This is a genomic window from Streptomyces sp. NPDC001750, assembly GCF_042892615.1.
In the GTDB taxonomy this organism is placed as follows: domain Bacteria; phylum Actinomycetota; class Actinomycetes; order Streptomycetales; family Streptomycetaceae; genus Streptomyces.
On record NZ_JBIAUE010000013.1, the window covers coordinates 171,967 to 223,501 of the forward strand.

General features: G+C 68.0%; 47 protein-coding genes, 2 tRNA genes and 1 pseudogene. 18 read left to right on the forward strand and 32 right to left on the reverse strand.

Going from position 1 to position 51,535, the window contains the following annotated elements:
- Positions 1-58: 58 nt before the first annotated feature.
- Complete coding sequence (gene pknB, locus ACFYY6_RS21300; RefSeq protein ID WP_351517558.1) at positions 59-2,044, forward strand: Stk1 family PASTA domain-containing Ser/Thr kinase; 1,986 nt, start codon at positions 59-61, stop codon at positions 2,042-2,044.
- Positions 2,045-2,191: 147 nt separating this feature from the next.
- Here pknB and ACFYY6_RS21305 read toward each other — a convergent pair whose 3' ends face one another.
- From ACFYY6_RS21305 to ACFYY6_RS21330, 6 genes are read right to left on the reverse strand one after another with little or no spacing between them, the layout of a single operon-like run.
- Entirely contained in the window at positions 2,192-2,920 is a 729-nt protein-coding gene (locus ACFYY6_RS21305; RefSeq protein ID WP_351517559.1) for a class E sortase, read from the reverse strand.
- A gap of 27 nt (positions 2,921-2,947) precedes the next feature.
- A complete protein-coding gene (locus ACFYY6_RS21310; protein WP_389194623.1) occupies positions 2,948-4,615 on the reverse strand; it encodes a class E sortase in 1,668 nt (555 codons plus the stop codon).
- Positions 4,612-5,250, reverse strand: a complete 639-nt coding sequence (locus ACFYY6_RS21315; protein ID WP_351517562.1) for an aminodeoxychorismate/anthranilate synthase component II — start codon at positions 5,248-5,250, stop codon at positions 4,612-4,614. Before ACFYY6_RS21315 ends, ACFYY6_RS21310 begins: the two co-directional genes overlap by 4 nt.
- Positions 5,247-5,429, reverse strand: a complete 183-nt coding sequence (locus tag ACFYY6_RS21320) for a hypothetical protein (protein ID WP_073790732.1) — start codon at positions 5,427-5,429, stop codon at positions 5,247-5,249. Before ACFYY6_RS21320 ends, ACFYY6_RS21315 begins: the two co-directional genes overlap by 4 nt.
- 57 nt (positions 5,430-5,486) lie before the next feature.
- On the reverse strand, positions 5,487-6,215 hold the full coding sequence (locus tag ACFYY6_RS21325) for a class E sortase (RefSeq protein ID WP_351517564.1): 729 nt from the start codon (positions 6,213-6,215) through the stop codon (positions 5,487-5,489).
- Positions 6,216-6,241: 26 nt separating this feature from the next.
- Positions 6,242-7,006 (reverse strand): DUF881 domain-containing protein, encoded by a 765-nt coding sequence (locus ACFYY6_RS21330; RefSeq protein WP_351631175.1) that lies wholly within the window; start codon positions 7,004-7,006, stop codon positions 6,242-6,244.
- Between the two features lie 140 nt (positions 7,007-7,146).
- On the opposite strand from ACFYY6_RS21330, the gene crgA reads away from it, so the two are divergent.
- Positions 7,147-7,401: a cell division protein CrgA gene (gene crgA / locus ACFYY6_RS21335; protein ID WP_073790737.1), complete on the forward strand. Its 255-nt coding sequence runs from the start codon at positions 7,147-7,149 to the stop codon at positions 7,399-7,401.
- Positions 7,402-7,799: 398 nt separating this feature from the next.
- On the opposite strand, the gene ACFYY6_RS21340 is transcribed toward crgA, so the two are convergent.
- Together ACFYY6_RS21340 and ACFYY6_RS21345 are read right to left on the reverse strand one after the other, a co-directional pair.
- Positions 7,800-8,702 carry a rhomboid family intramembrane serine protease gene (locus tag ACFYY6_RS21340; protein ID WP_389194654.1) on the reverse strand — a complete coding sequence of 301 codons (903 nt, stop codon included), beginning with the start codon at positions 8,700-8,702 and terminating at the stop codon, positions 7,800-7,802.
- A 163-nt stretch (positions 8,703-8,865) separates the two neighbouring features.
- On the reverse strand, positions 8,866-9,393 hold the full coding sequence (locus tag ACFYY6_RS21345; RefSeq protein WP_351517567.1) for a peptidylprolyl isomerase: 528 nt from the start codon (positions 9,391-9,393) through the stop codon (positions 8,866-8,868).
- A gap of 417 nt (positions 9,394-9,810) precedes the next feature.
- On the opposite strand from ACFYY6_RS21345, the gene ACFYY6_RS21350 reads away from it, so the two are divergent.
- Positions 9,811-10,554, forward strand: coding sequence for a DUF5324 family protein (locus ACFYY6_RS21350; protein WP_351517568.1), 744 nt, complete (start codon positions 9,811-9,813; stop codon positions 10,552-10,554).
- Positions 10,555-11,035: 481 nt separating this feature from the next.
- On the opposite strand, the gene ACFYY6_RS21355 is transcribed toward ACFYY6_RS21350, so the two are convergent.
- Positions 11,036-11,905, reverse strand: a complete 870-nt coding sequence (locus ACFYY6_RS21355; RefSeq protein WP_388651505.1) for a sugar phosphate nucleotidyltransferase — start codon at positions 11,903-11,905, stop codon at positions 11,036-11,038.
- Between the two features lie 44 nt (positions 11,906-11,949).
- Between ACFYY6_RS21355 and ACFYY6_RS21360 the strand changes: the two genes are divergently transcribed.
- Complete coding sequence (locus ACFYY6_RS21360) at positions 11,950-12,378, forward strand: NUDIX domain-containing protein (protein WP_388651504.1); 429 nt, start codon at positions 11,950-11,952, stop codon at positions 12,376-12,378.
- On the opposite strand, the gene ACFYY6_RS21365 is transcribed toward ACFYY6_RS21360, so the two are convergent.
- The 5 genes from ACFYY6_RS21365 to ACFYY6_RS21385 form a co-directional block, all read right to left on the reverse strand.
- Positions 12,373-13,662 carry an SUMF1/EgtB/PvdO family nonheme iron enzyme gene (locus ACFYY6_RS21365; protein WP_389194628.1) on the reverse strand — a complete coding sequence of 430 codons (1,290 nt, stop codon included), beginning with the start codon at positions 13,660-13,662 and terminating at the stop codon, positions 12,373-12,375. The genes ACFYY6_RS21360 and ACFYY6_RS21365 overlap by 6 nt on opposite strands.
- 61 nt (positions 13,663-13,723) lie before the next feature.
- On the reverse strand, positions 13,724-14,350 hold the full coding sequence (locus ACFYY6_RS21370) for a hypothetical protein (protein WP_388651501.1): 627 nt from the start codon (positions 14,348-14,350) through the stop codon (positions 13,724-13,726).
- Between the two features lie 74 nt (positions 14,351-14,424).
- A complete protein-coding gene (locus ACFYY6_RS21375) occupies positions 14,425-14,856 on the reverse strand; it encodes a hypothetical protein (RefSeq protein WP_388651499.1) in 432 nt (143 codons plus the stop codon).
- Complete coding sequence (locus ACFYY6_RS21380) at positions 14,856-17,210, reverse strand: glycoside hydrolase domain-containing protein (RefSeq protein WP_389194632.1); 2,355 nt, start codon at positions 17,208-17,210, stop codon at positions 14,856-14,858. The genes ACFYY6_RS21375 and ACFYY6_RS21380 overlap by 1 nt, the downstream gene beginning before the upstream one ends.
- Positions 17,211-17,428: 218 nt before the next feature.
- Positions 17,429-17,959, reverse strand: coding sequence for a hypothetical protein (locus ACFYY6_RS21385; RefSeq protein ID WP_389194635.1), 531 nt, complete (start codon positions 17,957-17,959; stop codon positions 17,429-17,431).
- Positions 17,960-18,753: 794 nt separating this feature from the next.
- Here ACFYY6_RS21385 and ACFYY6_RS21390 point away from each other — a divergent pair.
- On the forward strand, positions 18,754-19,125 hold the full coding sequence (locus ACFYY6_RS21390; RefSeq protein WP_388651493.1) for a hypothetical protein: 372 nt from the start codon (positions 18,754-18,756) through the stop codon (positions 19,123-19,125).
- Between the two features lie 188 nt (positions 19,126-19,313).
- Here ACFYY6_RS21390 and ACFYY6_RS21395 read toward each other — a convergent pair whose 3' ends face one another.
- Positions 19,314-20,648, reverse strand: a complete 1,335-nt coding sequence (locus tag ACFYY6_RS21395) for a tyrosine-type recombinase/integrase (protein ID WP_389194638.1) — start codon at positions 20,646-20,648, stop codon at positions 19,314-19,316.
- Between the two features lie 104 nt (positions 20,649-20,752).
- Positions 20,753-20,825 (reverse strand) — tRNA-Ala (locus ACFYY6_RS21400).
- Between the two features lie 171 nt (positions 20,826-20,996).
- Here ACFYY6_RS21400 and ACFYY6_RS21405 point away from each other — a divergent pair.
- Both ACFYY6_RS21405 and ACFYY6_RS21410 read left to right on the forward strand, forming a co-directional pair.
- Positions 20,997-21,545, forward strand: coding sequence for a DNA-binding protein (locus ACFYY6_RS21405; protein WP_351517569.1), 549 nt, complete (start codon positions 20,997-20,999; stop codon positions 21,543-21,545).
- Between the two features lie 154 nt (positions 21,546-21,699).
- The gene (locus ACFYY6_RS21410) at positions 21,700-23,133 is read left to right on the forward strand and encodes a serine/threonine-protein kinase (protein ID WP_388651491.1); all 1,434 of its coding nucleotides are present in this window, start codon (positions 21,700-21,702) and stop codon (positions 23,131-23,133) included.
- A 207-nt stretch (positions 23,134-23,340) separates the two neighbouring features.
- On the opposite strand, the gene ACFYY6_RS21415 is transcribed toward ACFYY6_RS21410, so the two are convergent.
- Together ACFYY6_RS21415 and ACFYY6_RS21420 are read right to left on the reverse strand one after the other, a co-directional pair.
- Entirely contained in the window at positions 23,341-24,732 is a 1,392-nt protein-coding gene (locus tag ACFYY6_RS21415; RefSeq protein ID WP_351517572.1) for a hypothetical protein, read from the reverse strand.
- A 399-nt stretch (positions 24,733-25,131) separates the two neighbouring features.
- Positions 25,132-25,266, reverse strand: a complete 135-nt coding sequence (locus ACFYY6_RS21420) for a DLW-39 family protein (RefSeq protein WP_003958712.1) — start codon at positions 25,264-25,266, stop codon at positions 25,132-25,134.
- 382 nt (positions 25,267-25,648) lie between these two features.
- On the opposite strand from ACFYY6_RS21420, the gene ACFYY6_RS21425 reads away from it, so the two are divergent.
- Positions 25,649-26,020 carry a DUF6344 domain-containing protein gene (locus ACFYY6_RS21425; protein ID WP_351517573.1) on the forward strand — a complete coding sequence of 124 codons (372 nt, stop codon included), beginning with the start codon at positions 25,649-25,651 and terminating at the stop codon, positions 26,018-26,020.
- Positions 26,021-26,372: 352 nt separating this feature from the next.
- Here ACFYY6_RS21425 and ACFYY6_RS21430 read toward each other — a convergent pair.
- The 9 genes from ACFYY6_RS21430 to dnaA form a co-directional block, all read right to left on the reverse strand.
- Positions 26,373-26,446, reverse strand: a tRNA-Ile gene (locus ACFYY6_RS21430).
- A 70-nt stretch (positions 26,447-26,516) separates the two neighbouring features.
- Positions 26,517-27,116 (reverse strand): DUF3566 domain-containing protein, encoded by a 600-nt coding sequence (locus tag ACFYY6_RS21435; RefSeq protein ID WP_351517574.1) that lies wholly within the window; start codon positions 27,114-27,116, stop codon positions 26,517-26,519.
- Positions 27,117-27,209: 93 nt separating this feature from the next.
- Entirely contained in the window at positions 27,210-29,870 is a 2,661-nt protein-coding gene (gyrA, locus tag ACFYY6_RS21440) for a DNA gyrase subunit A (RefSeq protein WP_389194642.1), read from the reverse strand.
- Between the two features lie 46 nt (positions 29,871-29,916).
- Positions 29,917-32,058, reverse strand: a complete 2,142-nt coding sequence (gene gyrB, locus ACFYY6_RS21445) for a DNA topoisomerase (ATP-hydrolyzing) subunit B (protein WP_351517578.1) — start codon at positions 32,056-32,058, stop codon at positions 29,917-29,919.
- Between the two features lie 522 nt (positions 32,059-32,580).
- A complete protein-coding gene (locus ACFYY6_RS21450) occupies positions 32,581-33,129 on the reverse strand; it encodes a DciA family protein (protein ID WP_351631240.1) in 549 nt (182 codons plus the stop codon).
- Between the two features lie 32 nt (positions 33,130-33,161).
- Entirely contained in the window at positions 33,162-34,292 is a 1,131-nt protein-coding gene (gene recF, locus ACFYY6_RS21455) for a DNA replication/repair protein RecF (RefSeq protein WP_351517579.1), read from the reverse strand.
- 90 nt (positions 34,293-34,382) lie between these two features.
- Entirely contained in the window at positions 34,383-35,261 is an 879-nt protein-coding gene (gnd, locus tag ACFYY6_RS21460; RefSeq protein WP_351517580.1) for a phosphogluconate dehydrogenase (NAD(+)-dependent, decarboxylating), read from the reverse strand.
- A 155-nt stretch (positions 35,262-35,416) separates the two neighbouring features.
- Complete coding sequence (gene dnaN / locus ACFYY6_RS21465) at positions 35,417-36,547, reverse strand: DNA polymerase III subunit beta (protein WP_073790880.1); 1,131 nt, start codon at positions 36,545-36,547, stop codon at positions 35,417-35,419.
- A gap of 1,170 nt (positions 36,548-37,717) precedes the next feature.
- Positions 37,718-39,508, reverse strand: a complete 1,791-nt coding sequence (gene dnaA / locus ACFYY6_RS21470) for a chromosomal replication initiator protein DnaA (RefSeq protein ID WP_351631155.1) — start codon at positions 39,506-39,508, stop codon at positions 37,718-37,720.
- 381 nt (positions 39,509-39,889) lie between these two features.
- On the opposite strand from dnaA, the gene rpmH reads away from it, so the two are divergent.
- The 9 genes from rpmH to ACFYY6_RS21515 all read left to right on the forward strand — a co-directional run bounded on the left by rpmH (position 39,890) and on the right by ACFYY6_RS21515 (position 46,774).
- Complete coding sequence (rpmH, locus tag ACFYY6_RS21475; protein ID WP_073790753.1) at positions 39,890-40,027, forward strand: 50S ribosomal protein L34; 138 nt, start codon at positions 39,890-39,892, stop codon at positions 40,025-40,027.
- Positions 40,028-40,045: 18 nt separating this feature from the next.
- The gene (gene rnpA, locus ACFYY6_RS21480) at positions 40,046-40,417 is read left to right on the forward strand and encodes a ribonuclease P protein component (RefSeq protein ID WP_073790755.1); all 372 of its coding nucleotides are present in this window, start codon (positions 40,046-40,048) and stop codon (positions 40,415-40,417) included.
- Entirely contained in the window at positions 40,414-40,773 is a 360-nt protein-coding gene (gene yidD / locus ACFYY6_RS21485) for a membrane protein insertion efficiency factor YidD (protein WP_073790757.1), read from the forward strand. The genes rnpA and yidD overlap by 4 nt, the downstream gene beginning before the upstream one ends.
- 3 nt (positions 40,774-40,776) lie before the next feature.
- A complete protein-coding gene (gene yidC, locus ACFYY6_RS21490) occupies positions 40,777-42,048 on the forward strand; it encodes a membrane protein insertase YidC (RefSeq protein ID WP_351517583.1) in 1,272 nt (423 codons plus the stop codon).
- A 14-nt stretch (positions 42,049-42,062) separates the two neighbouring features.
- Positions 42,063-42,572: a R3H domain-containing nucleic acid-binding protein gene (locus ACFYY6_RS21495; protein ID WP_351517585.1), complete on the forward strand. Its 510-nt coding sequence runs from the start codon at positions 42,063-42,065 to the stop codon at positions 42,570-42,572.
- 109 nt (positions 42,573-42,681) lie between these two features.
- Positions 42,682-43,398 carry a 16S rRNA (guanine(527)-N(7))-methyltransferase RsmG gene (rsmG, locus tag ACFYY6_RS21500; RefSeq protein ID WP_351517586.1) on the forward strand — a complete coding sequence of 239 codons (717 nt, stop codon included), beginning with the start codon at positions 42,682-42,684 and terminating at the stop codon, positions 43,396-43,398.
- A gap of 289 nt (positions 43,399-43,687) precedes the next feature.
- On the forward strand, positions 43,688-44,764 hold the full coding sequence (locus ACFYY6_RS21505; protein WP_351517601.1) for a ParA family protein: 1,077 nt from the start codon (positions 43,688-43,690) through the stop codon (positions 44,762-44,764).
- Complete coding sequence (locus ACFYY6_RS21510; protein ID WP_351517587.1) at positions 44,761-45,846, forward strand: ParB/RepB/Spo0J family partition protein; 1,086 nt, start codon at positions 44,761-44,763, stop codon at positions 45,844-45,846. The genes ACFYY6_RS21505 and ACFYY6_RS21510 overlap by 4 nt, the downstream gene beginning before the upstream one ends.
- A 310-nt stretch (positions 45,847-46,156) precedes the next feature.
- Positions 46,157-46,774 (forward strand): GNAT family N-acetyltransferase, encoded by a 618-nt coding sequence (locus tag ACFYY6_RS21515; RefSeq protein WP_351631146.1) that lies wholly within the window; start codon positions 46,157-46,159, stop codon positions 46,772-46,774.
- 92 nt (positions 46,775-46,866) lie between these two features.
- Here the strand turns inward: ACFYY6_RS21515 and trxA are convergent, their stop codons facing one another.
- From trxA to sigM, 4 genes are all read right to left on the reverse strand, one after another.
- Positions 46,867-47,199 carry a thioredoxin gene (gene trxA / locus ACFYY6_RS21520; RefSeq protein WP_351517589.1) on the reverse strand — a complete coding sequence of 111 codons (333 nt, stop codon included), beginning with the start codon at positions 47,197-47,199 and terminating at the stop codon, positions 46,867-46,869.
- 45 nt (positions 47,200-47,244) lie between these two features.
- Positions 47,245-48,207 (reverse strand): thioredoxin-disulfide reductase, encoded by a 963-nt coding sequence (gene trxB, locus ACFYY6_RS21525; protein WP_351517591.1) that lies wholly within the window; start codon positions 48,205-48,207, stop codon positions 47,245-47,247.
- A 133-nt stretch (positions 48,208-48,340) separates the two neighbouring features.
- A complete protein-coding gene (locus ACFYY6_RS21530) occupies positions 48,341-49,288 on the reverse strand; it encodes a zf-HC2 domain-containing protein (protein WP_388651483.1) in 948 nt (315 codons plus the stop codon).
- The gene (sigM, locus tag ACFYY6_RS21535) at positions 49,285-49,992 is read right to left on the reverse strand and encodes an RNA polymerase sigma factor SigM (protein WP_351631138.1); all 708 of its coding nucleotides are present in this window, start codon (positions 49,990-49,992) and stop codon (positions 49,285-49,287) included. Before sigM ends, ACFYY6_RS21530 begins: the two co-directional genes overlap by 4 nt.
- Before the next feature lie 158 nt (positions 49,993-50,150).
- Here sigM and ACFYY6_RS21540 point away from each other — a divergent pair.
- A pseudogene (locus ACFYY6_RS21540) lies at positions 50,151-50,965 on the forward strand (ISAzo13 family transposase); the annotation flags it as partial.
- A 58-nt stretch (positions 50,966-51,023) separates the two neighbouring features.
- Here the strand turns inward: ACFYY6_RS21540 and ACFYY6_RS21545 are convergent.
- Positions 51,024-51,535, reverse strand: a 512-nt coding sequence (locus ACFYY6_RS21545) for an IS5 family transposase (RefSeq protein WP_389194647.1), incomplete at its 5' end; no start/stop codon positions are given.

Sequence of the window (51,535 nt, forward strand, 5' to 3'; positions counted from 1 at the left end):
CACACCGCCGGACCGCGCACCGGTGCGGTCGGGACTGACGGAGAGGGCTGGAACAGTTATGGAAGAGCCGCGTCGCCTCGGCGGCCGGTACGAGCTGGGCTCGGTGCTCGGCCGTGGTGGCATGGCCGAGGTCTACCTCGCACACGACACCCGGCTCGGCCGCACCGTAGCTGTGAAGACGCTCCGGGCCGACCTGGCCCGCGACCCGTCCTTCCAGGCCCGGTTCCGCCGTGAGGCCCAGTCCGCCGCCTCGCTCAACCACCCGGCGATCGTCGCGGTCTACGACACCGGCGAGGACTACGTCGACGGGGTCTCCATCCCGTACATCGTGATGGAGTACGTCGACGGATCGACGCTCAGGGAGCTCCTGCACTCCGGCCGCAAGTTGCTGCCCGAGCGCACCCTGGAGATGACCGTCGGCATCCTCCAGGCGCTGGAGTACTCGCACCGCGCGGGCATCGTCCACCGTGACATCAAGCCGGCGAACGTCATGCTGACGCGCACCGGTCAGGTCAAGGTCATGGACTTCGGCATCGCCCGCGCCATGGGCGACTCCGGCATGACGATGACCCAGACCGCGGCCGTCATCGGCACCGCCCAGTACCTCTCGCCGGAGCAGGCCAAGGGCGAGCAGGTCGACGCGCGTTCCGACCTGTACTCGACCGGCTGCCTGCTCTACGAGCTGCTGACCGTCCGACCGCCGTTCGTCGGGGACTCCCCCGTCGCGGTCGCCTACCAGCACGTGCGGGAAGAGCCTCAGCCGCCCAGCAACTTCGACCCCGAGATCACGCCCGCCATGGACGCGATCGTGCTGAAGGCCCTGGTCAAAGACCCCGACTACCGCTACCAGTCGGCCGACGAGATGCGCGCCGACATCGAGGCGTGCCTCGACGGCCAGCCGGTCGCAGCCGCGGCGGCGATGGGCGCGCCCGGCTACGGCGGCTACGACGGCGGTTACGGCGACCAGCCCACCACAGCACTGCACTCCGCCGACCAGAACGGCGCGGGCGCCACCTCCATGCTGCCCCCGGTCAACCCGGACGACGGCGGGTACGGCTACGACGACCGCCCGGACCGCCGCCGCCAGAAGAAGAGCAACACCTCGACGATCCTGCTGGTCGTCGCCGGTGTCCTGGTCCTGATCGGCGCGATCCTGATCGGCAAGTCGCTCTTCGGCGGCAACGAGGACAGCGGCCCGATCAGTGCGCCGAACCTGGTCGGTCTGACCGTGGACGAGGCCCAGACACGCGCGGAGAGATCCGACATCGTCCTCAAGGTCGGTTCGCACGAGCCCTGCGAGGACCAGCCCAAGGACAAGATCTGCAGCCAGACCCCGACCGCCGGCGACAAGATGGCCGAGAAGGACACCATCACGGTCGTCGTCTCCGCCGGTCCGCCGAAGGTCGAGGTCCCGGACGTCACGGAGAAGTCCGAGGCCAACGCCCGTAAGAACCTTGAGGAGAAGGGCTTCACGGTCAACGTCACCGCGGTCGAGTCCGAGAGCCAGGCGGGCACGGTCATCAAGCAGGACCCCGTGGGCGGAACGAAGGCCGAGAAGAACTCCGAGGTCACGATCACGGTCGCCAAGCAGGCGACTCAGCAGCTTCCGCCGGTGACCGACCGGAGCTACGACGACGCGGTGGCACAGCTCACCGCGCTGGGCTTCAAGAACGTCTCCAGGACCGACGTCGATTCGGACAAGCCCGCGGGCACGGTCATCAGCCAGAACCCGCCGGGAAACTCGGCGCAGCCGCTGGACGCCCAGATCGTCCTGACAGTCTCGAAGGGCCCGAAGCAGCCGGAGCAGACCACGGTTCCCGACATCCAGGGCAAGACCCTCGGAGAGGTGAAGAACCTGCTCGCCGGGGCGGGACTCCGGCTCGGTCAGGTACAGGGCCCGAACGACGACAACGCCCGGGTCGTCACCTCCCAGCCCGGCCAGGGACAGCAGGTCGACAAGAACAGCGAGGTCGGCGTGATGACCATTCCCGGCGGAGGGGACGGCAACTCCTTCGGCGGCCCGCACGGTCAGCGGAGACACTGACCGTCCGCCCCGGCCTCAAAAGGGCCCCGGTCACCCGGCATCGGGTGACCGGGGCCCTTTGCCATCGCCGTCACGACCGCATTCGCGCCATCACGACCGTGCTCACGCCGTTCATGAGGGCGGCCAATGGGGCGGCACCGACGGGCGTCAGCGCAGCTCCGCCGGCTTCGTGCGGTCCTTGTCGACCTTCTCCGTGCGCACCAGCTCGCCCCACACGATGTAGCGGTAGTTGGACGTGTAGACCGGTGTGCAGGTCGTCAGCGTGATGTAGCGGCCGGGCTTCTTCGCGCCCGATCCCTTCGGCACCGGCAGCAGCACGTCGACGTCGTACTTCGACGTCTCGGGAAGCTCCTTGAACACCTTGTAGACGTACCAGGTGTCCCTGGTCTCGAAGACGACCGCGTCGCCCGTCCGCACCTTGTCGATGTTGTGGAACTTGGCACCGTGCCCGTCGCGGTGCGCCGCCAGGGTGAAGTTGCCCTTCTTGTCCCAGGGCAGGGCCGACTTCACCGGGTCCGTGTAGTAGCCCGCGATGCCGTCGTTGAGGTTCTCGGTGTCGGTGCCCTTCTTGACGAGCACCTCGCCGTTCCTCATCGACGGAACGTGCAGGAAGCCGATGCCGTCCTTGGTGTCCAGCGCGCCCGGCCCGTCCGCCCAGCGGTCGCGGACGGTGTCCCCCTGCTTCGTCGCCTCACGGTCGGCGAGCACATTGGTCCACCAGAGGGAGTACGCCACGAAGAGGCCCAGGACCAGGCCCGCCGTGATCAGGAGTTCACCGAAGAGGCTGATCGCGGTCGCGACGGGATGGCGGCCCGCACGCCGCGGCGGTGGCGCGGACTCGCCGGTCAGCTCTTCGTGCTCGGTCCTCGTTGTCACCGCACCCGTCCCTGTGGTGATGATGTGTCAGTCGAGAAGCGCGTCGGGCTTCCCCTTGCTGCGCGGTCGTTCGTCGACCATCTTGCCCCAGACGATCAAACGGTACGTACTCGTGAATTCCGGCGTACACGTCGTCAGCGTGATGTATTGGCCGGGTTTGGTGAATCCCGACTCCGGTGGCACCGGACCGATGACCGAGATGTTGGACGGCGAGGTCTGCGGCAGCATTTTCGTCATCTCGTACGTGTAGTACGTGCCCTGCGTCTCGACCACGATCGGATCACCGGGGCCCAGCTGGTTGATGTAGCGGAAGGGCTCGCCGTGCGTGTTGCGGTGGCCTGCGATCGCGAAGTTGCCCTGCTTGTCCGACGGCATCGCGGTGCGCAGCGCGCCCTCGGCGTAGTGGCCGACCATGCCCCGGTCGAGGACCTTCTCCTTGCTGATGCCCTCGGCGATCGGAGCGACCACGTCCAGCTTGGGGATGTGGAGGATGGCGAAGCCCTGTCCCGCCTCGAAGGCGCCGGGAGTACGGTCGCCCTTCGCCCAGTTGTCCTGGATCTTGTGCGTCTCCTTGCCGGCGTACTGGTCGGCGCGCACGTTCGTCCACCACAGCTGGTACGTGACGAACAGCAGCATCAGAACACCGAGCGTGATGAACAGTTCACCGACGACCCGGCTGGCGACGACGGCCGGGCTCTCCTTGGCCGCACGCGCCGCACGCCGCGCCTCGACCCGCGACATCGGCCTGTCGGTCGTCGGCCTGTCGGGCCTCGGCGGGGCGGGATTCGGGGGCCCCTGCCGCGGTTCGGCACGTCGGCGGCCTCGTCCCTTCGCGGCCCGTCGGCGCTCGGCACGGCCCCCGGTACGCGGTTCCTCCGGCTCCAGGTCCGACACCGACGCCAACACCGATGTGGTCTCCGACAACGGCTCCGGATCCAGCCCCGGAACGGGAACAGGAACAGGGTCGGGAACGGGGACGGAAAGTGAAGGCATCTGCCGGGTCGACGCCAGTGGATCACCGGCGCCCCCCGGCTCCGCTGCCCGCGCCCCGGCCGCCTCGTCGTCCGCGACGGCAGAGGCCACGGACGAGGGGGAGGAGGGCTGCGGGGGGACCGGCCGCGCCTCGGGCGCCGGTGCGGGGTTCCGTGACCCGTACCAGTCCCGTTCGAAGCCCTCGGGGTCGTACCACTCCGGCGGGGTCTCCTGAGAAACACGCGCCATCCGTGGCGGCCGCGGTGACTGTGTCGGCGGCGATGACTGCGCGGACGGTGATGACTCCGGCAATTGTGATGACGGTGACGGCTGCGCCGAGTGTGGCGGTTGTGAGGTCTGTGCCTGCTCCGGGGCCGGAACGTACGTCTGCGCCCGTGCCTGGGGGTCCGGAGCCCGGTGCTGCCCTCGCCTCCGGCCCAGCCCCCGCTCGTGCCCCGGTCCCGGTTCGCCCGGCGACACGGCCTCCGCGGGCGACACGGCCTCCGCGCGGAACCATGGCGACGTGTGCTGCCCCGGAACCGGCCCCGGCAGCGGGTCGTTCAGCGGATCGGCCAGCTGGCCGACCGCCGCTTCGAAGGCACCCGTCTCCTCGAAGCCCGCCGCCTCGAACGCGCTCGCCGTCTCGGAGGCACCCGCCTCGTACGCTCCCCGCTCGTACGGGCCGTCCCGTCCGGCGTCGGGTTCGGGGCGGAGCTCGGTCACGCTACGGCCTTGCCCACCACCGGCGCGAGCCCCGCCGATCTCGCGACGGCTCCCGTGTCGCCGCACTGCGCCAGCCAGTTGGCGAGCATCAGGTGGCCGTGCTCGGTCAGCACCGACTCCGGATGGAACTGCACGCCCTCCACCGGCAGTTCACGGTGGCGCAGCCCCATGATGATGCCGTCGGCCGTGCGGGCCGTCACCTCCAGCTCCGGCGGAATCGTGTCCGGTTCGGCGGCGAGCGAGTGGTAGCGGGTCGCGGTGAAGGGGGAGGGAAGGCCCGCGAAGACCCCCGTGCCGTCGTGGACGACCGGCGAGGTCTTGCCGTGCAGCAGCTCCGGGGCGCGGTCCACCACACCGCCGTATGCCACCGCCATCGACTGCATCCCCAGGCAGACCCCGAAGACCGGGACGCCCGTCGCCGCGCAGTGGTGGACCATCTCCACACAGACACCCGCCTGCTCGGGGGTGCCGGGACCGGGGGAGAGCAGGACGCCGTCGAAGCCGTCCTGGGCGTGCGCCGTGGACACCTCGTCGTTCCGGAGCACTTCGCAGTCGGCGCCGAGCTGATAGAGGTACTGGACGAGGTTGAAGACGAAACTGTCGTAGTTGTCCACGACGAGAATGCGGGCGCTCATCGTCCGGCCCCCGATCCGCCCTCGCCGTCGACCGTCACGTCGCCGAACGGCAACAGTGGCTCCGCCCACGGAAAGACGTACTGGAAAAGCGCGTAGACGACGGCCAGCACCAGCACGAGCGAGATGAGCGCACGCACCCACACATTGCCCGGCAGGTGCCGCCAGATCCAGCCGTACATGCAGTCCCCTCCATTCGGTACGGGAACCAGACTAAAGGGCCGGGGCGCGCGCGTGGGTCAGCTGTGGAAAGCCGCCGGTCTGCCGTCGGTCACGGGCCGGGTCGCGTCGAGGTGCGCCCAGGCGATCAGCCGGTGGCTGCTCCCCCACTCGGGGTCGCAGGTGGTCAGTGTCAGATAACGGCCCGGTCCGTCGAAGCCGGACTTGCGGGGTACCGGGTCGATGACCCCGATGTCGCCCGGCACCGTCCGGTAGGGCTTCCTGTCGACGCGGTACGTGAACCACGTCGTCCCGTCCGTCAGCAGCACCGCGTCCCCCGGGCGGAGCTTCGGGAAGTCCTTGAACGGGTCCCCGTAGGTGCGCCGGTGCCCCGCCAACGCGAAATTGCCCAGTTCGCCGAGGCGGGCGGTCCCGGCGTAGTGGCCGATCCCCTTCTGCAGGGTTCGGGTCCCGGTGTTCTCCAGCACGGGCCACTCCCATCCCTTGCCGAAGCGGGGTATGTAGAGCATCGCGAACGGCTTGCCGTCCCGGTACGCCGCGGGGGCGGGCTCCGGCTCCGCCGTCGGGGACGAGGAGGGCGCGGGTGACGCGGAAGGCATGGGTGACGCGGAAGGCACGGGTGCCGCCCCGTGGGCCCACTGGTCGCGCAGGGTGCCGATCTGCTCCTCGGCCGCGCCGGTGGCCCGTACCCCGGTCCAGAACAGCACGTACACCACGAAGAGCACGATCAGGGCACCGACGGTGACACAGAGTTCGCTGAACGTCCGCACGATCAGTCGCACCGACACCGCGTCGGCCTCCCCACAGCAGCTCGCTACTTCGCCGGCTCCGCCTGGTGGAGGTCCACTGTGCCCGAGTAACCGGGAAGAGTCACCGCCTGGTGCTCGTCGACTTTCCAGCCGAGCCCGTACGCCTTCACGTACAGCAGGTAGTTGTTGATCGCCGGGGAGTCGTCGAGCGCCTGCTTGAGGGCGGCTGGATCGCCCACCGCGGTGATCTTGTACGGCGGGGAGTAGACGCGGCCCTGGAGGATCAGGGTGTTGCCCACGCACCGGACCGCGCTGGTGGAGATGAGCCGCTGGTCCATGACCTGGATGCCCTGCGCGCCGCCCTGCCAGAGCGCGTTGACGACCGCCTGGAGGTCCTGCTGGTGGATGACCAGATCGTTGGGCTGGGGATCGGGGTAGCCGGGGTTCGCCGTGGCGTCGGGCGGGGCGTCGTTGAGGGTGACGGCCACCGCGCGGCCGGAGAGCTTCGTGGTGCCCGCGGCCCGCTCCAGCGCCTTGAGCCGCGCGTTCTCCTCGGTGGCGCCGTCGTCGCGCCGGACGAGGGCGTCGATGTCCTCGCGCACGGACGCGTTGGTCTCGTCCAGCTGGGCGTTCTTGCCGCTGCGCTGCTGGATGAGGTCGGAGAGCTTCAGCAGGGAGGCGTCGGTGCGGATGTTGGTGCCCTTGGCCGTGTTGGCGCTGGTGACGAAGATCAGGCCGGCGAGGGCGAAAACCGCAGCGGTGAGCGCCCGGGCCGGGTGCCGGAAGGCGCGGCGGCCCGGTCCTCGGGAGGAGTCGGCGGAATTGCTCAACGTACCCTTATCTCCTTCGACGCCACGGAAGCACTACGCTAACGGACGCCCGGGGGAGGCAGTATTCCCCCTCGCACCCGCCCCGGCGCCAGCCACAGTTACCTGCGCGGTCACGCAGCGCATCGACAGGAGAGTTCCTCGTGCCGAAGTCACGTATCCGCAAGAAGGCCGACTTCACGCCCCCTCCGGCGAAGCAGGCGAGCAATATAAAGCTGACCAACCGCAGCTGGGTGGCGCCGGTCATGCTGGCGCTCTTCCTGATCGGCCTGGCCTGGATCGTCGTCTTCTACGTGACCGACGGCGAGCTCCCGATCACGTCGCTGGGCAACTGGAACATCGTCGTCGGCTTCGGCTTCATCGCCGGTGGCTTCGGCGTCTCCACTCAGTGGAAGTAGGGCCGCGGCGAGGTCGGCCCGCCCCGGCGACGAACGCCGGTGCACAGCGGGCTCCGCTCGCGCAAGCCTTGCCCCGAGTTACCCACAGCGTTATCCACAGGCAGGGGAAAAGGTCAGACGATCTGTGGATAACTCACCGATTGTTGACACCGATGTGACCGCAGCCGCCCTCCTCCAGGGTCGGCAGGCCCCTTGTCCTCGCTGGAAAAACCCAGCTCAGTGACAAGGGGCTCACTTGTTCCCACAGAACGCACAGGATCCGGCGCATGCTGTGGACAACTGGGCCCTCCGTGCTCGACCACACGACAACTGCCCTCTCGGGCCGCCAGGAGATCGGTCTCAGGTCCATGTGGAGCGGCGCGGGCCGGCTCAGGTCGCTCCGGGCCGGTCGGCCCGCGTCAGGTCAGCGCGGCCGTCCGGGCGAGGACGATGCCGATCACCGCGACCAGGACCAGGGCACAAGTGCCGTACTGCACCAGCGCACGCCGCTCCCGGGGCGCGTGCACCATGCCGATCGCGATCAGCGTGCCCGCGATCAGACCGCCCACATGTGCCTGCCAGGCGATTCCGCCCCAGGGGTTGAAGGTGATGACCAGGTTCACGGCGAGCAGCGCGAAGACCGGACGCATGTCGTAGTTGAGCCGACGCATCAGCACGGCTGTGGCGCCGAGCAGGCCGAAGATCGCGCCGGAGGCGCCGAGCGATCCCTGCACCGGGGCGGAGAGCCAGTAGGTGAGTGCCCCGCCCGCCAGGCCGGAGAGCATGTAGAGGGCGAGATAGCGGGCGCGGCCGAGCACCGCCTCCAGCGGGCCGCCGAGCCACCACAGGCCCAACATGTTGAAGAGGATGTGCCAGACCTCCTGGTGCAGGAACATCGATGTCACCAGGCGGTACCACTGTCCCTCGGCGACGCCCTCCAGCGGGCCGCCGTAGTAGGTGGTCGCGCGGCCAAGCAGCAACAGCTGATTGACCAGCTCGTCGCCCTTCGCCAGGACGGCGACGAACACGGCGACGTTGATCCCCAGAAGGATCTTGGTGACGAGCCGGGGATCGGCCGTGACGGTACCGCCCGCGAGGGTACGCGGACGGGCGGCGGCCGGGGCGTGTCCCGTACCGGTCCCCCTGCGGACGCAGTCCGGGCACTGGAAGCCGACCGAGGCGTCGACCATGCAGTCGGTGCAGATCGGACGGTCGCACCGGGTGCAGCGGATGTACGCCTCGCGGCCGGGATGGCGGTGGCAGCCGAGCGGACCGTCCGCGCCGCCCGGACGCTCCCGGCCCTCCGGCGACTGCTCGTCCATCGGTCCTCTCACTTCCGGGTCACCTCGGTCCTGGTCGTGGCGGCGGCACGCACGACACGGCCCTGCCCGTCCGCCATGTAACAAGTACGGACGAGCAGGGCGATTGGTTCCCGACCGGACGATCAGAACGTGATCATCCGATGACCGCAGGTGATGCAGGTGATCAGCGGGTCTCGACGACGACCGACTCGATGACGACGTCCTCCACCGGACGGTCGGTGCGGGGGTTGGTCCGGGTGGACGCGATGGCGTCGACGACCTTCTGGCTGGCCGGGTCGACGACCTCGCCGAAGATGGTGTGCTTGCCGGTGAGCCAGGCGGTCGGCGCGACGGTCACGAAGAACTGCGAGCCGTTGGTGCCCGGACCCGCGTTGGCCATGGCCAGCAGGTACGGCTTGGTGAACGCCAGGTCGGGGTGGAACTCGTCACCGAACTCGTACCCCGGGCCGCCGGTGCCGTTGCCCAGCGGGTCGCCGCCCTGGATCATGAAGCCGCTGATCACACGGTGGAAGACGGTGCCGTCGTACAGCCTGTCCGTGGACTTCTTGCCGGTCTCGGGGTGCGTCCACTCGCGCTCGCCCTTGGCGAGCTCCACGAAGTTCTTGACCGTCTTGGGGGCGTGGTTCGGCAGGAGCCGGATCTCGATGTCGCCCTGGTTGGTCTTCAAGGTGGCGTAAAGCTGCTCGGCCACGATCTGCCTTCCGTAAGTCCTCGGTGACGTCAGATGTTCGGTGACGCCCACCGATCCTCGCACGGACCGCCCGCTCCGGCGCCCGGCCGCCACCACGCGCGCGCCCCGCTCCCCGCTCCCCGCTCCTCGCTCCCCGCAGGAAGGTGCCGCTCCCCGCAGGAACACGTGCGGCCAAGCGCGTGACGAACCGGCGCGGGCTGAACCGAACCCCGGCACCTTCCTCGGCAAGCTCCCCTTGAACCACGTCGCACCACGTGAACACGACCAGCCGGGCGCGACGGCTTCCCGGGCGCCCCGGACCGGTCGGGGCGCCTGCCCCGGATGCCCGCCCCGCATGCCGGACCCGCCTTCGGCAGGCATGATCTCTGAATGGGTGGAAAGGCGGACCAACCACCCGCCACCAAGGAGGAGGATCCCGTGACCCGCATCGACAGCGTGCGCGCCGCAACCGACTCGGCCAAGGACAGCGTGCAGCACGCCGCGGAAGTGGTGGCGCCCTACGCCGACACGGCCAAGGACCAGGCCGCGCATCTCGCGCACGAGGCCCGCGCACGGCTCGCACCGAAGGTGACGAAGGCGGCCCAGCAGGCCCGTGTCCAGTACGGCGCGCATCTCGCACCACGTATCGAGCAGGCTCGCGCCCACGTGCCGCCCAAGGTCGACGAGGTCGCGCAGCGCGCCGCGTGCCGCACCCGCCGGGCCGCCCGCACCGCCGCCGACTACGCCGTGCCGCGCATGGAGCACGCGATGGCCGTCGCCCAGCCCATGGCCGAGGAGGCGTCGGCCCGGAGCGCGGCGGCGCTGGCCGCACTGCGCGGCCAGGTCACCGCGAAGGAGATCAGGAAACTGGCCAGGAAGCACGAACGGCGGGCGAAGGCCGGCCGGGTGTGCAAGGGCTTCTTCGTGGCGGGCATCGTGGCGGGCGTCGCCTACGCCGCCTGGAGGTGGTGGGACAAGCAGGCCAACCCCGACTGGCTGGTCGAACCGTCCGCGCCCACCGAGGTCTCCGAAGGCGGCCCGCTGTCCTCGGTCGACGGCTCAGGTCCGGCACCACTCGACCCGGAGTCCGGGGAAGCCGGGGAGAACGGCGAGGCAAGAAGGAACGGGGGCGCGGACGGCCCGGAGGGCGCGAACGGCACCGGCCCCGACGACCGCGGCTGACCCGCTCGGCACCACTCGGCCGCCGCCCGGGCCGCCACCGGCGGCCCCCGTACAGCGAAGCGGCTGCCGGAAGATCCCAGGATCTTCCGGCAGCCGCTTCGTCGTTTTCCGTGGAGCCTAGGAGATTCGAACCCGAAATCGTTACCTTCCTGACCTGCGGAAACGCCGGAGGATCGGACATTAACCCCCTTTTCCATCCCCCTGCGTCCCGCTCCATCCACGTCGGTCAGGCTCCCGTGCTGACGTGTCAGCACGGGCCTCAGGGCCGTTGCTGACAAGAACCTCAGGGGCCAGCTAGGCACGTACACACCTTGCCAGACAAGGAGACCGAGCACATCCGCGCTTCCATCACATAAGCAAAGCGTCCCTCATCCCCCAGATCAACGTACGATCGCGCTCTCAACTGCCGGAGCACGATGTCCGGCGTGTGGCGCATCACGCGCCGGGGAGCAGACAGGATCTCTTCCTCCCCGCACCTTGCTCAGCGGACGACGGCGGAGAACGCCACCAACTGCTGGGTGCCCTCCGTCCCGGTGCCCTCACAGCTCGGCATGCCGAGGTCTGTCAAGGGCTGCGTGCTGGTGACGACGTCGACGCGGTGGGATCGGGCGTAAGAGGCCAGCGCGAGGGAGAGTTTCGGTTCGGCCATCCCGTGCACGGCTGCGGCCAGGTGGTGCAGCAGCCCTGGTGTCACCCGCACCCGTCCCTGGAGCAGGCGGAGGTTGGCGGCCCCGTGCTCGGCCTCCAGCCGGACTGACTGCTCGCGGTCCGGCTTCTCGACCAGTCGCCGTATCCGTCGCACTGGGCCTTCGCCCGAGCAGACGATCACCCCGAAGTGGCGCGCCGCGTCCGTGTCGAACGGCGTGGCGAGCACTGCCGGGGTGCCCGGTGGGGTCGCTGTGGCGAGGGCGGACAGCGCCGTGTGGGCGGGGTCGACGTTGTCAGCGAAGACCACGTAGAACTCCCCGGTACGCAGGTGTTCGGCACCGTTCAGTACGGATGTGACATCGGCGTACCTGCCGTGCTGGGCGATGAAGTCGAGTTGGAGGACTTCGGCGGACGGTGGCTGTCCCAGAGGCTGGTTGGTGAGTGCCTGGTAGCGGGCCAGGGCTCCCGGGGCAAGGACCTGACGGGTCCAGTCGATCAGGGGCGTGTAGTACGGGTGGTGGACCACTACGGCGTGGCGGCTCCCGGTGGCGGCGGCTTCGTCGAGGATGTGGGCGAGTCCCGGCCGGCCGTGGACCGGGCGCAGTTCCTTGGGCAGGTACGGCGACCAGGAACCTACCCGCGTTCCGAGTCCTCCTGCGGCGATCACGACGGGCGGCACCCCAGAGGGGGACGGCTGTTTCATCGTTCTCCCCTTCGAACCGGGTCCGCGGGCGATAGCGTCGGCGGATGCACACGCGCGTGACGGGCATCGTCATCGAGGACGGCAGGGTTCTGCTGCTGAACCAGGACACGGACGGTCCCAGGAGCTGGTCCTTGCCCGGGGGCAAGGTCGAGGACGGTGAGACGTTGGAAGAGGCGTTGGTCAGGGAGATGCGGGAGGAGACCGGCGCCGAGGTGGAGGTGGGCCGGTTGCTGTACCTGTGCGACAACACGGGTGCTCACGTCGTTCACATCACCTTCGAGGCCCGCCTTGTCGGCGGGGAGATCGGGGTGGTCGAGGAGGGCGCGGACAGCCGACCGATCCGGGGCGTCGAGTTCGTGGCGCTGGACGACTTGCCCGCTCTGGGATTCAGTGACCTGTTCGTGAAGCTGTGCAGGGACGAGTTCCCGGGCGCTGGCTCGTACATGGGGCCGAAGTCCGCTATCGGTCTATGAGCCCAGCGTGCTGAGCAGCAGGCGGTCGAGCCCGCCCGGCGTGGTTCGTGCGGAGTTGTCGACGGCGTCGGTCCAGCGGTTGATCCGGTGTGCCAGCTCCCATGCCCCGAGCCGGGCGGCGTCCGTGGTGCGGGGGTCGCGCACCAGGCGGATGCCGACGCCTCGCGAGGAGCCCAGCAGGTAGCGAGAGCGGATGGCCGTCACTGCCTCATCGGTGCTCGGGGTGTTCCAGGCCGCCCCGAACAAGTACCGCTGGACAGGCTGCGCTTCAGGTTGTTCGGGGCCGTCGGCGCACCAGATCTGTACGTTGCCGACCGCGTGGTGGATTTCGCGGTCTCCCAGCCCAGGTTCCGCGACGGGGCACACGTCCCCCACGAGGTAGTCGGCGTTGTGTGCGCGGGCTCCCTTCGTCGCGCGCAGCGCTTCGGCACGGGTGGGCAGGCGTGCTCCGGACCATGCGGCCATGAGCGCGGCCCCGATCCAGGTAACCCAGTAGGCGGGGTGCGACTCGTATCCGCTGCTGACCCGCCATCGCCGTCCGGCGGGGTCGTAGTGGAGACGTCCGCCACGCTCGTGGGGCATCGGGCAGACGAACAGGTTGGTGCCGTGGCGGGAGTTCGGGGCGCCGCCCGCGTGCAGCATGGTCAGGAACTCGGCCATTTCCGCATTGCTGACCAGCAGGTTGCGCCACTGGACGTCCTCGGCCTGGCGGTATGCCGGCTCAGGCGTCCTCTGGCGGACCGGTTCCGGCCGGACTCGGCGGCTGGACCGGGCTGTGGGCTCATGCACCTCGTACAGGTCGTCGCCAGTGAGCCAGTGGGCTACCGTCGCCGTGGTTTCGGATGCGAGCGACTGCCGGGCCCGACTGAGGGTCATGGTGACCGACATGGTGACCAATTCCGCCGTTTTCTGGGTAATTTCGGCAACTAAGACATCTTTGCGTCCGGTGGTGGCGAACGTCGTGTCCACCGCGGCGGAAGCCCTGGCCGCGGGCCGCGATACCTGTCCGGGGCCCGGCACAGAGAGGCCGAGGAATCGAGCGAGTTCCGTCTGCGTGCTCGTGTGGTTGGCAACGTGTCGCTCGTAGGGGATGACTATGCAGGGCCGCGAGCCTGCGGTCGGGTCGTGCAGGGCGCCGGCCAGGAGGAGCGCGTTCACGGCGATCAGCCGCCCCAGAGCGGTCGCCGGGTCGGGATCGTCCTGAGGAAGGAGCGGAGCGAACGCGGCGCGCCAGCGCGGCGCGCGTGCCGTCGCGGCGACCTGTTCGTACAGGTCAGCAGGCACCTCTTCCGGTTCCCCTGCCCAAAGCCCGACCGTCACGCGGTGGATCGAGGCCCAGTTGTGTTCAGCGTGCGTTCCTCGCCTTTCGTGCGCGGGAGATCCGGGAGCTGATGAAAGCGTCGATGCTGCCCGCACCCTTTCCGGGTTGGCTGTTCCAGCCACTGATACGGTCAGCCAGTGCTTCAAGGCGCCGATCGCCTGGCGGGGTGGCAATGTGGAAGTGGGACTGCTTGAGCGGGTCGAGTTCCCCGCCCCACGCTACGACCTCGCCCACGTCGGCGAGGATGTCCTCCACCACCGTCACCGCCAGATCGCTCATGCCATTGGTGGCCGTACCGCCCAGCGGGTAGAGCATCGGTTGAATCGCCACGGCTGTACCAGAGAGGTAGTTCGACTCGAACTCCGCTCCCACCTCGCGGTCGGTGGTGTGCCCGGTCAGTTCTTCGGGCCGGAGCATGCCGATCTCGTAGGCGTAGCGGCGCACCACGTAGAGCAGCACGGTCGCGGCCGGGCCCTTCGCAAGCTTCACGGTGAGCTTCTGTGCGCCCTGGACCCGGTGCTCGGGGGCCTTGGCCAGAATGGCCCAGCCGTTCGCGGATGTCCGTCCGGACCATTCTTTGTTTTCCGGTAGCTCTATCTGCTTGGCCTTCGGCAGTGGCTTCGGCCGGGCCGCCGCCTGCGCGGGGCTCACGGCGGTAGCGAGAGCGAAACCGGCAGCGGTAGCCGCGCCCGCTCCGAGCAGACTCCTGCGACTGGTTATACCGCTCACGAGGAGACCAACTCCTTTCTGTGGAGGATCGCGGAAGCAATCCGGAAGAGAGCAAGAACAAGAGCGCTGATGGCGAGGACAGCGAGAATGAGGATCGTTGGGTTCACCCATGCGGGCACGAGGCTGACATGCTCGTTGCACGCGTCGGACACCGGGAAGTACGACGTGCCATCCGCACCTGTACGGTCCCGCCACGCCTGGTCGTAGGTGGTGTGGAGGGTAAGCTCGCAGGTTTCCTGAGCGTCCAGACCGCCTGAGAAGATGCCGAAAACCCACACCACGGCCGTGAGACTTGCGGAGATCAGAGCGGCACCGAGGAGTGCGACAGGCTGCTTGTGCCACGGTGGAGGCCGTTTCGCGCCACGACGCAGCATCAGCAGCCCTGCCGGGATGGCCAGGACAAGACCTGTGAGGATGAGTTCGAGCATCAGGACTCGGCGCCTGCTCTTGCGACGATTGCGTCGGTGAACCCTTGGCAGAAGCTCTGCAGCTTGTCAAAGCCGCCGGGCTCGTTCGCCAGCACTGTGGGGGACTTCGCCCCGGCGGCTATGATCAGCGCGCCGCGCGCGAGATCGAAGATCGGGTGTTCCATCGTCAGATCGTTGTACGCTTGGTCCTTGCAGTCTGCTGCGGTGAAGAAGCGTTTGTTGAAATACTGCGTGAACCGGGTGAGATGACCGCCACCGTTGCCGTAATGTTCCCGCACGATCTGGTTGATCGGAGTCCCGGCAGCGCAGGCGCGGGCGATCAGGTAGCCGTCGGCGTCCTCGATCAGGTCGGTGAATCCGAAGGAAGAAGAAACGCCCGGTTTGGCAAGCTTCGCGTCGCAGTAGGCCTTGCCAGATGCGTACTTCTCTTCGTCATTACGCCAGTTGGCGTAGAAAGTCATCCAGTCGCCGCCCCACCCGGCGATATCCCCGCCGTTCACGGACTTGGGGTTCGTGGGCTGGGTGATGAGCAGATGCCCGTTAGCGGTGGCCATCAGGTGCTCGGCGCCGAGCTCGTAGCCGGAGTTGGGGTCAGTGAACTGCTTCTTCACCGTGTGGCCCTTGCTCTTGGCGTAGGCGACCCAGTCCTTGTCGTAGGAACCGATCAACAAGCCCCAGTCCTTGCCGCCGTACTTTGCGTGGCGAGCGAACTCCATCACCAACTGGGACGGGCTCCTACTGGTGGAGTGAGCAGCAATATAGTCCTGGGCGGTGCCATACAGCTGGTCGATGTAGACCATGAAATCCGCCGCAGGGGACGCGGTGGCGGTCAGGGAGGACACGCCGGGATCGCTGTCCGGGCGCCACACGTCGTGATCCAGGTCGATCTTTCCTCCCTCTCCGCCGATCTCGATGCCGCTGATCTCCTTGATCTGGTTCAACGACCAGTTCGCCGGCAGAGGGAAGCCGAGGTTCCCGGAGAAGCCCCAGGACATACCGGAGACGAATGAGTACCGGGCGTAGGTCTTCTCAGTGGCGTTGATGCACACATTCCGCGACCCATACACGCCGTGGACGTACTTCTTGCCCTGGTCCGCGAGGCCGGCCACCACACCGTTGAAGTACTTCACGATGTAGGGGTCCATCTGGTCCTGGGTGGCGTCGTAATCCACCGCGAAGTAGATGACCGACCCGCGCGGGATACCGAACTTGGTCGCCTGCTGATGCGCTATCAGAGCGTGCTGGAAGCCGGTGGTGTAGTTGTACTCAGTCACGTCCCGCCCGTGAACCTGCATGATCGGGAAGAACCTCAGGCCAGCGGCGAGAATGGTTTCGAGCTCGCCGGGCTTGATCTCCTTCTCAAAGTTGGGGTCCGGGCTGTACAGGTACCGGCCGACGATCTCGCATCCGTTGTTCTTGAGCCACTTGGCTCGGTCGGCGTTGATGACGAACCGAGTATCGGCGCCGGTCACCGCACGGTCGGGGTTGCCCATGGACACGAGCAGCTGGCACCAGGTGTCGTAGTCACCCTTGCCGGTTTTTTGAGGGAGATACGAGAACTCCTGGAACAGCTTCACGTATTCGGTGATGTTCGAGCTGAAGGTGGAGGTGAAGGCGGTACGTACCCCGGCGTCACCGACAGGCACTGGCTCGTTGAACACGCACGCGGCGGTGAACAGGTTCACAATGATGCCGGTCGCACCCTCGGCGAGCGTGTGGTTCTTCAAAGCCGCTTGGGTGCCGGGCCCGAAGTTGCCGTTCGGAGAGGCGATTCCCATCTCGTACTGAAGGGCGATCACCAGAGACTTCTGTACGTCGCGAGAGTACAAGCCATCGCACGGGCCGATGTAGTAGGCGGACTTCTCCCAGTAACGACCGTTGAGCCATTGCTGAATCCCGCGGATCTTCTCCGTGCCGCCAGCAACCACGACGTAGGCGTCCATGGTGAGCAGGGCCTTGAACACCTTGGCCTGCACCGATCGGTTGTACGCATCCTGGCCATTTTGCCAGATGCCCATGTTCTGCTTCATCGATTCAAGCGCGTCGGCGTTGAAGGTGTCCCCGGATTCACCCCAATAACCCTTGCAGAAGAGGCCATAGCGGATGATGCGGCGAATGTTTTTGTTCTGGTCCGCGTCCGAGATGTCCTTGTACGCCTCAAGCTTGCTCATGGTCGCCTCCCCAAATGAGGCGACCACGGGACTGATTCCCAACTCGTGCTGCAGACCCATGATAAACGAGTTCATGGTCGACCAGCCGGTCTGCCCATTCTCTGGGCACTTCACATACCCCGAAACCCCGGCATAGGTGGCATTGACCCACTTCTGCCCCTCAAGGACCTTCGCATCAGCCACGAACACCAACCCCCCTCTTAAACGTTATTCAAACGAACATTCACACGCCGTCACGATCGGCACAGGTGAACGACCCGACGATCCGGTGGCCGTTACTTTTACGGACCACACCAAGTCAAACCGAAGGTGGTCACGCCGGACCGTCCTGCCTGGCCGCACACATACATGAAGCGATGGTTCGCCGACGAGGCCGGCGAACCGTCATGAGAGTCTGATCATTAGCAGCTTGTTGTGGACCTCACTGCATTAACGATGTATGTTGTCGATGCCGATGTGCTCTTCATCAGGGCAGTCACCTGACCACATCCTCCGTGATCGCGATAAACGGGTCCCGCATACTCGCTGAAGTTACCCTCATCACTTTCACAGCCTTCCGCCGTGTAGTTCGAACAGAGCTTTACCTTCATCCACTTCACGGAACCCGTATTGTTCTCGAAGATGGCACAGGTGGGCGTGTCGTTGCTGGCACCGTCGGTTCCCTTTATGTAGGTAAAGAGAGTGCCCTTGCGTGTAGCATCCGGAAGACGCTCCGCATAGTAAAGGTTATATCCGGTACCACAAACGGTGGCTGCCGCTACTACCGCTTCGGGATTCTCCTCAGCGATATCTTTGGTCTCTCTGTCCGCACCGGCCGCGACCCGAGAATCGGCCTGGCCAACCGCGAAAACCTGCGGAACGGTGAGACCGAGAAAGCCTAGAGCAGCCGCAGTCACCATGGCCGCAGATTTTGCAACAAATTTCACGCGCATTACTCACGGCACCTTTCTCATGTCGACTCAAGCGACCATTTTGATGAGGCCGCCGGGCGAGCCGACCAGGAAAATTTAAAGCTAAACATAGACAGACTCTTCACCAAGTGTCTACAGGATCTTTAATCGAGAAATGGAAGATAAGATTCCGCCATCACTGCAAGTGAGCGGACACCTTCCGTCCAGTGGGGCGAAATGGACAAAGGGGAAGCTCCGGCTGCGCTACGCTCAAGCGAATTCGATGACCGGTGATGCACATCACATCCTAGAAGTGGGTGAAATTGTGAACCACCTGGGATTAAGTTGGCCAAAAGGTTTCAGTTGATACCAGGCCGACCCGAAGCCCAAACGGCAACGCTCATGGAGGCTGCGTGGAACTGCGGGCGCTTGTGCCACTTCACGCCAGAAACAACACCGCTGGCGCGATCTCACTGTCCGGAATTCGCCCTACCGAGTAGTTCTTGAGCCACTGAGATTGAAGCTAGGGTGACAAGGTGAGACTCGTGAAGCCTTATGGCCTCCTCACGGCTGTGCACACCAACGGGCCGCTCGAACGAAAAATCCCAGACTCACCGAAGGTCAGGTCGACCATGTTCCCTCCCGTAGTTGAATCCCCTGACTCGCACGGCCGCATGAAGCGTCGAGGGTCGGCCGTCGCACTGATAGCCGCAGCGTTGGTATCGATCCCCCTGGTGGCAGGCTGCGGCGATACGCAGGCCACCTCTGCCCCGGCCTCCAACTCGTCTGCGCACGCCGGTTCGTCGGGCTCAGCCGACTCCGCCTCCAAGGAGCGGGTGTCCAACGCCGCCCAGGAAGTGTCGACGAGCCCCAAGCCGTCCTCAACCGGCGCAGCTGGTCAGAACTTCCAGGAGGTAATCGCCTCAAAGGGGGATGTCAACGTATATACCCCTATCCGCTCCGGCGCGGGGCTTACCGTCCCCGTAGAGATCGTCAACACCGGAAAGGACCGGGCACTCTACGAGGTGGATATTCGTGTGGAAGGTTCGGGAGGATTCAGCACGACAGGGCGTGTCACCACTGATGTCGTCGGCGTCTATCCGGGTGGCTCGTGGCCCGTTGAAATCGAAGTCTCCGATGCCGGGAAGCCGGTCCCCGAGAACCCGCAGGTGACCATCATTCGTATATCGAGGGACGAGTTCAAATAAACAAGAGCATCCGGCGGGCGCCGCTCCAGAAACTCGGCCTCGTAATTGCGTCGCAGAATGGCCCATCCAGTGTGCTGGATGGGCCATTCGCGTCTTCACTCTTCACCCATCCGGAGGCGCGGCAGAGCCTTCGCGGCCCGTCCTTCGGACTGTGGCACGGAGCGGCCCGTACCGATGATGCTCTTATTTTAAGCCACGCCGCTCGCGTCCATTTTGGTTTCTTGCGCCACGCCAGAGCACTGGCGGGGCACCTGGGGGAGCTCGTCCGCCGCGGATGCGAGACCTGCACCCTTCAGGAAGCCAGGCATCGGCGCGGTCGGGTCCATGGCCCACTCGACGGCCGCCATGACCTCGTCGTCCAGGGCGTCCAGGAGGTGGCCGTACCGGTCCACGGCGGTGGTGATGGACTCGTGCCCCAGCCTCCCCTGGATGGCCGGCAGCGGTACCTTCGCGGCGATCAGCCACGACGCGTGCGAGTGACGGAGATCATGGATGCGCGGCTTCTTGATGAGGCCGTACTTCTCTGCGGCCAGCCCGATCGCGGGCACCCAGCGCAGGCGGCGGAAGGTTCCGGGGTCCCACTTGCCCCCTTCGGGACCGGTAAAGATCAGAGCGTCGGAAGCCAGACCCTTGGCGCGGCGCCGGAGCATCTGATCCAACTTGTGGGTGATGACGATGGTCCGGCGCGACTTCCGGGTCTTCGGGGGGCCAAGCACGGACTTGCCGTCCTCGTCCTTTTTCCATGCCCTCTGGATGCGGATGGCGGGGCGTCCGTTACGTCGCCGGAGATCTCGGGGCTGAAGGGCAGTCGCCTCGCCCCAGCGGAAGCCGGTCTCGGCGATGGTCTCGGCAAGATCCTTGGCGTCGTCGCGGAGGCATTCATGGATCCAGGCCCATTCCTCCCGTTCGAGGAAGACCATCTCCTCCTCGTCCTCGGCTCCGTCGAGACGAGGCAGACGGGTCTTCGAGCACGGGTTGGAGGCCCGCAGTGACGGTTCCGCATCGACGGCGGACTGGAGGATCGCGAAGAGCAAGCCGTGCTTGTCGTGGACGGTCTTCGGCGCGTACGCGGTGCGGGGCTTCCGGTCGCGGGCATCGAGTGGAGCGAGGCGTCCGGCTTCCAGGTCGTTGACCCAGTCCTGGACCATGGTCCGCAGGATGCTGCCCTCTCCGTCCTCGACGGAGTACGGGCCGAACCAGGGGACCATGTTCGCCTGTATGTCCTTCTTGTACTTTGTACGCGTATCGCCCTGAATGCCGGTAAGCCGATCGACATAGGCGAGAGCGAAGGGCTCGAACATCGTCTCCGTCCGGCGCCGGTCGGCAACGAACCCCTGCCCGCGAATCCAGCCGAGGGGCCAGTTCTGGCCGTGCCCGTTGACCAGATCTTTGAAGCGCTCGGCGGCCGGTTCCTCGTCGAAGACCTCCGACTCCTGCTTCCCTCCGGCAGTGCCGCCAGCTCGCCACATCACGGTGTAGTAGACCGATCCGTCCCGTCTGACCCTGTTTTTCACGTACGCCATGCCCCGCACCGTAAATCAGATCGATGCTGACGTGTTGCTGACGTTATGAACACGAAGAGCCCTCTTGACTCGCGTTTCCGCAGGTCAAGAGGGCTCTCGGCGTGTGGAGCCTAGGAGATTCGAACTCCTGACATCTGCCTTGCAAAGGCAGCGCTCTACCAACTGAGCTAAGGCCCCGAATAGGCGGACAACACCGGACGTTTCCGCGCCTCGGCCACCGCCGCAGACCAGAGTACCGGGTACTCCCGGGAATCTCGCAAAAAGATGGGGACTCCCGGTCGGCAACCACTCTCCGTAAGATGCACGACGAGGTTCGCAGCAGCGAAGCGGCAGCGAAGGGGAGACGCCATGGATGCAGCTCAGCAAGAGGCGACGGCAAGAGCCAGGGAGCTTCAGCGCAGTTGGTACGGAGAACCTCTCGGGGCCCTGTTCCGCCGCCTGATCGACGACCTCGGCCTGAACCAGGCCCGGCTCGCCGCAGTCCTCGGTCTGTCCGCCCCCATGCTCTCCCAGCTGATGAGCGGTCAGCGCGCGAAGATCGGTAACCCCGCGGTCGTCCAGCGCGTCCAGGCCCTCCAGGAACTAGCAGGTCAGGTGGCCGACGGCAGCGTCAGCGCGGGCGAGGCCACCGACCGCATGGAAGAGATCAAGAAGTCCCAGGGCGGCTCCGTCCTCACCGCCACCAGCCAGACCTCCCACACCGGCGGCGCCCCGACCGTCCGGCGCGTGGTGCGCGAGATCCAGTCGCTGCTGCGGTCCGTCGCGGCGGCCGGCGACATCATCGATGCCGCGGACTCCCTCGCCCCGACCCACCCGGAACTGGCAGAGTTCCTGAAGGTGTACGGCGCGGGACGCACCGCGGACGCGGTGGCGCACTACGAAGGGCACCAGGGCTGACGCGGCGCGTTCACGGAACGCGGAACACGGGACGCGAAAGCGCACGGAACGCGAAGACGCACGGAACGCAGAAGTGCGGAGAACGGGCGTGGGCGGGGCATGAGCCGGGTGTGAGCCCGGCCGGGAGTCAGGGACGGGGAGCGGACGCAGCGCAATGGGTGAGGTCTTCGCCGGTCGGTACGAACTGATCGATCCGATCGGACGGGGTGGAGTCGGAGCCGTCTGGCGTGCCTGGGACCACCGTCGCCGCCGCTACGTGGCGGCCAAGGTCCTCCAGCAGAGCGACGCCCACACACTGCTGCGCTTCGTTCGCGAGCAGGCGCTGCGGATCGAGCACCCGCATGTGCTCGCCCCGGCCAGCTGGGCCGCGGACGACGACAAGGTGCTCTTCACCATGGACCTGGTGAGCGGGGGTTCGCTCGCCCATCTGATCGGTGACTACGGACCCTTGCCGCCGCGCTTCGTGTGCGTGCTGCTCGACCAGCTGCTGTCCGGTCTCTCCACGGTGCACGCGGAGGGCGTGGTGCACCGGGACATCAAGCCCGCCAACGTCCTTCTGGAGGCCACCGGCACCGGCCGGCCGCATCTGCGGCTGTCCGACTTCGGCATCTCCATGCGGAAGGGCGAGCCGCGTCTCACCGAGACCAACTACGTGGTGGGGACGCCCGGTTACTTCGCTCCCGAGCAGATGATGGGCGCGGAACCCGACTTCCCCGCGGACCTGTTCGCCGTCGGCCTGGTCGCGCTGTATCTGCTCCAGGGGAAGAAGCCGGACGCGCGGGGCATCGTCGAGCACTTCGCCGCGTACGGCACCCCCGGCGCCCCGGAAGGCATTCCCGAACCTCTGTGGCAGGTCCTCGCCGGGCTGCTGCAACCCGATCCCCAGGCCCGTTTCCGTACGGCGACGGGGGCGCGCAAGGCGCTGTCGGCGGCGGTCGAGATGCTGCCGGAGCCCGGCCCCGACGACGAACCGGTGGAGGTCTTCGACCAGATCGGGCCGCTGCCCGCCGGATTCGGCCCCGAGGGACCGGTCGCCGAACCCCGGACGGACGTCCAGGACGATCCGCCCGCGCCGTCGTCCCCCTCGGTCCCCGGGGCCGCGCCGTCGGAATCCGGGACCGCGCCGGCCCCCACCGCGCAGGGACGACCGACCGGCCAGGCGTGGGCGACCGACCAGGGACAGCCGTCCGCGGCGGCGCCCCAGGCGCAGGCGCCCATATCGATGTCGGAGACGGGCAGCTTCCATCTCCCGCCGCCTCCCAGGCCGCCGGCGCCGACCCCGGAACCCGCGGCCACACCTCCCGCACCGCACCCGCCGCATTCAGCTGCCGCCCCCTACCCGGCACCGGCACCGGATGTCTCGCAGCTCCCCACGGCCGGGGTGCGCAGCGACCCCGCCCTCACCCGCGCGTACACCGCCGGACAGCCGCCGTTCCCCGGGCCGGGGCCGACGGGGGCACCGCCCGCCCACACCGCTGCTCCGTCGCCGACGAGGCGTCCGGGGCCGCCCCCGAAGGTGGCCGTCACGATCCTGGTGGTGGCGCTGCTCTGTTTCGCCGTGGGCATCTGGGCGCTGGCCCAGAGCTGAGCACGAGACCCCGGAGCCTCCTGTACGCGGGGACCCGTCCCCCGTACACCGACAACCGTCCGGTACGCCGGGACCCGGCCCCTGCGCACGAGGCCGTCCCGTGGTCCCGTGCACCGAGGCCCGTCCCGTACGCACACCGGCAACCGTCCCGTACATACCGAGCCCCTCCCGTGCGCGGCGGTTGCCAGGCGTCGCCGCGCGCGGCGACTACCAGCCCTGCGGTGGCGGTCCTCCGTACGGCGACCGGCCGTCGCCCGCCGGTCCGCCCGGCGCCCCGGGCACGGCTCCGCCCGGCACCGGTCCGGCGGGGGCCGGGGCCGTGGCGGCCCGGCGCCGGGCCAGCAGCGTCCACACCCCCAGTCCGAGCACCAGCACGACACCCGCGCCGATCCCGGCCACACCGATCGTCCTCATGGTGCTGCTCCGGGTGGCCTCGGATGCCTTCTTCCCGCTCCTCGCCATGTCCTTGTCGCTGCCAGTGACCGAGAAGATCCCGGCGTCCCCCGCGTACGGCGACTTGTCCGCGTTGCCCTTCACTGTGACCTTGAGGCTGAGTGGAATCGCCTTGTCGCCGTACGCCTCCGCCACCTTGGGGCTGAGCGTGACCGACAGGTAGTACCACCCGGCGAACCGCATGGCGCCGACGCTGCCGGTGGACGAGTAGCGGTTCTCGTACGCCACCGGGGGCAGCGGGTCCAGCGACACCGACGTGGACTTCCCGGAGTACGACAGCGGCGACGCGTCGTCGACGTGTCCGAGGGCCGGGTTGTCCAGGGACAGCGTGAGCGCGCTGCCGACGAACTCGGTGGAGGCGTTGTTGTTGCCCAGGTCGACGGTGGCGAAGAGCTGCTGTCCCCAGTCGACCGGAACCCAGTAGAAGCGGGTCTGTCCCGGCGCGATGTCGTCGTGCCACTCGCCGGTCTCCAGGCCGGTCGCGTCGTGGTAACTGGTACCGCCGGAGCGCTTCTGCGGGGTGGCGGTGGGCGGGGCCGGCGACTCCGACGGCCAGTTCTCCGGCGCCTCGGTCGGCATCGAACCGCCCGTCCTCACCTGCGGCTCCGACGCGTAGCGCAGCTCCAGGTCCCAGGCGTCGGGTGACGAGGTGTCCTTGCTCTCCCGCTCGATCAGGACGCTGTACGTCCCGGCCTCCTGGCAGGCGCTGCTGTCCTTGTCGACGGTGCGATGGGCGTACGCGGCGATCGGGCGCGGGAACTCCGCCGACCCGAACCGGGCGGTCTCGTAGCTGCACTGCCGGTCCGAGCTGTCGCGGACGCTGACCGTGAAGCCGTCCCCGTAGGCGACCTGGCCGCCGCCCTTCGGCACGGCCACGACGGAGACGTACGCGTTCGTCCTCGCGTCGAGGTCGAGGCGGTAGTAGAGCTTCTCGCCGCCCTTGATCGAGCTCCGGTAGACCGACCCGGCCGCGAGCGGCGACGCCTCGATGCTGACCTCCGCGCCGCTGATCCTCTTCGCACCCGGATCGAAGGCGTACGCGGTGTCCTTCCCGGCCGCGTACGCCTGCGTCGGCAGCGCCACCGCCGCGCACATCGCCGTGACCGCGGCCAGCGCCACCCGGCCCCTGCTGCGCTGCCTCATCACGCGCTTTCCCCTCGTCGTCCGTGCGGCCCGCCCGCGACGCCGGGGCGTACGGACACGGGCCACGCGATCACCGCCACGGCGCCCGCCCCGGCAGCTGGTCGCGATCCCGGTCCATCCTGCCCCGCCCGCGCCACCGCTGTCTCCGACGCCGATCCGATTGCCCGTCTTGTCCGCGTTGTCGCCGTCCGCACGCTCGCCGACCGCGTCGTCGCCCTACGCGCCCCTGTCATCCGCGCCCCGGCCGCCCGCACTCCCCGGCTTCACGCCGACGGATTCGCGTGGACGGATTCGCGTGGACGGATTCGCGTGGACGCCCCGGGAGGCAGGGATGTTCCGGCGCCGCAACAGCACGAAGCCCCGGCCGCTCAGCGACCGGGGCCCGCAATCAGGCTGTCTGTCTCACACACCCGAACCTGCGGGCACGGAGTCAGTCGCCTCCGTCCACAGATCCTGCTCGGCGCGATCCGCCTGGATCTGGCGGTACACGAGGAGCCCGCCGATGGCGGCCAGTGCGACCAGGAGAAGCTTCTTCACCGCGCGACCTCGTCTTTCCTTGACGTAGGGGACTTCTGCCGCCCGACTATACACACCGGCCGATATCGATCGGTGACCTGCCCGCGACCCAACTGGCGCCGCAGGCAAAGCGATCACTCGAGCCCCCCAGGGCCGGTGGCCACCCGGCGAATCGCTCCGGCGAAGCCCCGGAGGCCGCCCCACGGCGCACACCGGGGACCGGTGCGACCCGGAAGGCGGGGCCGCGCCGAACGCCTCGCAGAAGCCCGTCGAGGCCGGTTGCACCAGACGAGTGGTGTTCATCTGAAGATCGACGGATTCGCAGCGTCGGTCCACGAAATCACGACCCACGTCCACATCATCGGAAAGGTAAGTAAAACGGATAGCCCGAAAGCGAGGGGCCATGAGCACCTTCACGCCCAAGAGCATCTGGACCGCCTTCGTCACCGCCTTCTTCGCGCTCCTCGCCGCCCTGGGACTCATGAACACCCCCGCGGCGGCCACGCAGCAGAGCGCCGCGGAGCCGACCGCCACGAACCACGAGCACGCCGGTGCGACCGCGGCAACCGCGACCGCCCCGTCCGTCCGATGGACGCTTCCGCGGGACAGATCGCTGCCACCGACGATGAAGCAGCGCATCCAGGCAGAGGCACACGGCTCCTCGCCCGCCGCGAGACGTCTGTCCCCGGACATCGCGTACACCGCGGCGACCATGAGCCCCGCTCGCACCACCCTCCGGGCCCCGGCGGGGGACGCGTCCCTCCTGCCGCCCTGAAAGCGGCACCGGCCGATCGCACGAGCCCCCGAGACCGGTTCGCACCGGACGGGGGCTTCTTCACGCGCTCCGGCCCCCGCCCCCGGCTCGCCGCACCACCCGTCGACCGTCGCCGGGCACTCGGCCGACCGCCCGGTGCCGAACCGGCCGCCGGAGCAGACCACCGAGCCGATCCGCCCCACGTCGGTTCTTCCCGCGCCGCTCCGTCCCTTGTCGATCCGCCCCGTCCGTCCCGCGCCGAACGGTGTCGATCCTCCGGCGCCGGCGCACGTCGCGCCACTCGCACACCGGCCCGACCACACGCCGAAGGCCCGGTTCCTACGAAGAGGAACCGGGCCTTCGACTTTCACTGTGGGGCTAACAGGATTTGAACCTGTGGCCTCATCCTTATCAGGGATGCGCTCTAACCAACTGAGCTATAGCCCCTCCGCGCTGCGCGCTGACTTCTGAAGATTAGCGCACGTCGGGGCCAGTCCCAAAATCGATACCCCGCGCGCTACTCGTCCTCGGCCAACGTGAGCTCGATACCACCCACGAAGCCCGCCGACAGGTTGTAGATGAACGAGCCGAGCGTGGCCAGCGCGGTCGCCAGCACCACGTCGATCAACGCGATGACCGAGGTGAAGAGGAGGACCCGCGGCAGCGACAGGAACGACTGGAGGTCGAAGCCGTTGTTCTCGTTCGAGCCGGTGGCCTCGCTGATCGTGCCGCCCACGGCGGAGAAGACGCCCATCGCGTCCATCACCATCCACAGCACCGCGGCCGCCACCACCGTGCAGATGCCGAGCGCGATCGAGAGCAGGAAGCTCACCTTCATCACCGACCACGGGTCGGCCTTCGCCACCCGCAGACGGGCCTTGCGGGTACGCGGAGTCGTCCGCGCCCCCGTCCGCGGCATCCGGGCCGCCTGCGCGGCGCCGCCGCCCTGCGTGCCGTTCGGCCGGTCGCCGCCCCGGGTCCCGCCCGCGGGCGAGGGGTACGCCTGCGGCGGGTGGTACGGCCCGCTCGCCTGCTCCGGTGCGGGCTCGCGCTTGCCGGGCAACGGCCCGGTCGCGTAGCCCTCGTACTGGGGCTGAGGCCCCCGGGTGTCCGTCACAGTGCCCCCTTGGGAGTCCGTGGCGGGGCCACGGGCACCGTTCGCTCCAGCTCCGGAAGCGGCCGAACCGGCGCCCGTGGCTCCACTCACGCTCTACTCCTCGTGCTCCCCTGCCGGGGACGACGTGTCCCCGGCGTTGCCCTCGGCCGTGTTCACGGCCGTGCTCTCAACCGTGCTCTCGGCAGACTCCGCCGTCGCGGCCCCGGTGCCCTCCTCGGACCCCTCGACCTCTTCGGCCTCCTGGCCGGCTTCGGCGTTGCGTGCGATGCCGACGACGGCATCGCGCTTGCCCAGATTGATCAGTTGGACGCCCATGGTGTCACGGCCCGTCTCCCTGACTTCATTGACTCGTGTACGAATCACGCCGCCGCCCAGTGTGATGGCGAGGATCTCGTCCGATTCCTCCACCACCAGCGCGCCGACCAGCGAGCCACGGTCCTCCACGATCTTCGCAGCCTTGATGCCGAGGCCGCCACGACCCTGAACCCGGTACTCGTCGACGGCAGTCCGCTTCGCGTAACCGCCGTCGGTGGCAGTGAACACGAACGTGCCCGGACGGACAACATTCATCGAGAGAAGTTCATCGCCCTCGCGGAAGCTCATGCCCTTGACGCCCGAGGTGGCACGGCCCATCGGGCGCAGCGCCTCGTCCGTCGCCGTGAACCGGATCGACTGCGCCTTCTTGCTGATGAGCAACAGATCGTCCTCGGCCGACACCAGCTCCGCGCCGATCAGCTCGTCGGCGGCGCCTTCGGCACCCTCGCCCGTCTCGCGGAGGTTGATCGCGATGACACCACCGGAACGCGGGGAGTCGTAGTCCTTCAACGCGGTCTTCTTCACCAGACCGCCCTTCGTGGCCAGGATCAGGTACGGCGCGGCCTCGTAGTCGCGGATCGCCAGGATCTGGGCGATCCGCTCGTCCGGCTGGAAGGCCAGCAGGTTGGCGACGTGCTGACCGCGCGCGTCCCGCCCGGCGTCCGGGAGTTCGTACGCCTTCGCGCGGTACACCCGGCCCTTGTTGGTGAAGAACAGCAGCCAGTGGTGCGTCGTCGACACGAAGAAGTGGTCGACGATGTCGTCTTCCTTGAGCTTCGTGCCGCGCACACCCTTGCCGCCGCGCTTCTGCGAGCGGTAGTCGTCCGTCTTCGTGCGCTTCACATAGCCGCCACGCGTGATCGTGACGACGATGTCCTCCTCGGCGATCAGGTCCTCGATGGACATGTCGCCCTCGAAGGGCACCAGCTTGGAACGCCGGTCGTCGCCGAACTTCTCGACGATCGCCGCCAGTTCCTCGCTGACGATCTTCCGCTGCCGCTCGGGCGACACCAGGATCGCGTTGTACTCGTTGATCTTCGCCTGGAGTTCGTCGTGCTCGGCGGTGATCTTCTGGTGCTCCAGGGCGGCCAGCCGACGCAACTGCATCTCCAGGATCGCGTTCGCCTGGATCTCGTCGATCTCCAGCAGGCCCATCAGGCCGTCGCGCGCCACCTCGACCGTCTGACTGCTGCGGATGAGCGCGATGACCTCGTCGATCGCGTCCAGGGCCTTGAGCAGACCGCGCAGGATGTGCGCCCGCTCCTCCGCCTTGCGCAGCCGGAACCGCGTGCGCCGGACGATGACCTCGATCTGGTGCGTCACCCAGTGGCGGATGAACGCGTCGATCGAGAGCGTGCGCGGCACGCCGTCGACCAGCGCCAGCATGTTGGCACCGAAGTTGGTCTGCAGATCGGTGTGCTTGTACAGGTTGTTCAGCACGACCTTGGCGACCGCGTCCCGCTTCAGCACGACGACGAGCCGCTGACCGGTGCGCGAGGAGGTCTCGTCGCGGACGTCCGCGATCCCGCCGATCTTGCCGTCCTTCACCAGGTCGGCGATCTTCTGCGCCAGGTTGTCGGGGTTGGTCTGGTACGGGAGTTCCGTGACCACCAGGCACTGGCGGTTCTGGATCTCCTCGACCTCGACGACCGCGCGCATCGTGATCGAGCCGCGGCCGGTGCGGTACGCCTCCTCGATGCCCTTGCGGCCCACCACGAGCGCGCCGGTCGGGAAGTCCGGACCCTTGATCCGCTCGATCAGGGCGTCCAGGAGCTCCTCCTGCGAGGCCTCCGGGTGCTCCAGGTACCACTGCGCGCCATCCGCGACCTCGCGCAGGTTGTGCGGCGGGATGTTGGTCGCCATGCCAACCGCGATACCCGCGGAGCCGTTGACCAACAGGTTCGGGAAACGGGCCGGCAGGACCGTCGGCTCCTGGTTGCGGCCGTCGTAGTTGTCCTGGAAGTCGACGGTCTCCTCGTCGATGTCCCGGACCATCTCCATGGACAGCGGCATCATCTTGCACTCGGTGTACCGCATGGCGGCGGCCGGGTCGTTGCCCGGGGAACCGAAGTTGCCGTTGGAGTCCACCAGCGGCATCCGCATCGACCACGGCTGCGCCAGGCGGACCAGGGCGTCGTAGATCGACGAGTCGCCGTGCGGGTGGTACGTACCCATGACGTCACCGACGACACGGGCGCACTTGTAGAAGCCCTTCTCGGGCCGGTAGCCGCCGTCGTACATCGCGTACAGCACCCGGCGGTGGACGGGCTTGAGACCGTCCCGCACATCCGGCAGCGCACGCGAGACGATCACGGACATCGCGTAGTCGAGGTAGGAGCGCTGCATCTCCGTCTCGAGCCCCACGGGCTCGACACGCATGCCCACACCGGCGACGGCGGGCTCCTCTTCGGGTGTCACAGGGGTGTTCTCGTCGGCCATTGCTGGTCAAAGTCCTTTCGAGCGGCGGCTGGCTGGTGCGGCCGACTCAGATGTCGAGGAAGCGGACGTCCTTGGCGTTGCGCTGGATGAACGAGCGCCGCGCCTCGACGTCCTCGCCCATGAGCACCGAGAAGAGGTCGTCGGCCTGCGCCGCGTCGTCCAGCGTGACCTGGCCGAGGACCCGGTGGTCGATGTCCATCGTGGTGACGCGCAGTTCCTCGGCGTTCATCTCGCCGAGACCCTTGAAGCGCTGGATCGAGTCCTCCTTGATCCGCTTCCCGTTCTGCTTGCCCAGCTCCACCAGGGCGTCGCGCTCCCGGTCCGAGTACGCGTACTCGAAGTCGTCCCGGCCCCACTTGATCTTGTAGAGCGGCGGGCGGGAGAGGAACACGTGTCCGGCCTCGACCAGCGGACGCATGAACCGGAAGAGGAACGTCAGCAACAGGGTGTTGATGTGCTGGCCGTCGACGTCGGCGTCCGCCATCAGAATGATCTTGTGATAGCGGAGCTTCTCGATGTCGAAGTCCTCGTGGACCCCGGTGCCGAAGGCCGAGATCAGCGCCTGGACCTCGGTGTTCTGCAGGATCTTGTCGACGCGGGCCTTCTCGACGTTCAGGATCTTGCCGCGGATCGGCAGGATCGCCTGGTACATCGGGTTGCGTCCGGACTTCGCCGAACCACCGGCGGAGTCACCCTCGACGATGAAGATCTCGCACTTCGTCGGGTCGTTGGACTGGCAGTCGCTCAGCTTGCCCGGCAGGGAGGCGCTCTCCAGCAGCCCCTTGCGGCGGGTCAGGTCGCGCGCCTTGCGGGCGGCGACCCGGGCGGTGGCGGCCGCGATGCCCTTGCGGACGATGTCGGCGGCCTCGTTCGGATTGCGGTCGAACCAGTCGGTGAGGTGCTCGTGGACGGCCTTCTGGACGAAGGTCTTCGCCTCCGTGTTGCCCAGCTTGGTCTTCGTCTGGCCCTCGAACTGGGGCTCGCCCAGCTTCACCGAGATGATCGCCGTCAGACCCTCGCGGATGTCGTCGCCCGTGAGGTTGTCGTCCTTGTCACGGAGCAGCTTCTTGTCGCGCGCGTACTTGTTGACCAGCGCGGTCAGCGCCGCGCGGAAGCCCTCCTCGTGCGTACCGCCCTCGTGCGTGTGGATCGTGTTCGCGAAGGAGTACACGCCCTCGGTGTACTGCGTGTTCCACTGCATCGCGATCTCGGCCGAGAGCATGCGCTCCTTGTCCTCGGCCTCGATGTCGATCACCGACTGGTGAATGACGTCGCCCTTGCGGGAGTTGAGGTACTTCACGAAGTCGACGATGCCGCCCTCGTAGTGGTACGTGACCGTGCGGGCCTGCTCCTCCTCGGCGACCTCGGCCACCTCGGCGACGTCCGCGCCCGCCGTCGCCTTGGCCGACTCGCGCTCGTCGGTGAGCCGGATCGTCAGGCCCTTGTTGAGGAAGGCCATCTCCTGGAAGCGACGCGACAGCGTCTCGAAGGAGTACTCGGTGGTCTCGAAGATGCCCCCGTCGGCCCAGAAGGTGACCGACGTACCGGACTCGTCGGTCGCCTCGTTGCGGGCCAGCGGGGCCGTGGGCGCGCCGAACTTGTAGTCCTGGCTCCAGCGGTAACCGTCCGTCTTGACGTCCACGGACAGGCGCGTCGACAGCGCGTTCACCACGGAGACGCCGACACCGTGCAGACCGCCGGAGACGGCGTAGCCGCCGCCGCCGAACTTGCCGCCCGCGTGCAGGACCGTCAGCACGACCTCGACCGCCGGCTTGTTCTCCGACGGCACGATGCCGACCGGGATGCCGCGGCCGTTGTCGACCACGCGGACACCGCCGTCGGCGAGGATCGTGACGTCGATGGTGTCCGCGTGCCCGGCCAGGGCCTCGTCGACCGAGTTGTCGACGACCTCGTACACGAGGTGGTGGAGGCCGCGCTCACCGGTCGAGCCGATGTACATGCCAGGTCGCTTGCGGACCGCGTCCAGGCCCTCCAGGACGGTGATCGCACTGGCGTCGTACGAGGCCGCGGCCTCGCCGGAGGCGGGCGCCCCGACGGTGGCCACGGCCTCGGCGAGGGCAGCGGCCCCGGTGGGAGCGCCGCCCCCGCCGTTCTCACCGGATGCGGACGGAATGTTCTCGTTGGGGTTGCCGGAATCGGCCACGAAGCGCCCTTTCTGGCACAGCACAGGCCATCCTCCGGACAGTCCGGAGCGGCTGCGTCGTTCGGCTTGTAATCGACGACTCCCGCGAAATGCGGGATTGTCCACCAGTCTACCGGTAGCGCTGACACTCATGGGGGTTTGCCGGTACCTGAGTACGCATGTGCCGCCCTCAATGAGCGGCTGACGACTCCCCATATTCGGGAAGGGCCCCCAGGGGGCTCACGCGGGCATTGTGCGCTTCGGGCTGTCAACCACCCGCTACCGTGAGGGACGCCCCACTTCCGCCTCATGGTTTCGACCGCCGCACAGCCGTACGACACGGGCGCGGGGGACGGCGCGCCAAGCGACCGCAGAACGGGTCCGCTCACCGCCCCGGACCGGAAACCCGCAGGTCCGCGGCCCGGAACCGGCACGGCCACGAAACGGATCCCGTGGCTCCACGGCCCGCTCCGGCGCTCGCCCCGTCCGGGGGGCCGCCTCGGAACGGACCGGAGCCCTCGGAACGACCTGAGTCCGGGCCGGGCACGTCAGGCGTGGACGTACACGTCAGCCGTAGGTGTCGCCGGGGCCCCTGCTCCCCGGGGCCCGCAGCGGACCGAACCGGCGCTGCGGGCCCCCCGGCCCCAGCACCTTGATCATCCGCACCGTGCCCTGCCCCAGGTCCGCGTTCAGCCGGGCCACCAGCTGGGGCGCCAGCAGCCGCAGCTGCGTCGCCCACGCCGTCGAGTCGCACTGCACCGTCAGCACCCGCTCGTCCGGGTCCTCGTCGTAGCGCAGCGGCACGCAGTGCTTGGCCAGGTCCTCGCCCACGATCTGCGGCCAGCGCCCCATCACCCCGCCCACCGCGGCGGGCGTCTCCCAGCCCCGCTCGGTGATCAGACGGTTGATCGCGGCGCCCAGCGGCAGTGGATCACGCCCGTCGGCCCGCGCCCCGGAACGCAGCCCTCCGCCCCGCCGGGCCTGCTTGCGCTGCTGCACGGCGGCACCGCGCGCCCGCGCCTGCTCCTTCGCCGCGCGCAGCGCCACCCGGGCCAGATCGACGCCCGACGGCTCCGGCGGCTCCGCCCCCGCCGGCCGCAGCCCCTCCCCGGGCATCCCGGAGGCCCCGGCGGCCTCGCCCCGGCCGATCACAGCCGCTCCACCTCGCCCGCGGACACCGCGTACCGCGCACCCGACAGCACACCGGGAACGTCGTCGTCCACCGCGGCCGTCACCAGCACCTGCTCGCCCGGCGCGACCAGCTCCGCCAGCCGCTCCCGCCGACGTGCGTCCAGCTCGGCGAAGACGTCGTCCAGCACCAGCACCGGCTCGTTGCCCTCGCCGCGCAGCAGCTCGTACGAGGCCAGCCGCAGGGCCAGCGCGTACGACCAGGACTCGCCATGACTCGCGTACCCCTTGGCCGGCATCCCGCGCAGCCCCAGCAGCAGATCGTCGCGGTGCGGGCCGACCAGCGTCACGCCCCGCTCGATCTCCTGCTTGCGGGCCTGCTCCAGGGCCGCGATCAACCGCTCGTACAGCTCCTCGCGCGTCCCCGCCGACCCCACGTCCGTACCGACCGAGCTCCGGTACTCCAGCGTCACCGGACCACCGCCCGGCGCCACGTCCCCGTACGCCTTGTCGGCCAGCGGCCGAAGCGTGGCGATCAGGTCCAGCCGCCGCGCCAGCAGCTCCGCGCCCACCCGGCCCAGATGCTGATCCCACACGTCGAGGGTGGACAGGTCCATCGACCGGCCGCCGTGCCTGCGCGCCATCGCCGCCGACTTCAGCAGGGTGTTGCGCTGCTTGAGCACCCGCTCGTAGTCGGCACGCACCCCCGCCATCCTCGGCGAACGCGCCGTGATCAGCTCGTCGAGGAAACGCCGACGCTCACCGGGGTCGCCCTTGACCAGCGCCAGGTCCTCCGGCGCGAACAGCACCGTACGCACGATCCCCAGTACGTCCCTGGGCCTGACCTGCGAGGATCGGTTGATCCTGGCCCTGTTGGCCTTGCCCGGGTTGAGCTCCAGCTCGACCAGCTGGGAACGCTCGCCCTGGGTGACGGCGGCCCGGACCACCGCCCGGTCCGCGCCCATCCGCACCAGCGGCGCGTCCGAGGAGACCCGGTGGCTGCCGAGCGTCGCCAGGTAGCCGACGGCCTCCACCAGGTTCGTCTTGCCCTGGCCGTTGGCCCCCACGAACGCGGTGACGCCCGGATCAAGAGGTACCTCGACCCGGGCGTACGAGCGGAAGTCGGCCAGCGAGAGATGCGTGACATGCATGGGTGTGCGCCGACCTTCCCGGCTTACTGCTCCGTACTTCGTGCTCCGGGGTACGGGCCGGGGGCGACCCCCTTTCCGTACCCGTCGCGGCTACTTCGTGGTCTCGACCGCGTGGCCGCCGAACTGGTTGCGCAGCGCGGCGATCATCTTCATCTGCGGGGAGTCCTCCTGTCGCGAGGCGAACCGCGCGAAGAGGGACGCCGTGATCGCGGGCAGCGGGACCGCGTTGTCGATCGCGGCCTCCACCGTCCAGCGTCCCTCGCCGGAGTCGGCGGCGTAACCGCGGAGCCCGTCGAGGTGCTCGTCCTCGTTCAGCGCGTTCACCGCCAGGTCCAGCAGCCAGGAACGGATGACCGTGCCCTCCTGCCAGGAACGGAAGACCTCGCGCACGTCGGTGACGGAGTCGACCTTCTCCAGCAGCTCCCAGCCCTCGGCGTACGCCTGCATCATGGCGTACTCGATGCCGTTGTGGACCATCTTCGCGAAGTGGCCCGCGCCGACCTTGCCGGCGTGGACGGAACCGAAGTCCCCCGCGGGCTTCAGCGCGTCGAAGACCGGCTGGACCTTCGCCACGTTCTCGGCGTCGCCGCCGTACATCAGCGCGTAGCCGTTCTCCAGGCCCCAGACACCGCCGGAGACCCCGCAGTCCACGAAGCCGATGCCCTTGATGCCCAGCTCGACCGCGTGCTTCTCGTCGTCCGTCCAGCGGGAGTTCCCGCCGTCCACGACGACGTCGCCGGGGGACAGGAGCCCGGCCAGCTCGTCTATCGTGGCCTGGGTCGGGGCGCCGGCCGGCACCATCACCCAGACGACCCGCGGGCCCTTCAGCTTGCCCACGAGCTCTTCCAGGCTCGCGACGTCCGAGAGGTCCGGATTGCGGTCGTAGCCGATGACGGTGTGGCCTGCGCGGCGGATGCGCTCGCGCATGTTGCCGCCCATCTTGCCGAGGCCGACGAGACCGAGCTCCATCAGAGATTCCTTAAGCGTTGTGCCGATTCGTACCCGGGACCGAGCCTACGCCCGCAAGGGGACGGACCGGCGTGCGTGCCCGGCGGGGGCACGCACGCCGTGGTCGGTGTCCCGGCCCCGACGACCGTCGTGCGAGCGGGGCACGGAGAGCCCGGTCAGCCGGAGAGACGCACCGGCATGATCAGGTACTTGTACGCCTCGTCGGCCTCGGCGTCGACCGCCGGACGGCCGCTCAGCAGCGCGGGCTTCGTCGACGTCGTGAAGGACAGCTGGGCGACGGGGGAGTCGATCGCGCTCAGACCGTCCAGCAGGAAGGTCGGATTGAAGGCGATCGAGATGTCGTCGCCCTCCAGCACCGCGTCCACCCGCTCCACAGCCTGTGCGTCGTCGCTCGAACCGGCCTCCAGGATCAGCACGCCCTGCTCGAAGCTGAGCCGCACCGGGGTGTTCCGCTCGGCGACGAGGGCGACGCGCTTGACGGCCTCGACGAACGGGGCGGTCTCGATCACCGCGACCGAGTTGAACTCGGTCGGGAACAGCGTGCGGTACTTCGGCAGGTCGCCTTCGAGCAGCCGTGTGGTGGTGCGCCGACCCGCGCCCTCGAAACCGATCAGACCCTCACCGGCGCCCGAGCCCGACAGCGCCAGCGTCACCGTGTCGCCACTGGTCAGCGCCTTGGCGGTGTCCAGCAGCGTCTTGGCGGGCACCAGCGCGACGGCCGAGGCGTCCGGGTTCTCCGGCTTCCACAGGAACTCACGGACCGCGAAGCGGTACCGGTCGGTGGAGGCCAGGGTGACCGTCTCGCCCTCGATCTCGATGCGCACACCGGTCAGGACCGGCAGCGTGTCGTCACGGCCCGCGGCGATGGCCACCTGGGCGACGGCCGAGGCGAAGACCTCACCGGGAACGGTTCCGGTCGCCGTCGGCATCTCCGGAAGTGCCGGGTACTCCTCCACAGGAAGGGTGTGGAGTGTGAACCGCGAGGAGCCGCAGACCACGGTCGCCCGTACACCGTCTGTGGAGATCTCCACCGGACGGTTGGGAAGGGCGCGGCAGATGTCGGCGAGCAGGCGGCCGGAGACCAGGACCGTGCCGTCCTCCTCCACCTCGGCGTCCACCGAGACCCGGGCCGAGACCTCGTAGTCGAAGCTGGAGAAGCTGAGGGCGCCGTCCTCCGCCTTCAGCAGAAGGCCCGCGAGAACGGGCGCCGGCGGACGGGCCGGGAGGCTGCGGGCCACCCAGGCCACCGCCTCCGCGAGTACATCGCGCTCCACCCGGATCTTCACCGGAACCGCCTCCTGCTGTTGCTCGCTCGCCCTGCCGGCCTTCGACATCTGATCGGGCCCCCCGTCCATGACGACGGGATGACGCCGGAGACCAGTCTGACGTACGGCACCGACACTCGGTGCTGCTCGGGGTCAAGTCGCGGCGAGGTGTCCGGCGAGCGTCGGCCCCGAGTTGTGCACAGCCCCTGCTTCGAAACGGATTCCGAGCTAACTCTATGTGGGAGTAGTAGTAGGGCTTGTGGAAACCGTGGATAACGTCGTTGCCGCAGGTCAGGGCCGATTTTTTGTCCACTGCCCCTGTGGGTGCCGCAGTGGAGAACCCGGCACTTCTGTGGACACTCGAAAGTTCTGCACAACGGATACACAGGGCAGGGGGGTTTCTCCCCAGAGCCGTCCCCAGTTTTACCCGCGTTCCCCACAGCCCAACCGCCCCTCTTGGTGTGACGCCTTTCACTCGGCGCAGTGAGAAGCGGTGTCGCGTTGCCGAACAGTGGACAGGGGTGTGGAGAAGCCCGGGTTGGCTGGGGACAACGGGCTCGTAGCTGTGGGGTGTCAGTGGACAACAGCAGCAGCGTCCTGTGGGCAAAGATTTTTTCCACAGGCTGTGGATCACTGTTTGCCACAAATCCCCAGGGCTGTGACCTGGTCTGATGGAGCATCGGCAGCCACTGCTGTGGAAGCAGTATGGACAACTTCTGGATCCCCAGGCTGTGGAGGGGAAAATCTCCCCAGATCTGTGGAGAACAGGTCTGGGGCGGCAGGTATTCGAACACTGCGAACGCGTCGTGGCCGGGGGAGGGGGTCCGGAAGGGCCGCGAACCGGCCTTGAACAGGCTTCGCAGGGGGGAGAGGAGGCACCGGCCGGGCCTCGGGACGGGCATTCGGGCGTCGACGCGGGGCGGCGGAGAGGCTCGGAGCGGCGTGCGGAGGCCGTGAGCGCATCGTGCCCGCGCAGAAGCGCCGACGTACAGGGGCGCCCGCGGCGGACCCCGGCCGAGGGTTCCACCGCAGGCGCCCCTGCGGTACGTACGGCGTGTTCCGGATGGGACGGCCCGGCAGCCCGGCTGGCAAGCAGGACCGCGGCGGTGCCCGGCCGGGCGGCGGCACGGGCAGCGGAAGCCGGGCAGCGCCGGCACGGCAGCGGGCCCAGTGGCGTGGCCGGCCGGCCGGTCAGCCGTTCTTGATGCGGTTCGTGAGCTCGGTGACCTGGTTGTAGATGGACCGTCGCTCCGCCATCAGCGCGCGGATCTTCCGGTCCGCGTGCATCACCGTCGTGTGGTCGCGGCCACCGAACTGCGCCCCGATCTTGGGCAACGAGAGATCGGTCAGCTCACGGCACAGGTACATGGCGATCTGGCGGGCCGTCACCAGCACACGGCTGCGCGAGGTTCCGCAGAGATCGTCCACCGTCAGGCCGAAGTAGTCCGCGGTCGAGGCCATGATGGCCGTCGCCGTGATCTCCGGTGCCGTGTCCTCGCCGCCCGGGATCAGATCCTTCAGCACGTGCTCGGTCAGCCCCAGGTCCACCGGCTGGCGGTTGAGGCTGGCGAACGCCGTGACCCGGATCAGCGCGCCCTCCAGCTCCCTGATGTTCCGGGAGATGCGGGAAGCGATGAACTCCAGGACCTCCGGCGGGGCGTTGAGCTGCTCCTGGACCGCCTTCTTGCGGAGGATGGCGATCCGCGTCTCCAGCTCCGGCGGCTGCACATCGGTGGTCAGCCCCCACTCGAAGCGGTTGCGCAACCGGTCCTCCAGGGTCACCAGCTGCTTGGGCGGCCGGTCCGAGGACAGCACGATCTGCTTGTTGGCGTTGTGGAGCGTGTTGAAGGTGTGGAAGAACTCCTCCTGCGTCGACTCCTTGCTCGCCAGGAACTGGATGTCGTCGACCAGCAGGATGTCCACGTCGCGGTACCGCTTGCGGAAGGTGTCGCCCTTGCCGTCGCGGATCGAGTTGATGAACTCGTTGGTGAACTCCTCGGAGCTCACGTACCGCACCCGGGTGCCCGGGTAGAGGCTGCGGGCATAGTGCCCGATGGCGTGCAGCAGGTGCGTCTTCCCCAGCCCGGACTCCCCGTAGATGAAGAGCGGGTTGTACGCCTTGGCCGGGGCCTCGGCGACCGCGACCGCCGCGGCGTGCGCGAACCGGTTGGACGCGCCGATCACGAAGGTGTCGAAGAGGTACTTCGGATTCAGCCGCGCCGCCGGTTCCCCGGGGCCGGGTGCGGCGGCGGGCTGGGTTCCCATCGGCCCGGGGCCGCCGGGCCGTCCGGTGCCGGGGGCGGCGGGCCGGTGCGGGGCCTGGGCATCGGGCAGCTCGTGGCGCTCGGGCCGCTGCTGCTCGTAGCCCTGGCGCTCGGGCGGCTGGGGCCGGTAGTCGTGCTGCTGATGCCCGCCGGGGTACGGCTCGCGCCACTGGTCCGCAGCGGTGTCGCGCTCCTGGAAGGCACCGAGCCGGGGCTGCTGCCAGGGGAGGTCCTCCTGGGTGCGCGGCCACGCACCGGGGTCGCGGCGCTGCTGCTGGTAGTCGGGATAGGCGGGCCGGGCGGTCGGCATGCCGTCGTCCGAGGGCCGGTGCCCGTACCCGTCGTACGCATCAACGTGCTGACGATCGTCATGCGGGGGCCCCGGATAGCGCGGCGGCTGCGGCGGCTGGTGCATCGGAGGCGCGGGCGGGCTCGCGGGTTCCCCCGCGGAGTCGTCGACGGTGATCGCGATACGGATCGGTCGGCCGCACTCGCGGCTCAGCGTCTCGCTGATCAGCGGCGCCAGCCGGCCCTCCAGCACGCGCTTGCCCCACTCGTTGGGGACAGCGAGCAGCGCAGTGTCGGCGACCAGCGCGAGCGGCTGGCAGCGCTCGATCCACTGCTTGTCCTTCGGCTCGATGCCCTGCTGGCCCTCCCCGAGGAGCTGCTCCAGCACGCGTGGCCACACTGCGGCAAGATCGGCAGGTACGTCAGCCACAAAGCACGCTCTCTCGCTGGTCCCACGAATGTGTGGTTCTCGGGACGGGGTGGGTCGGTATGGGTGAGGACCGGCAGGCAGGAAGAAAAAGAACCGGAGTTCGGCCACGGTAGTCAGGGCGACCCGGGTCGTTCAAGTTGTTGTCCACAGCCTGTGCACAGTGAGGGGTGTCGCGGAGCTGGTTTGACCGGATGGCGTAGCCGCGCGTACCGTGACCAGGTCGAGTTGTCGATGGCTGCTGCCGCCTGCCTCCGATGGGCAAAGATCACGATCTGTGATCGTGAAGCGGTGCACTTGAGCGTTTACGCGAGTCTCTCGTGGGCGCACGGTGACAGCCAGACGACGTCCCGCCAAAACCCGAGTCATTTCTGGAGCCCCCGAGTGAGCAAGCGCACCTTCCAGCCGAACAACCGTCGTCGCGCGAAGACCCACGGCTTCCGGCTGCGGATGCGCACCCGTGCCGGCCGCGCGATTCTCGCGTCCCGCCGTGCCAAGGGTCGCGCCAACCTGTCCGCCTGATCGCTTACAGGTCATGACGTGCTGCCTACCGAGAATCGGCTGAGGCGGCGCGAGGACTTCGCGACCGCAGTACGCCGAGGACGCCGGGCCGGCCGCCCGCTCCTTGTCGTTCATCTACGCAGCGGTGCCACGGACCCGCACGTGACTGGGGAGGATGCTCCCCCGCCACGTGCGGGTTTCGTTGTCAGCAAAGCCGTGGGTGGAGCGGTCGTGCGCACGGCAGTGAAGCGCAGGCTTCGCCATCTGGTCCGCGAACGGCTGGCCCTGCTGCCCCCCGGTAGCCTGGTTGTCGTACGAGCGCTGCCCGGAGCGGGCGACGCCGAGCACGAACAACTGGCCCGAGACCTGGACGCCGCACTCCAGCGGCTGCTGGGAAGGGGCGCGCGATGAAGTACCCGCTGCTGGCTCTCATCAAGCTCTATCAGTGGACGATCAGCCCGCTTCTCGGGCCTGTCTGCCGTTACTACCCGTCGTGTTCCCACTATGGATATACGGCGATCGACCGGCACGGAGCGATCAAGGGAACCGCGCTGACGGCTTGGCGCATCCTGCGGTGCAATCCGTGGTCACCCGGTGGCGTGGACCATGTTCCACCACGCAAACGTCCGCGTTGGCACGAACTGCTGCGCAACGCCATGCGCGGTGGCAAGGGCGGGGACTCCGCCGCTGATGTGCCTCCCGGAGGGTCGGTTTCCGAACCTTCGAGCCCGGCCGCAGAGACTTCGCCCAATGCTCAAGGAGCCTGATTAGTGGACACGATTGCCAGTCTGTTCAGCTTTATCACCTGGCCCGTCTCATGGGTCATCGTTCAGTTCCACAAGTTGTACGGAGCGATCTTCGGCGACAACACCGGCTGGGCCTGGGGCCTGTCCATCGTGTCCCTGGTGGTACTGATCCGGATCTGCCTGATCCCGCTCTTCGTGAAGCAGATCAAGTCGACCCGCAACATGCAGGTGCTCCAGCCGAAGATGAAGGCGATCCAGGAGCGCTACAAGAACGACAAACAGCGTCAGTCCGAAGAGATGATGAAGCTGTACAAGGAGACGGGCACCAACCCGCTCTCCTCGTGCCTTCCCATCCTCGCGCAGTCGCCGTTCTTCTTCGCCCTGTACCACGTGCTCTCGTCCATCGCCTCGGGCAAGACGATCGGTGTCATCGACCAGCCGCTGCTCGACAGCGCACGTCAGGCGCACATCTTCGGGGCTCCGCTCGCCGTCAAGTTCATGGACACCGAGGAGAAGGCCCAGGCCCTCGGCGCCTCCCTGACCGACGTCCGGGTCGTCACCGCGGTCATGATCGTGATGATGTCGGCGTCCCAGTTCTTCACCCAGCGCCAGCTGATGACGAAGAACGTAGACCTGACGGTCAAGACGCCGTTCATGCAGCAGCAGAAGATGCTGATGTACATCTTCCCGGTGATCTTCGCCGTCATGGGCGTCAACTTCCCCGTCGGTGTCCTCGTGTACTGGCTGACCACCAACGTCTGGACCATGGGTCAGCAGATGTACGTGATCAATCAGAACCCGACCCCGGGCAGCAAGGCGCAGGACCAGTACCTCGGACGGCTGCTGAAGAGCGTCAGCACCCATGGCCAGGTCCGCGGCAGGACCAGGCGGAACATGATCAAGCGCATTGTGGCCAAGGGTCCTGACCGCAATGACATCGAGCGGAAGTTCATCACCGGCCTGGCGAAGCAGGGCTACGCCGCCCAGGAGGACGGCACGGTGATCAAGAGCGACACGGCTGTCGCCGAGGCCGAGGGCGGAGCCGCGCAGCGGCGCCAGCAGCCCAAGCGCCAGACCAAGGCCCAGCGCCAGACCGGTGCCGGTACGGCCCACCAGGCGGGAGCCAAGGCCGCCGGAAGCACTCCCGCGCGGGCCAAGGCTTCCCAGCAGAAGTCGGACACCTCGCAGGACGACACGTCCAAGTCGGCGGGCGAGGCCGCGTCCGGTTCCTCACGCCAAGCCAAGTCCGGACAGCGCAAGGGTCCGCAGCGGCCCAAGCACCCGTCCAAGAAGTAAGAAGGAGTCCATCCGTGACGGAAGGCACCACCTCCACGGCCGCTGAGGGCAGCGACACCTTGACCCGCCTCGAGCAGGAGGGCGAGATCGCGGCGGACTACCTCGAGGGCCTGCTCGACATCGCCGATCTCGACGGCGACATCGACATGGACGTCGAGGCGGACCGGGCCGCGGTCTCGATCATCAGCGACTCGGCACGTGATCTGCAGAAGCTCGTGGGCCGCGACGGTGAGGTGCTGGAGGCGCTTCAGGAGCTGACGCGGCTCGCCGTGCACCGGGAAACCGGTGACCGCAGCCGTCTGATGCTGGACATCGCCGGCTTCCGGGCCAAGAAGCGCGCCCAGCTCGCCGAACTGGGCGCCAAGGCCGCGGACGAGGTCAAGAACACCGGTCAGCCGGTGAAGCTGGACCCGATGACGCCGTTCGAGCGCAAGGTCGTGCACGACGCGGTCGCGGCCGCCGGTCTGCGCAGCGAGTCCGAGGGCGAGGAGCCGCAGCGCTTCGTCGTCGTTCTCCCGGCCTGACTGGACCCTTGTTCTGTCGGCCCCGTCTGTTCGCAGACGGGGCCGATCTTTGTCAGCCTGATAGTCAGCCGGCCGCAGTGCGGTCGAGTGGTATGGAAGGACGGTTTCCGTGACGGCGGAAGTAGAGCTTCCCCAAGCGCCCGAGGGCGCGCGGGCGGTATTCGGTGACTTCTTCCCGGAGGCTGTCCGGTACGCGGAACTGCTGGCGGACGCCGGGGTGACGCGGGGGCTGATCGGTCCGCGCGAGGTTCCCCGGCTGTGGGAGCGGCATCTGCTGAACTGCGCGGTGCTCTCCGAGGTCGTGCCTGAAGGCGTCACGGTCTGCGATGTGGGCTCCGGTGCGGGCCTTCCGGGGATTCCGCTGGCACTGGTGCGCCCCGACCTGAAGATCACTCTGCTGGAGCCCCTGCTGCGACGCACCAATTTCCTCCAGGAAGTCGTCGAACTGCTGGGCCTGGACCATGTGACGGTGGTGCGCGGCCGGGCCGAGGAGGTTCTGGGAAAGGTCCAGCCGGTCCACGTGGTGACGGCTCGCGCCGTGGCGCCGCTCGATCGACTGGCCGGCTGGGGCGTTCCGCTTCTGCGCCCGTACGGAGAGATGCTGGCCCTCAAGGGCGACACCGCCGAGGAGGAGCTCAGTGGAGCGCGTGCCGCGCTGAGCAAGCTGGGCGTGGTGGAGACCGAGGTGCTGCATGTCGGTGAGGGCATCGTCGATCCCATGTCCACGGTCGTGCGGGTGGTGGTTGGGGAGAGCCCGGGCGGTGTGAGGTTCGCCGCGAAGAGGGCCAAGGCCGCGAGGACGAGCCGCACGAGGCGTCGTCGCTGACACCCTCGGACGTGCCGTGGAAGCGCCGACTGCTCGGAGTCGGGCAGTTTGGAGGGCGGTCCGGTACGTTGCCGTACGCGCGTGATGCGGAGTGTCGATGCCCCTGCAGCTACGCTGCAGGGGCATCGTGTTTCACGTGAAACGTCGCTCTCTGCTGCAGGGGATCATCAGCCGCGGTCGTGCCGCTGCCGCACCGCGGCGTCGCAGGCCCGTTAGGGCTACCGAGTTGTCCACAGAAGTGGATTCGTCCACAGAAGAGCGGGCCTCGCTGGTTCACGACCCCGAAAGCATGGCAGGCTCTGTTCATTGCGAGCCTGAAGTCGAGGAGAGTGAATCCTTGCGGTCCGACGCCAACATCGCGGGACCGATGACCGACCCGGTCCCCGGTCCCAGAACCGAATCGGCGGGGGAGGGTGTTTCACGTGAAACACCGCCGCCGATGGACGACACACCCATCGGTCGTGCGGCACAGCTGGCTGTCGAGGCCATCGGCCGCGCCGGTGAGGGCCTGCCCCGCCCCGACCGGACACGCATCATGGTGGTGGCCAACCAGAAGGGCGGCGTGGGCAAGACGACCACGACGGTCAACCTCGCCGCTTCCCTCGCGCTTCACGGCGCACGCGTTCTCGTGATCGACCTCGACCCACAGGGGAACGCCTCTACGGCCCTGGGGATCGACCACCACGCCGAAGTCCCCTCCATCTATGACGTCTTGGTGGAGAGCAGGCCCCTGTCCGAGGTGGTTCAGCCCGTTCAGGACGTCGAGGGCCTCTTCTGCGCTCCCGCCACCATCGATCTCGCCGGTGCGGAGATCGAACTGGTGTCGCTGGTGGCGCGGGAGAGCCGGCTCCAGCGAGCGATCCAGGCGTACGAGCAGCCGTTGGACTACATCCTGATCGACTGCCCGCCCTCGCTCGGTCTGCTGACGGTCAACGCCCTGGTCGCCGGTGCGGAGGTACTGATCCCCATCCAGTGCGAGTACTACGCACTGGAAGGACTCGGCCAGCTGTTGCGCAACGTGGATCTGGTGCGTGGACATCTCAATCCCGAGCTTCATGTGTCGACGATCCTGCTCACCATGTACGACGGCAGGACCAGGCTCGCGTCGCAGGTCGCGGAGGAGGTGCGGACCCACTTCGGCAAGGAGGTGCTGCGCACCAACATCCCCCGGTCGGTGCGCATTTCGGAGGCACCGAGTTACGGGCAGACCGTGCTGACCTATGACCCGGGTTCGAGTGGGTCGCTGTCCTACCTCGAAGCGGCGCGTGAGATCGCCCTGCGAGGTGTTGGGGTGCAGTACGAGGCCCGGCATGCCCACGCGGGCAGCGGGAACAGCCAGCAGAGCAATTCGGAGGGGATTCAGTGAGTGAGCGTCGTAGAGGGTTGGGGCGTGGGCTGGGTGCCCTGATTCCCGCCGCTCCGCAGGAGAAGCAGGTGCCGGGAGCGGCCTCTGCCGGTGCGGGCCCTGTCGTGGCGCCGGGACGTGGCGTGGCTGCCGCAAAGGTGGCCTCTCTGACGTCCGCGCCGGTTGTCCCGGAGCCCAGTGCGCCGGTTTCGGAATCCGTGGCGGCCATGGAAGCGGTGGGTGTCGCTGGGGCGTATTTCGCCGAGATTCCGCTCGGCGCCATTACGCCCAATCCGCGTCAGCCCCGCGAGGTGTTCGACGAGGACGCGCTCGCCGAACTGGTGACGTCCATCAAGGAAGTGGGCCTTCTCCAGCCCGTCGTCGTCCGGAAGGCGGGGCCGGACCGCTATGAGCTCATCATGGGGGAGCGCCGCTGGAGGGCGTGCCGGGAGGCGGGACTGGAGCGGATCCCTGCCATCGTCCGGGCCACGGAGGACGAGAAACTTCTGCTGGACGCTCTCCTGGAGAACCTCCACCGGGCTCAGCTGAACCCCTTGGAGGAGGCGGCGGCGTACGACCAGCTGCTCAAGGACTTCAAGTGCACGCATGACCAGCTGGCCGACCGGATCGGACGCTCCCGCCCGCAGGTCTCCAACACCTTGCGCCTGCTGAGGCTGTCGCCGCAGGTTCAGCGGAGAGTAGCGGCCGGGGTGCTGTCGGCCGGACACGCGCGGGCGCTGCTCTCCGTGGACGACTCGGAGGAGCAGGACAAGCTGGCGCATCGCATCGTGGCCGAAGGTCTGTCGGTGCGTGCGGTCGAAGAGATCGTGACGCTGATGGGCTCCACCTCCGCGGCTTCCGCCAAGTCCAAGGGGCCGCGGGCCGGTGGCCGGGTGTCGCCGGCGCTGTCCGAGCTCGCCTCCCGTCTGTCGGATCGTTTCGAGACCAGGGTGAAGGTCGACCTCGGGCAGAAGAAGGGGAAGATCGTCGTCGAGTTCGCGTCCATGGAGGATCTCGACCGCATCCTCGGCAGCCTGGCACCGGGCGAGGGCCGGGTGCTGGACCGGGAGACCGAGGAGAGCGCCGAGGGCGACGAGGCCTGAGCCGGGACGGAAGAAGAGGGCGGGCTGTGCTCCGAAAGACACCGGAACTCGGCCCGCCCTTTGCTTTCTCACGGTGTCGGCTTGATGCCGGGGTGGATACGATGCGTTCTGGTACGGCCCATCCGGCTTGAGCCGCTCGGCGGAGCGGGGCCGTGACCGGCGAGTCGCGGCCGATCAGTGACGGTGGGGGCTGGAGTCGGGCGCTGTCGGAGGGCTCGCCGGTGGTCCGCTTCCGCTCCCGCTGCTCGTGTGCGGCGCACTCACGGTCGTACGCGATGCGGCAGGGCGAAGGAAGTGAGGAACAGTCTTCATGGGGCGACGGCTCGTACCGCTCACACTGGACAATCTCTCCGATCTACCCAAGCGCTGCCGCACGTGTGTCTTCTGGGAGCTTGATCCGGTCAGTGGGGAAGCCGCGATGAAGGCGGGGACGCCAGAGCTGGAGAAGGAGGCATGGATCTCCGCCGTTCTGCTGGAGTGGGGATCGTGCGGCCGTGTTGTCTATGTCGACGATGTGCCGGTGGGTTTCGTCCTCTACGCGCCGCCGGCCTATGTGCCGCGGTCGATGGCGTTTCCGACGAGTCCGGTCTCTCCCGACGCCGTGCAACTGATGACCGCGTGGATCACCCCCGGGTATCAGGGGCAGGGGCTGGGCCGGGTGATGGTGCAGACCGTCGCCAAAGATCTGCTGCGTCGGGGGTGCAAGGCGATCGAGGCTTTCGGAGACGCCCGTTGGAAGGAACCGGCCTGTGTGCTTCCCGTAGATCACCTTCTCGCGGTCGGTTTCAAGACCGTGCGGCCCCATCCCGTTCATCCGCGGCTGAGACTGGAACTCCGGGCGACTCTGTCCTGGAAGGAGGACGTCGAGCTGGCACTGGACAGGTTGCTGGGAGCCGTTCAGAAGGAGCCGGCTCTACGGCCGCTGTGATCCATCTGCTGTGATCCGGGGTCCCGGAGCAAAGCGAAACGGTCCGTCCCTCAGAGGACGGACCGTTTCACGTGAAACAACGAACGACTGCCTTATTCGCTGATGAAGCTTTCGAGGTCGCGGAGAATCGCGGCCTTCGGCTTGGCGCCGACGATGGTCTTGGCGACCTCTCCGTCCTGGTAGACGTTCAGGGTCGGGATGGACATGACGCCGTACTTGGCGGCCGTGCCGGGGTTCTCGTCGATGTTGAGCTTGACGATCTCGATCTGGTCGCCGTGCTCGGCGGCGATGGCCTCCAGAGACGGCGCGATCTGGCGGCACGGACCGCACCAGGCGGCCCAAAAGTCCACCAGGACGGGCTTCTCGCTCTTCAGGACGACCTCGTCGAAGGTGTCGTCGGTCACGTTCTTCAGGGCGCCGGCCACGGCGGTCTCCTTAATTACTTGGGGTGTGGGGTGTAGGGACGTGAATCAGGCGGTCGCCGCTGCGGCCTTCTCCTCGTCGGCGAGCGCGGCGAGGAAGCGCTCGGCGTCGAGAGCGGCGGAGCAGCCCGTGCCGGCGGCGGTGATCGCCTGCCGGTAGGTGTGGTCGACAACATCACCGGCGCCGAATACACCGGTCAGGTTGGTGCGGGTCGAGGGGGCGTCGACCTTGAGGTAGCCCTCGTCGTCGAGGTCGAGCTGTCCCTTGAAGAGCTCGGTGCGCGGGTCGTGGCCCACCGCGATGAACAGGCCGGTCACCGCGATCTCCGACGTCTCGCCGGTCTTGGTGTTCCGAAGGGTGAGGCTGGAGAGCTTCTGCTCGCCGTGGATCTCGGCAACCTCGCTGTCCCAGGCAAACTTGATCTTCGGGTCGGCGAAGGCGCGCTCCTGCATGGTCTTGGACGCGCGCAGCGTGTCGCGGCGGTGGACGATGGTGACCGACTTGGCGAAGCGGGAGAGGAAGGTCGCCTCCTCCATCGCGGTGTCGCCGCCGCCGACCACGGCGATGTCCTGGTCCTTGAAGAAGAAGCCGTCGCAGGTGGCGCACCAGGAGACACCGCGTCCGGAGAGGATGTCCTCGTTGGGGAGGCCGAGCTTGCGGTGCTGCGACCCGGTCGCCACGATGATGGCCTTCGCGCGGTGGACCGTGCCCGCCGTGTCGGTGACCGTCTTGATGTCACCGTCGAGGTTGACGGAGACGATGTCGTCGGGGACGAGCTCGGCGCCGAAGCGCTCGGCCTGGGCGCGCATGTTGTCCATGAGTTCGGGGCCCATGATCCCGTCCTGGAAGCCCGGGAAGTTCTCTACATCGGTGGTGTTCATCAGCGCGCCGCCTGCGGTGACGGCGCCCTCGAAGACCAGCGGCTTCAGCGAGGCACGTGCGGTGTAAAGGGCGGCCGTGTAGCCCGCGGGGCCGGAGCCGATGATGATCACGTTACGGACGTCGCTCACGGGTTTCTTCCTCGTCTCTGCAGACTGCCTACTGTCCACGCCTACTGGGGTCGGTTCAACGACTCTCACCCCACCCAACGGATCCTACGGGGGATGCATTCCCATCGTGGTGGGGCCGCGTCGGACGCCTTTCTCAGGGGCGTGCGTAGGTGTGGGTGAGCAGCAGTTTCCCCTTGGCGACGCCCTTGTCCCGGGTACAGGCGGCGTCGACGACGTATGCCTGGACGCGGGTTGGTTCGGAGCGGTGGGGGAGGACGACGAGGAAGGCGTCCGTGCCTTCGTAGGTGCCCGCTTCCACGGCGACGGCCGGGGTGTCACGGCCGATGCCCTGCTGGATGCAGGCCGGTACGGAGGTGGCCGACGTGCGCAAGGGTGTGTGGGGTGCCTTGGACTCGGAAGGGGCGTTCCCGGGCGGTGATTCAGCCATGATGGACGGTGGCTGTTCCTCGGCGCCGACGCCGTCCGGGGCCGATGGCCTCCTGTCGGCGTGCCGGAGAAGCGTGCGCACATGTCCTTCGAGGGTGGATTCCGAGAAGGTCGAGGTCTCACTGGGTGTGGAGTCGGAGCTGCGGTTCGCCGACTTGGTCGCTGTGGCGTCCTGGGACGTCTGGTCGTTCTGCAATAGGAGGATGCCCAGCCCGATGACGGCCGCGCCGAGAGCGGCACCGAGCACGGTCGAGCGGCGTCGGCGACGGGTGGGGCGACGTCCGGGGCCGGTGGCAGCCCCGGGGCGCCCTGTGGGGCGGTCCTGGGCCGAGTTCTCCTTGTCGGGTCTCGTCGCCGCGGCCGACCGTGTTTCACGTGAAACAGGTGCCGAGGGATCGGAGACCGTGGTATCGAGGGCCGCGGCGGCGAGTGCGGCGTCGATACGGTCCGCGACATTGTCGGGCATGCGCTGTGGCGCAGGCACGGTGCCGAGCAGTTCACGGATCTCGATGAGCGAGGTGTGGACGTCGTCACAGGGCTCGCACTCGTCCATGTGCTCGCGCACTTCGTCCGCGCGTGCCGACGGGAGGAGCCCCTCCGTGAGGTCGGAGATCTCCGAAACATCCGGATGCCCGCTCGTGTCGGTCGATGTCATGCCTGTCCACCTCCGCCCTTCACCGCAGCAGGATCGCTTGGGCCCGTGTCTTTCGGCCCCGATGCGGGTGGGACGGATGCACGGGGCGTCCGGTTCCTTTCCACGGTCGGCCCGGCCGTTCCCACGCCTCCGTCGCGTAGATGTGTGAGCAGGGGAGCGAGTCGTGCCCTGCCGCGGGCACAGCGGCTCTTCACCGTGCCGGTGGGCACGTCGAGGATGCGCGCGGCCTCGGCCACCGGATATCCCTGCATGTCCACGAGGACGAGCGCCGCGCGCTGCTCGGTCGGGAGTGTGGAGAGCGCGGCCAGGAGCTCGCGGTGCAGGTCCTGCCGTTCCGCCGGTGCCTCTGCGGACTCGTGTGGTTCGAGGAGCCGCTCGAACCGCTTCGTGTCGTCGACCGGCGAGGTCTTGCGGGTGGCAGCCTTGCGCACCCGGTCGAGACAGGCATTGACGGTGATGCGATGCAGCCAGGTGGTGACGGCGGACTGACCACGGAAGGAATGCGCGGCACGGAAGGCGGAGACCAGGGCGTCCTGGACGGCATCGGCCGCTTCCTCGCGATCGCCGAGGGTGCGCAGCGCCACGGCCCACAGCCGGTCCCGATGGCGGCGTACCAGCTCGCCGAAGGCGTCGGGATCTCCAGCGATGTGGCGGGACATAAGCGTAGTGTCTGTAGAGCCGAAATCACCGGACTCATTATCCATTCATTTCCCACCATTCCGCGCGCAGGAGGCTTCTATTTCGTTAAATGAACCCGTCTAGCCTTAATGCTGTGTAGTTAGGGTTTACCGGGAAACAAGCCGTCGCTTTCGGCTCTGAGGCTCGTTTCCCTGGTATAGGGAGTCCGGAGGAGATCGAGGCTGGGCGCGACACCTACCCGCGCTCGCACCGTCTGCTGATCACGGCGGACGCGGGCGGTTCCAGCGGCTACCGTACCCGGGCCTGGAAGTCCGAGTTGGCCGCGCTGGCTGTCGAGACCGGCCTGGAGATCACCGTGTGTCACTTTCCTCCGGGCACATCCAAGTGGAACCGAATCGAGCACCGACTGTTCTCCCACATCACGATGAACTGGCGGGGTAGGCCGCTGACCAGCCATGAAGTCATCGTGAACAGGATCGCAGCGACCATCACCCGCACGGGACTAACAGTCCGCGCCGAACTCGACACCGCCATCTACGAGACCGGCGTCCGCATCAGTGACGGTCAGTTGAACGTCCCGCCACTGAGCCACCATGGCTGGCACGGCGACTGGAACTACACTTCCATCCCCAGGAAACACCGCCGGGACGGCGTCCTTCCGATCCCGCCCCAGAACGAAGCTGGCCCAGGCCACGGCCGGCTGACCCATCCCGTCCTCACCGGCATCCCGCACGAACAGTGGGACTCGCTGGTCACCGAGTTGGCAGCCGCCAGCGTGGCCCAGCGGGAAGCAGAACTCCATCAGCGACGCGGCGGCCAGCAGAAAACCCCTGCCGCTGGTCTCTACACCGGTCGACACCCCGGCCTCACCCCCGTCGGCTGGCTCCTGGCCCCCATCCTCTACCAGAGGTCAAGCTCCCCCAGGTCGCTCTCGCCCCGCTCTTCACCGTGACACCCGTGACCCTCAACCGGGCCCTCAGCCAAACCCGCCGACTCCTCCACGACATCGGACACGCCAATGAACCCGCCGAGACGTGACTGGCCACCTTCGCCGATCTCGCCGACCTCACCACACACCTAGGACTTGTCCGGTCGATCATGTGCGAAGCCAGATGACGAGTGCTGCTGCGGTGGCGGTGCCGAGGTAGACGTAGCCTCGTTTGTCGTATCTGGTGGCCACGGCCCTGTGCTGTTTGAGGCGGTTGATTGCTCGTTCGATGGTGTTGCGTTTCTTGTACCGCTCTTCGTCGAAGCCGGGTGGTCTTCCGCCGCGTGAGCCCTTGCGCCGGCGGGCGGCCTGGCTGTCGGTCTTCTCCGGGATGGTGTGACGGATGCCCCGGCGCCGCAGGAACTCGCGGCAGGGCCCGTTGCTGTAGGCCTTGTCGGCGGCAAGGCTGTCCGGCTTCTTGCGGGGTCTGCCCCGCCCTGGCCTGGGGACGCGGATCTTGTCCAGGACCGGCTTGAACTGGGTGCAGTCCGCCCGCTGTCCCGGTGTGACGATGAGGGACAGTGGGCGGCAGCGGCCGTCCGCGCTCAGGTGGACCTTGCTGGTGAACCCGCCGCGCGAGCGGCCCAGGCCCTCACTTCCCGCACCACCTCCGCCAGGCG

Coding starts and splice junctions, on each gene's coding strand:
- sigM (WP_351631138.1), bottom strand. CDS start 49,992: ATGGATAATGAGTCCGGTGATTTCGGCTCTACAGACACTACGCTTATG.
- yidD (WP_073790757.1), top strand. CDS start 40,414: ATGAAGTACCCGCTGCTGGCTCTCATCAAGCTCTATCAGTGGACGATC.
- recF (WP_351517579.1), bottom strand. CDS start 34,292: ATGCATGTCACGCATCTCTCGCTGGCCGACTTCCGCTCGTACGCCCGG.
- ACFYY6_RS21515 (WP_351631146.1), top strand. CDS start 46,157: ATGGGGCGACGGCTCGTACCGCTCACACTGGACAATCTCTCCGATCTA.
- ACFYY6_RS21385 (WP_389194635.1), bottom strand. CDS start 17,959: ATGCGCGTGAAATTTGTTGCAAAATCTGCGGCCATGGTGACTGCGGCT.
- ACFYY6_RS21375 (WP_388651499.1), bottom strand. CDS start 14,856: ATGCTCGAACTCATCCTCACAGGTCTTGTCCTGGCCATCCCGGCAGGG.
- ACFYY6_RS21360 (WP_388651504.1), top strand. CDS start 11,950: ATGCACACGCGCGTGACGGGCATCGTCATCGAGGACGGCAGGGTTCTG.
- pknB (WP_351517558.1), top strand. CDS start 59: ATGGAAGAGCCGCGTCGCCTCGGCGGCCGGTACGAGCTGGGCTCGGTG.
- ACFYY6_RS21315 (WP_351517562.1), bottom strand. CDS start 5,250: ATGAGCGCCCGCATTCTCGTCGTGGACAACTACGACAGTTTCGTCTTC.
- ACFYY6_RS21340 (WP_389194654.1), bottom strand. CDS start 8,702: ATGGACGAGCAGTCGCCGGAGGGCCGGGAGCGTCCGGGCGGCGCGGAC.
- ACFYY6_RS21410 (WP_388651491.1), top strand. CDS start 21,700: ATGGGTGAGGTCTTCGCCGGTCGGTACGAACTGATCGATCCGATCGGA.
- ACFYY6_RS21320 (WP_073790732.1), bottom strand. CDS start 5,429: ATGTACGGCTGGATCTGGCGGCACCTGCCGGGCAATGTGTGGGTGCGT.
- ACFYY6_RS21395 (WP_389194638.1), bottom strand. CDS start 20,648: ATGGCGTACGTGAAAAACAGGGTCAGACGGGACGGATCGGTCTACTAC.
- ACFYY6_RS21450 (WP_351631240.1), bottom strand. CDS start 33,129: ATGCCCGGGGAGGGGCTGCGGCCGGCGGGGGCGGAGCCGCCGGAGCCG.
- ACFYY6_RS21405 (WP_351517569.1), top strand. CDS start 20,997: ATGGATGCAGCTCAGCAAGAGGCGACGGCAAGAGCCAGGGAGCTTCAG.
- ACFYY6_RS21530 (WP_388651483.1), bottom strand. CDS start 49,288: ATGACATCGACCGACACGAGCGGGCATCCGGATGTTTCGGAGATCTCC.
- gnd (WP_351517580.1), bottom strand. CDS start 35,261: ATGGAGCTCGGTCTCGTCGGCCTCGGCAAGATGGGCGGCAACATGCGC.
- ACFYY6_RS21425 (WP_351517573.1), top strand. CDS start 25,649: ATGAGCACCTTCACGCCCAAGAGCATCTGGACCGCCTTCGTCACCGCC.
- ACFYY6_RS21355 (WP_388651505.1), bottom strand. CDS start 11,905: ATGAAACAGCCGTCCCCCTCTGGGGTGCCGCCCGTCGTGATCGCCGCA.
- gyrA (WP_389194642.1), bottom strand. CDS start 29,870: ATGGCCGACGAGAACACCCCTGTGACACCCGAAGAGGAGCCCGCCGTC.
- ACFYY6_RS21505 (WP_351517601.1), top strand. CDS start 43,688: ATGGCAGGCTCTGTTCATTGCGAGCCTGAAGTCGAGGAGAGTGAATCC.